We start from the raw sequence: 57102 nt of genomic DNA on the forward strand, positions 1-57102 counted from the left end.
TCGGGCGGGCTTTCCCACAGGCAGTTGCGGGCCTCCCGCAGGGTCTCCGCGCAGCACACCTCATAGCCCTGCTCCTCCAGAAACGCGCGGTTGACCTGGAGCACATCGGTTTCATCCTCCACCAGCAGAATCCGCGTCTTCTTCATCCTACCCCGCCTCCCGGACCGTCCCTCTGCAAGCAGGGGCGGCTTTTCTTTTTGTTCATTATACCATACCTTCCCCTAGGATCAGCCCGCAAACCGGCGGAAAACGAAAGGGGGTCTGAGGCTTGTCCCAAATTCGTCACCGGTGACGAATTTGGGACAAGCCTCAGGCAGAAAGGGGACAGGTCCGGCATGCGCGCGGGCTTGTTTTTTTGGGAATTTGTTATCTTTAATACCGGCAGAAGGCCATGAACGGCCAGGTGAGGGAACTGCGCCTGATCGGCGGCTCCCGGGCCGTCCCCGCCTCGATGGCGGCAGCGCTGAAGGATCTTCTGGGACTGTAAGCGGGAAACCGATCGAAAAGGATAATTTGCATCAAGGAAGAGGCAGCCCGTCCGGGCGGCCTCTTCCTTTAGATTACCTTTAAATTAATATCAACATATTGATAACTCATTTCATATGTAATATAATTGCACTACAAATCCAATGAAATGAGGTTGTGTTTATGGCAAAGACCATTCAGGTCCGAGTGGATGATAAGTTAAAAGATTCTGCCGACGCGCTGTTTACATCGTTGGGGCTCGACACATCAACGGCAATCCGGATGTTTTTGGTGGCCTCTATGGAAGCAGGTGGTATTCCGTTCGCTGTAACTCATGTCACTGATCATGATTCGGCTATTCGCGAGGCGATTGAATATCGCAAAGCAGGAGGACATTTTTATACCAAAGATGAATTTCTGACACATATGAGAGAAGCTATCGCAGAGGGTACAAAAAATGCCGACTCATAAATTTTCGGTGCAGGTTTCCGATGCCGCATACGGCCGAATGTATTCACACGTTGAATTTCTTGCACGAGTCAGTGTTGCGGCGGCAGAGCGACTTTATTTGGAATTGGAAAAAGCCCTTGTATTTCTTGAGGACAGCCCAAAAAGCTGTCCGGTTTATATACCCCAAACACCTATTGATGCCGAACTCAGGTATAAATTGTTTAGCGGACGATATCACTGCGTCTTTGAAATAATCGGTGATGCAGTTTATGTTTATGATATTCAAGACTGCCGCCAGGATACAGACAAAAGTCTCCTTTAGCCGGAACAAAAGTATCATAAAACAATGGCAGAATTAGAAGCAATGGAAAAAGAGTAACTTTGAGTCTATACCGGCATCCATAGGAAGGACTTGGAGACCCGGAGCCGTTAAACGGCGTAAAAATCACGATAAGGACAGGAGCTGTAAAGCTCCTGTTTTATTTGCAATCAAAATTTGCGGATAACAGCTTTGTTATCCCCGCCCATCCTTCCCGGAAAATTTGCTATCTTTAAGACCGGCGGAAAGGCCAAACGGAAAATGCCCGCCTTGACGGCGGGCAAGCCAAATTCTATGGGACAGGAGGTTATGGCCATATTGACAATTACCCGCGTGGACACCCTGGATAACCAAACCCTGGACATCGAGCTCAGCAATGGCAGTCTGATCCTGTTCAACCTCAGGCCCCTGCTGGACGAGGACCCGGCCTACGCCTGCCTGCGGGCGGAAGCCTTGCTGCCGCGGCCCCGCACCGACGGGAAAAGTATCTTCTGGCCCGGCGGCCCCCGCCTGGCCCTGGGGGAAATCATGACCCTGCTCAACCGGCAGGGGAGCATTTGAAAAGACGAGGAGGAGAAAGAGAAATGAGAGCAAAAGGAAGAAAAATCCTGGCCCTGCTGCTGGCGGCCTGCCTGCTGCTGGGCCTGCTGCCGGCGGCGGTATGGGCGGACGAGCTGACCCAGGCGGAAACGACCCTGGACGTTTCCCGGCTGACGCGGGATTATCCTAACAGTGACGGGCACAAGTGGTCGTACTATGACAGCGCCAAAACGCTCCAGATTTACGGCGGCGATGGGAGCAGCGACAACACGTTCACCCTTACGGGTACAAACAGCGGGCTGAAAAAGATAGCTGTCGCCAACAGCAGTGTTCATCTGGTGCTCGACGGGGCGGAGATCACCGTTTCCGCCGGCAGCGGCATCGCCACAGCGATTTACGCAGCAGGCGAGCTGACTGTCCGAAACGGCAGCACGGTCACAGCTGTATGCAGCGAATTCGGCTACGGCATTCGTGTTGAAGGAGACATGAACGTCAAGGGGAGCGAGGTCCGGGCCGAAGGAATCGATCAAAGCGAGGGGATTTATGTCAAAGGCGGTCTGACGCTGGAAGACAGTACGGTCACCGCTTCCAGCAAGGGCGCATTATGGGCGAATGGTGACCTGTATGTTGAAGGGGATCTGACGGTTGATCACAGTACCCTCACCGCGCAGGGGGAAAGCAGAAGTAACGGGATTGAGGTAGGGAAAGCCTATTCGGCCATTCCGGCCGATCTCATCATTAAAAACGGCAGTGCGGTTATGGTCTCCGGATCACCAAAAGTCGCAGGCACTGCCATTCAGGTCCCGAATGGGGCGGTCAGCATAGACGGCAGCACGGTGACCGCGCCCGGGTCGATAGGCGGAATTTATGCGGAACAGGACATGACCATCGAAAACGACAGCACGGTTTCCGCCTCCGCCGACAGTATAAGTGCATGCGGCATCTGCGCCAAGTTGGGCCGCTTGACCATTAAGGACAGCGCGATCACGGCCGAAAGCCTGGGTACGGGCGGCAAAGGCCTCCAACCAAGCGGAAAGCTTACGGTTGCCGGCACAAGCACGATCACGGCTTCCGGAGGCGGCTCCGGAATTTACGCTATTGGGTCAAGCCTCAGTGAGCAGGAACCCCACCTCGCGGTCAGCGGCGGCACGCTGGATATTACCGGGGGGACAGGGGCGGTTCAGTGGAACATCGGGAATATCGTGATCAGCGGCGGCAGTGTTAAAGCAAACGGCGCGCTGGCTCCCGCCCCGCAAAATGCCGCCGGCACCCCTGTCTACCTGACCACCCTGACCCTGAGCGGAGCGGGCGCGGCTCAGGCGGTGACCGGCACGGTCACTCCCGCTTCGGGCAGCTACAGCCTGGACGGCGTAAAGACCGCTGCGGACGGCAAGCTCTACTTCTGGCTGCCGGAGGGCGCGGCGGACGTCGACCTGACGGTGGAGGGCGTACGCTACACCGGCAATCTGAATGTAGAGGCAAACAACAGCAATGCGCTTGTGCCGAATCCACACTATTTCCAAGGGGCGGGGACGTCGGCTGAGGACCCCTACCTGATCGGAAGTGCCGCCCAGCTGGCCCGCTTGGCGCAACTGATCAACGCGGGCAATACCGCTTATCAGGCGGCCTATTACCGGCTGACCGGCCCTTTGGACCTCTCCGCTTATGCCGAAGGCGCGGGCTGGACCCCCATTGGAACGGACGTGGACAACTCCTTCCGGGGAAGCTTTGACGGCAATCACCAGACCATCAGCGGGCTGACCATAAGCAGACCGGCGACGGCGACCTACAGCGGGCTGTTCGGCTATGTCAGGAACGGAACCGTCGAAAACCTCGGGCTGACGGGCGTCAATATCAGCGGCGGTGAAAGCACCGGCGGGATAGCGGGGGTACTGCTCAAGGTTCCCGATACAGCCACAGCGGCTGCCATTACCAATTGTTCTGTCACGGGAACGGTGAGCGGCAGCGTAAAGGTCGGCGGCATCGCCGGTTCCATGAGCCAGGCCGTCGATACGGCTTCCATTGAACAATGCTATGTGACCGCCACGGTGCAGGCCACGGGAGATAAGGCCGGAGGCATCGTGGGAGACATTCTTAACGGCACGGTCAGGAACTGCTACGCCACCGGTACCGTAAGCGGCGCAAGCTATGCCGGCGGCATCGCGGGCAATGTGGTCCCCGGATATCTGGAGGCCTGCTATGCCATGGGGGCCGTGAACGGCGATATCTCCTACGGCGAATACGTGGGCGGGATCGCCGGCTACTGGTACGGCATCGGCAGCTTCAAAAACTGCGCGGCCCTCAACCCCTCGGTTGCCGGGAAAACGAATGTCGGGCGCGTGGCGGGGAATTCCGGAGGAATAAACAACCACGCCTTTGCGGAAATGAGTGTGACCACAGGCAGCACCACGCAAAACAACGTCATCGGAGCGGCCAATGGAGCAGACCTGAACGGAGCAAACGCCGACCCGGCAGCGCTCAGAACCGCGGCTTTCTGGACCACGACCCTGGGCTGGGATGGCGCGATCTGGACGCTGGCCAACGACCGGGCGCCTGTGCTGGCGGGGCTTAACGGCCAGGACGGAGCGCTCGGGGATCATCTGAAGAGCACCCCGGCGGCAGGGGATCTGCAATTTACCCTGCCCACTGACCATATCTACACAGGCAGCCCCCGGGGCATCGGCACTGTGACCGCCAAAAGCGGTGTAAGCGGCCTGGGAGAGATCACGGTCAACTACAACGGCAGCGCAACCGTTCCCGCCAATGCCGGTACCTACGCGGTGACGGCGGATATCGCCGCGGGCACGGCTTATCGGGCCGCAACGGGCGTGAGCCTTGGCGATTATACCATCGGCAAGGCCACTGTGAGCGGGATCAACCGGACCCTGAAAGTGGAAACCGGCCTCGCGGCCAGCTACCCATTTGACTTGACGGACCTGCTGCCGGAGGTATCCGGCCTGAACAACGTGGTCTATAGGATCGAGACGGTGAGCAACAGCGGGGACGGACTGCTGAGCAGCGAGCCGTCCTCCGGCCCGGTCACCTCCCCCCTGACCCTGGAAGTGGAGGACGTGGCGGAAGCGGACAAAACCGCGACCGTCTCCGTAATCGTCTCCAGTGACAACTACGAAGATTTCACAGCGGTGATCACCGTAAGAAGCGCGATCAAAAGTCAGGTCACGGTGACCGGCGGCAGCGGCGGCGGAGAATACGCCTCCGGGGATACGGTCACCCTCACGGCCGGCCAGCCCCCCTCCGGCAAGCGCTTTAAAGGGTGGAGCATCAGCCCGGACGTCACTTTCGTGGAAAGTACGGACAGGACCAGCCAGACGGTCAAATTCACCATGCCGGAACAGGCCGTGACGGCAACAGCGGAGTTTGAGGCGATCCCGCAAAGTTCGGGAGGCGGCGGAGGAGGAGGGAGCACCAGTTCGGGAACCGAGGCCGGAGCAAGCATCAATCAGGCCATTAATAACGGACAGAGCCAGGCCAACGTCACCCTGGCCAGGGGAGCCAACGCTGTGTTCAGCGGTTCCGACCTCAGCCGGCAAAACAGCGGCGGTCTCACCGTCAGCCTGCAATACCCCGGAATGCAAATCGCCCTGCCTCCCAACACCGTGCCGCCCATGAGCACGGGAAACAGCCTGCGGATCGGGGCCGAGCCCATTAGCGGAGCGTCCGCTCTCGGCGCGCTCCACGAGGAGGCTCCGGATCTCAGGGGGATCGGAGTGGCTTATCAGGTCACCTTCAATCAGGTGAGCAACGGGGGGAGCGCGTCCATTACCCAGCTCAGCGGGCCGCTCACCCTGACCTTCGATATCCCCGGGGCGGCGCTGAGCGGAATCGACCCGGCTTCCTTACGTGTTTACAAGACAGATGATCGTGGGCACAGCGTGGAATTGGGCGGACAATACCAGAACGGCAGGATCACGGTCAGCACCAGCCACCTGTGCAGCTTCTTCATCATGGGGAAGGTCGCCAAAGAACGGATCTCCGGTCAGGACCGCTATGAAACGGCCGCCGCTGTCAGCCAAAAGGGCTGGGAACAGGCGGAGAGCGTTGTCCTGGTCAGCGGGGAAGCCTATGCCGACGCCTTAAGCGGCTCGGTCCTGGCGGGCGTCCTGGAGGCGCCGGTACTCCTGACGGGCCAGGAAACTCTGAATCAGGCCGCCCTCAAAGAAATCGAGCGCCTGCAGGCGAAGACGGTCTACATCATCGGGGGAACGGGCAGCGTTTCAGCGGGCATTGAAACAAAGCTGAAAGAGAAATACCAGGTCGAACGCCTCCAGGGAAGCGACCGTTACCGGACAGCGGTGGCGGTGGGCGCCAAGATCAGAACCCTGCAAACCTTTGACAGCGTTATTCTGGCGACAGGAGAAAACTACCCCGATGCGCTGGCTGTGGCTCCATTCGCGGCCGGGCAAGGAACGCCCATTCTGTTTACGGACGGTAACAGCTTAAATGAAGCAAGCAAACAGGCCTTGAAAGACTGGGGAATCCAAAGCATCGTCATTGTGGGCGGCGAGGGAGCCGTGACAGCATCGGCGGCGGGAGAGATCACCGGGCTGGGAATCAAGGCCGAACGTTTAAGCGGAGCGGACCGTTACTTGACGGCGCTGGCCGTCGCCCGGCACTACGGAGCGGACACGGAGGCGAAGCAAGTCGTCGTCACCACAGGGGAAGGCTTTGCCGACGCCCTGGCGGGAGCTCCGCTGGCGGCGAAGAACGGCTATCCGGTGCTCTTAACGGAAAAAACCCGGCTCAGAGAGGAAACCGCGGCCTATATCAGAAGCCTGACCCTGGACAGTGTTCTCATCCTGGGCGGGGAAGGAGCGGTATCCGCTGAAGCGGCGGACGCCATCAAGTAAGGCAAAGAATAAGACCGAGCAAGAATAGACCGAGCAAGAATAAGACCGATCACAGAAGAGGCAGCCCGCTCAGCGGGCTGCCTTTTTCGACCGGCAAGCAGCCAGGCCTGGACCTATTTTTCCTTTATTCCGGGCCGCCTGTCCTTTATGCCGGAATACCCCAGCGTGGTGGTGCTGACGGTCTTTTTGTCCCTTTATCTGGGGCAGTATATCCGCGGCCGCTTCCTGCTCTTTACCGGCCCCGTTTTTTATACCTCCGTGCTCAAATATTACCAGGCATTGCTGGTCGGGTGCATCGCAGGAACATTCCGTTGACTTCACACATACAAATGTGTAAAATGTTACACATAGAAAGGGTGATGTTTCATGGCGACAAATTTGTCTATTGATTCGGAACTATTGGATGCCGCCCTAAAGGCAGGCGGCCTGAAAACAAAAAAAGATACGGTCAACCTGGCCTTGGAGGAGTTTATCAAGAGACGTAAAGCAGCGGATATTATCGCCCTCTTCGGCAAAATTGAATATGACAAAGATTATGACTACAAAAAAGAGAGGCAGCGCTGAAGATGAAAGTACTGGTGGACACATCCGTGTGGTCTCTTGCTTTGCGGCGCCATGAACAAGGCGAGTTTGCCCAAAAATTGTCCGGGTTGATCAGGGAAGCGCTTGTGGTGATCATTGGACCTGTTCGGCAGGAGCTTTTATCCGGGATTTCCAATGAAGCGGTCTTTTCCGATCTGAAAGAAAAGCTGGGGCAGTTTGACGATCTGCCGATTACGACCTATGATTATGAAACTGCCGCTCAGTATGACAATATTTGCCGGAAACATGGCGTGCAGGGTTCCCATATTGATTTTCTGATTTGCGCGGCAGCCGGCAATCATGACCTCCTGATTTATACGACCGATCAGGACTTTAAGCATTTTGCCGCATACCTGCCGATACGCCTCTTATAAAGAAGGAAAATAAAAAAGGATAACTGATAAAAAATCCTCCCCGGCTGTTCGGAATTCTGAACAGTTGGGGAGGATTTTTTTGCTGCCCTTAACCAGGCGTTTTATTTCCTGGTTAAGGGCAGCAGCATATCCGGGGCGCTGAGAATCACCCGTGTGGACACCCTGGATAATCAGCTCCGCGAGATTATCCTTTCACTCCGTCTATTTTTGCCTCGCGATTCCTGAGCCGTTTTTCAAGGAGGGCAACCAGCCGTTCCAACAGCAAACAAATTACCCAGTAAATGATCGCGGCATCAAAATACATTTCTAAAAACCGGTATCCTTCAGAGGCAATGATTTTGGCGACCGCCATGATCTCCACCACTTTAATGGCAAAGACAACGGCCGATCCTTTAATTAATCCGATAAAGACGTTGACAAAGTTGGGCAGGGCGATGATCAAGGCCTGCGGCAATATCACACGGCAGATCCCCTGGGCAGTGGTCAGCCCAACGGAATAAGCAGCTTCGATCTGACCGGAATCGATCGAATTCAAGGCCGAGCGGATATATTCGGAATGATAGGCGGAAGCATTGATGGTATAGGCCAATAAGGCACAAGCCAAAGGGGGGATCTCATCGGGAAATATTCCGGCAAACTCCCGGTTAAGAAAGCCAAGGGCGATCGGAGTCCCGTAAAAAAAGACATAAAGCTGGACTAAAATCGGGGTTCCTCTGATAAATGAAACATATACGGCAGCTATTTTAGACAGCACCGGTACCTTATAGATTCGGCACAGGGCAATCAGCAGCCCCAAGATCATGCCCAAAAACATGGAAACAACCGCAATGAGGAGTGTCACCGGCACCGCGCTCAATACCGCGGGAAATTGCTTCAGGGCAAAATCCAGACTGAAAATATTCAACGATTCATCACTCTCCTACCTGGAAAGACCGATATGAATTTTGGCATATCTCTTTTCCATATAAGCGACACCACGCTCAATAGCAAGACAAAGGAGCCAATAAAACAACGAGATCAGCAGATAAACCCCAAACATGTTCATCCCATAGTGAATTTGCAAATAAACCTGAGCCTGTCCCATGATGTCCACTAACCCTATCGTAAAAGCAACAGAGGTTTCTTTCAGTAAGATCAGGGCATTATTGCCCAAAGTAGGCAAGGAAAGATTGAGGACCTGCGGCAGCATAACTAGGCGCAGAGCCTGAAAATCGTTCAGGCCGATGCTGTAAGCCGCCTCCAGCTGCCCGTTGCCGACCGCCAGATAGGAGGATCTGATGGCTTCCGATAAAAAGGCCGCAATATGTAAGGAAAAGGTGATGATGGCAAAGATCGCCACATTCCAGTCATTGATATCAATATTCAGCAGAAGCAGCAATTGCGGCAAGCCGTAAAAAATTAAGAAAAGCTGAACCAAAGCAGGTGTCCCGCGCATAAAAGACACGTAAAGAGTAGCGATTGCATAAGGTACAGGCCTTTTTTTGATTCTGACGAGAGCAATAACCACGCCCAATGCAAGGCCGAACATAAAGGATAATGCCGCCACGAATATGGTCACCGGCAGTTTTTCAGCGATTTGCAGTACGAGCTTGCCCAGGCCGTCTATCCCGATATTTTCCATCACGTTTCCACTCTTTCCGTCTAGAAAAATGGAGCGCTGCGTCTCTTGCACCCGCAAACGCAGCGCTCATGAAATTACTGGTGATTTTGATAGGCTTTGGTTACCGTATCAAGATCCTGGAACAAATCCAAATTAAACCATTTTTCAGAAAGCTTCGTCAATGTGCCGTCTTTCGTCATTTCTGCCGTGGCCGCGTCTATTTTTTTGGCCAGCTCAGTCTGGCTTTGATTAAACACAACATAAACCGGCTCTTTGGATACGATTCCGCTGATCTTCAAGTCCAGCTTCAGGTTTTTATTCACCTCTTGAAAAGTGATTGCGTTCAAAAAGCTGGCGTCGGCTTTCCCGTTGGCAACCGTTTTCAGATTTTCGGCATGAGAGGGATTGTCAATACTTTCGATAGCCACCTGTTTATCCGGATGAGTACTGTTGTAATGATTGATGATGCCGCGCAGCCCCCCGCTTGCCGCCATGGGTGTCAATTTCTTGCCGACCAAATCTCCAAAGCTCTGGATGTCATTCCGGTCGGTTTTGGTGACCAGCGCCGTTGCGGAGTATCCGTAGGGATTCTCCGGATAAAGGAATTTTTGGGCCCGTTCGGCATTTTTAAAATAAAAATTGATGGCAAAGGCATACTTCCCTGTACTCGTGCCAATCAGCTGGGTTTCATCTCCGCCCAGCTCATATTGGAACTGATATTCCGGCAGCTTCTTTTGGAGCTCATTGAGGTAATCCATATCATACCCGATCGGCTGCTTCTGATCATCCAGCAACAGGAACGGCGGCGAAAACTCATTGCCTATTCCGACTTTTACAACGGTCTTGCCATCTTGGGCAGTTTCCGCGGGCGCGGCCTGTTTGGCGCATCCGGCAAAACTGATGGAAATGGCCAGTACCAAAAGAAAGGATAACCACTTTTTCATTGCATTCTCTCCTCTAAGATAGATGTATTGGTTTATATGAAAAGACGAAGTAAACATTCCTTTGTTTTTTGCGGTGAATGACTGTCGTCTTGAGTATTCGGGAGGCTCTTCCGGGCGCGGAGGATCAGCTCTTATTCTTCATTTGTTGAACAATGGTATGACAATGGGGATCACCCTGGAGAAGATTGGTGAATTGCCGCAGATCAAAACAGGGATTATAGCTTTGACGCATGCAAAGATCCTGTTCGCAATAAATCAGCCCGAGTTGTTCACCGCCCAGCGCCTTCCACTCTTCGGCAAACGGACAATAGGTCACTTTTTTTTCCAGACAATTTTCTTCCTGGCGAATCTTTTCGGAAATCCAGGCCAGCGGTAAAGGCAAATCATAATATTTAGAAAGATTCTCCACAGTCAAAGGCAAGCCCAAGGCGGCGACTTCTTCCCGGATCTTTTCCCCGCGCAGCTTGCCATATTGATGAATGGCCCGGCGCACCGCCTCTTCTCCTTTGCTGCCGAAATCGGCAACCACCTCGCTGCTCAGGAAATGATACAAAAGCGCTAAGGTTCTGGCCATTTTATCGACAATATCCCGCACTTCACTTTGGGAAAACTGCTTTTCTTCCATGACAGGACTCCTTTCCATTCAGATTCAGATCATTTTTTCCACCAGATCAGCGATGAGGGTACCGGTGATCGGAGCCAAAGCGATGCCGTCTCCTTCGTGCCCGGTGGCCATGATCAGGCCCGGCAGGCTTTCCACCGGACCGATGACCGGCATGCCGTCCGCGGTCTTGGGCCGCAGGCCGGAAAAGGTACGAATGATATTGACCTTTCCCAAGCGGGGGAACAGCTTGACCGCATGCTCCGCCACACTTTTTATCCCCTCCAGGGTGGTCTCGTCATTGAAACCGGCGAATTCCCGCGTGCTGCCGATCAGCAGCTGGCCGGCAGCCGTTTGCTCAATCACTGTTCCTACCCCCAGCCGGTGATGGCGATTATTCCTGTCCAACAGCTCCGGATGGTGCTTTGCCGCAAGATAACAGGCGCAAAGCACGATGTGATTGATCAATGGCGGCAGCGGTTCGCTGACCAGAATTTGACCGCGCCGGGGAACGAGGGAGGGCTCATAACCGTGGGGGGCGGTAAGCGCGGACGCCCACACTCCGGCAGCGTTTACCACACAATCGGCATAGACAGGCCCTTCACTTGTCATGACCCCCCGAACCTGACCGCTTTCCACAAGCAGGCTTGTCACGTTGACACCAACCCGGATGCCGGCGCCAAGTCTGGCCGCCGCCCGGCTGTAGGCCCGGGCCACCAAAATCGGATTGACCTGTCCGTCCGCCTCGCTGTAAGCGGCTCCCCACAGATTTTCGCTCAGCAGCGGCTCCAATTCGCGGGTTTCTTTAATGTTAAGCAGATCAACCTTCAAGCCGAAAGACCGTTGCTTTTCGATGGTATTTAGCATAATAGCGGCCTGCTGTTCATTTTCAATAACGACCAGCCCGCCTCTTTCTTCATATTCAACGTCGTAGCCGAGGGTTTCCGATAAGGAGGCATATAAAGCTCTGCTTTGCAGGGCCATTTCCAATTTCGGCCCCGGGGCTTTGGATTGCATGATCACCGTTCCCTCACAAGCGCTTGAGGTTCCGCCGGCGATATTCTTCCGTTCCAGCAAAACAGGCCGGTATCCCCTGGCGGCAAGATAATAGGCAATCGCGGTGCCGATAATCCCGCCGCCGACCACAACGACTTTTGGGATGTCACTCATTCTCTTCACCTCCGGCCAAGCTGCCCAGCGGTACCGGCCGGACCGGGGGCCGTACTGTTGCGGGGAAAAGCTCATCCAGGGGCCGGCCTGTTTCTTCAGCAATGATCTGACTGATTTTCTTGCGGCAGGTCAGTCCCTGACATAAACCCATTCCGGCTCTGGTGGCCAACTTAACGTCGGTTACAGTTTTGGCCCCTTCCCGGACCGCCTGGCGAATTTCCGCCGCCGTAATTTCTTCACAGCGGCAGACGAATTCCCGGCGCTCTTGCTCCTTTGCCGGGGCAAAGCTGCGGACCTCATGCATAAACTGTTTCAGCACAGCCAGGGTAATCACTGCCGTGGCAGTATTTTTTTCCAAAGTGTCAACGTGAATAATCCGGGCCTCCGTAACGGGATGTCCTGCCCGGTCCAGGCCCTTGACCAGATCACCGGCCGCCGGCAGCGGCCAGTATTCATAAGGCAGGGAAATCGCGGCCTCTGTCTCGCTGTAAGCCGCGTCAACAAGAAAAATTGCCAAGCCGGGACAGCCGCTGACGCACAAACCGCAGCCCCGGCATTTGCTCTGGTCGAGCACAGGCAAGGCGGTAAGCTCTTCCCCGATGGTGATCGCGCCGAAAGGGCAGGCGCTTTCGCACGGATTGCACGGAATGTTTTGGGTACATTCAATGACGGCGACAGGGCCTTTCGCCATCCGCTCAGGGGACGGCAGCAGCGCTCTGACTTCATCGTCGCTCAAAAAGCCGGTATAAGTTAAGCCCTTCATCCTGCTGATCCCTCCCGCTGCTTGAAGATTTCCGTTTTGGCCAGACGGCGTGCCGCGCCAAAGGGCCCTGACCGTAACGTTTCCATCCGGGCCCGGACAGCTTCCTTTTGGGCGGCCGCTGTTTTCTGATCAGAGAAACCCAGCGCTTCGGCCGCCGCAATCCCGGCCAGCCGGCCTTCCTCCATCGCCGTGCTGGCTTCCTCCACCCCGGCAATATCCCCCGCGACATATAAACCGTCCACCGAGGTTTCCATATTGCTGTCGTGAAGAGGAAGATGTCCGCCCAATACTGGTGAAAAAACAAACGCGCACCCGCAGGTCCAGGCTAATTCCGCCAAAGGAGTAAGGCCTGCCGCCATCCCCACTGTGTCCGCGTTTAAAATCCATTCGCTCCCGGCAAGCGGTCTCTGATCCTGATCCAGCCGCACCAATTCAACGCTGTGGACATGGTCCTGACCAAGAGCTTGCTGAATGGTTGCCCCGACAATAATCGGAACGCCGGCCCGTCTGAGCTTCGCCGCATGCACTCCGTAGCCGCCGATCTGCGGTCTGGCTTCCACGATGGCCGCCACTTCAAGGCCGGCCTGGAGCAGCTGATAAGAAACAATCAGCCCGACGTTGCCGGAGCCCAGCATGACCACGCGCTTGCCCGGAGAAACCCGGTGAATGTTGATCAGGGTTTGAAGCGCCCCGGCGCCCATGACACCGGGCAAGGTGGAGCCCGGGAAGGTAAGGGAATTTTCCGTCGCCCCGGTAGCCAGAATGATTTTGGCCGCTTTGACGCTGAGCTGGCTGCTGTTATTGCGGAGGATGGCGGCGGTTTTGTCGAAGATCCCCCAAACCACACTATTCAGCCAAACCTCCACCCCGAGCCTTGTCGCCTCGGACAGGAGCTCTTCACCGATGGCAAAGCCCCGAATCCCGGCTTTGTGGGAATGGGAACCGAAAAATTGATGAATTTGCTTGAACAGCTGCCCGCCGGGACGGGAATGTTCATCGACGACCAAAACCCTGGCCCCCAGCCCGGCCATTTCGATGGCGGCACTCAGTCCGGCCGGTCCGGCGCCGACCACAAGAGCGTCATAGGAATCACTCATCGGCGGTGTCCCCCCTTTGCCCGGCAAAGTTTGAAGTGATCACCATGCCTTCCTGGACCTCGGTCACACAGGTCCGGACATTGGGACTGCCGTTTACCGTCATCACACAGTCTGTGCATCGTCCGATTGCGCAAAAGATCCCCCGCGGCTGCCCATAACGCGCCGTGTGACGCAGGATATGCCGCCCGTTGGCGAGCAGAGCGCTGGCGATGGTTTCCCCCTGCAGCGCGGTTAGCTTCTCCCCATCGGCCCAAATTGTCACCGTCTGTTTTAGGGATAACTGGCCCAAAATGGGATGATTGATAATTCTCATCAGTAAATCCTTTCTGCTTGCTGCAACTGAGCAGGATGCACCATTTTCGACAAAAAAGAGATTAAAGTAGAAACAGATTCAGGACTGTTTTTTACCAGACGGCCACAGTCCCGTCTGTCCGGGGCTCGGTGGCCCCCGTCAGAACGCCCCGGTCATCCCGCCAAATCAGCTGACCCCGCCCGAAGGTGGTGGCTCCGGCAGGGCCGCGGACAATCTGGTGGCCGCTTTGCAGCAATTCTTCAGCCAAAGAGTCAGGAAAGGATGCTTCCACTTCCACTTTATTTCCCTCCAGCCATTGCCAGCGGGGAGCGTCTAAAGCCGCCTGCGGATTGAGGCCAAAATCCAGGATATTCATCAGCACCTGCACCTGAGCCTGGGGCTGGATATATCCGCCCATGACCCCGAAGGGCCCGACCGGCCGGCCGTCCTTGGTGATGAAGCCCGGAATGATGGTATGATAGGTTCTCTTGCCCGGAGCCAAACAATTGACGTGCCCGGGATCGGCGGAAAAATTATAACCGCGGTTTTGCAAGCTGATTCCCGTTCCTGGAATGACCACCCCTGAACCAAAACCGTGAAAATTACTTTGAATAAAGGAGACCATATTGCCCTCGCCATCGGCAGAGGCCAAGTAAACCGTACCGCCATTGTGCGGACGGCCTGAGCCCGGAATTTGAGCCGTTTTCGTTATCTGCTTACGGCGCTCGACGGTATAAGCTTCCGATAAAAGGGTTTCAATATTGATGTGCATCATTTTCGGATCGGTAATATGCGCCAAAGCATCGGCAAAAGCCAGCTTAACGGCTTCAATTTGGCGATGACAGGCCGTCAGGCTTTCCCTCCCGGTAAAATCAAAGCCCTGGAGAAGATTCAAGGCCAGGAGAACAACCAGCCCCTGACCATTGGGCGGAAGCTCCCAAACGTCATACCCGCGGTAATTGACGCTTAAGGGCTGAACCCATTCCGGCTGAAAAGCAGCCAGATCCTCCACCGTAAGAAATCCCCCGTGTTCTCGGGCAAAGGCCGAGATTTTCTCGGCCAGCACTCCTCCGTAAAGGGCCTGGCCCTCAGTCTCGGCAATCAGGGCCAGCGAAGCCGCCTGCTCGGGCGACCGCCAGATTTCCCCCGCTTGGGGCGGCCGGCCTTGCGGGGCGAAAAGATCAAACCAGGGCCTGATGGCCGGATCGGTTTGGGCTTGATACAAATCAAAGGAGTTTTGCCACAACCGGCTGATGACCGGAGAAACGGCAAAGCCCTGTTCAGCGTACTCAATCGCCGGTTTCAGCAATTGGGGGAAGGGCAGCCGGCCAAACCGCCTGGAGAGAGCAGCCCAAGCGGCGGGAGCGCCCGGAACAGTCACCGGAATGAGGCCGAACTTGGGAATCCGGTCATAACCGGCTTTTTTCAGGGCCTCAATGGTCAGGGACCGCGGCGCCGGTCCGCTGGAATTCAGGCCGTACATTTTTTTATCCATATGGACAATCGCAAACGCATCGCTGCCAATTCCGTTTCCAGACGGTTCAACAACAGCCAGACAGGCGGCCGCGGCCACCGCCGCATCAACGGCATTGCCGCCTTGTTTCAGCATATCCAGCCCGGCCTGAGCGGCCAGCGGCTGTGAAGTGGCGACCATACCCTTGGCCCCGTAAACCAGGCTGCGTCTTGAGGCATACGGATAGGCCAGCGGATCATAATTCATTTACCTGATTCCTCCATAACATTTTTTTCCTCCGCAATGAGTTCCAGCTCAAATGCAATAGGTGATTTCGGGCAAGACCCTTCTGAGGAACTGTTTCGTTCTTTCCTCTTGAGGATTGCGAAAGATATCCTGCGGGCTTCCTTCTTCCACGATCACTCCTCCGTCCATAAAGATCACGTGATTGGCTACATCTTGGGCAAAAGACATTTCATGGGTCACGACCAGCATGGTGGTCCCTTCCTGAGCCAATTTTTTCATGACGTCCAAAACCTCGCCGATCAATTCAGGATCCAGGGCCGAGGTGGGCTCGTCAAATAAAATAATTTCCGGATTCAAGGCGACGGCCCTGGCGATTCCCACTCTCTGCTGCTGGCCGCCGGAAAGCTGAGCCGGATAAACCTGATACTTTTCGGTTAAGCCTACTTTATCCAGGGCTTTTCTGCCGATTTCCTCCGCTTTCTCCTTCGGGATCTTCCGGCCGACAATAAGCCCCAGGGTAACATTCTCCAGTGCTGTTTTATGATGAAACAGGTTGTAATTTTGAAAAACAAAGGCCACTTTCTGCCGGATATCATGAACCTGTTTTTTGGACGCCGTTTTTAAATCCACATCAATATCACCGAACCGGGCGTGCCCTTCATCGGCTTTTTCCAAGAAGTTCAGGCATCTTAACAAGGTTGTTTTTCCCGAACCGCTTGCGCCCAGGATGACCACAACATCTCCTTTTTCGATTCTTAAATTGATCCCCTTTAATACTTCGCTTTTGCCAAACCTCTTATGGATATTTGTCATTTCCAGCATAATCTTAAGCACCTTTGCGATAAAATATTTTCAAGCCTCATCTATTATTCATGATGGACAGCAAAAAAGGTCAGACTAGATCCTTGGGAAAAAAATCTAATCTAACCTTCAGTTTTCTGATCAGTTAGAGGAAAATCAAGCGATTCAATTGTTTGACGGAAATACTCCTGAAAAAAACTATACTTACTATACTTTAGAACGTTTATTTCGTCAATAACCTGTTTGTTATTTCTTGAACCTGTTTGTTCTTTCTTGAGATCAGGCTGCCCCTTTGCCGGGCCGTCTTTTCGTCCAGGCCTGGGTATGGTATAATTTGGACAACTGGGCAAGGGAAAAGCAGGCGATGCAAAGAAAAGGGAAAGAAAAGAAATCCGGCTTGACAGTACAGGAAGCCTTATGGTAAATTGACAACCAGACAGAAGGGATGAAAAACACGATGGACGACAACCCTGGGGACAAACGAGGCCGCAAAACGCCGGCCGACAGGGCATTGAAAATAAACTTTGGGGCGAGAAAACGCTTTGACGAACGAAAAAGGCCTTAGCAATCCGCAAGAAGGGATTGTTATGCCTTTTTGTTTTTTCGGTCAGGGAAAGGGCGCGTATGATTTCGCCCGGCCCCGTATTCTCAAGAATAAAAAACAGGTTTCATCAATAAATATTTATGCGGTAATGAATGAGGGAGGACTGAGCTGTCTTAATGATCATATTGCTGAACATCATCCTTGTCATCTTTTTTGTCCTGATGAACGCCTTCTTTGTGGTCGCCGAATTTGCCCTGGTCAAGGTCAGAAAAACCCAGATTGAAATCCTGGCGGCCGGAGGGAGTGTCGGAGCGAGATACGCCCATCGGGTGGTCAATCATTTAAACGCCTACCTGTCGGCGTGCCAGCTGGGGATAACGCTCGCTTCTCTGGCTCTCGGCTGGATCGGCGAGCCGGCGGTCTCCAAAATGATCGGTCCCTTTTTGCATTTCCTGGGCCTGCCCGAAAGCGCCATTCATACCATTTCCGTTGTCGCCGGTTTTTTCGTGATCACAACCCTGCATATCGTCCTGGGGGAGCTTGTCCCCAAATCACTGGCCATCATCAGCGCGGAGCGGTTTTCCGCAGCCACCGCCATGCCGCTGGTCTTTTTCTACCGGGCTACCTATCCGGTGATGTGGCTCTTTAACCATACCACCAATTTCTTGTTAAAGCTGATGGGGTATTCCATGGTGGAGGATCATGAGGCCGCCCATACGGACGAGGAGATCAAAATCCTGGTCGAGGAAAGCTATAAGCACGGCCTGATCGAAAAATCCGAATATACCTATGTCGACAACATTTTTGAATTCACGGATAAAAATGTCCGGGATATCATGATCCCCCGGATGGACATGGTCTGCGTGTTTAAGGACGATTCCTTTGACCGCATCCTGGAAACGGTCATGAAGGAAAAATACACGCGCTACCCGGTATGCGAGGGAGACAAAGACAATGTGATCGGCTTTATCCATATCCGGGATTTATACGAGCAGAGAATCCAGTCCGACATCAAGAATATCGACGGCATTATGCGCAGCCTGATTTCCGTTCCCGAAAGCATGCCGATCAATGATATGCTGAAAAGATTCCAAAAGGGCAAGGAAAATATCGCGGTCGTGATTGACGAGTACGGCGGCACCGCCGGCATCGTGACCGTAGAGGATATCCTGGAAGAAATCGTCGGCAGCTTAAAGGATGAGTATGACGAAGAGGATAAAGAGATTGAAATCATCGACAGCAATACCTTTCTGGTCCAGGGCATGGTTCACCTGGAAAGAGTGGAGGATTTGACAGGCGTCAAGCTGCCGGTGGAAGAATATGATACACTCAACGGCTTTCTGACGGGCCAGATGGGCAGGATACCCGCCGCTGCCGAGAAGCCTCAGATCGAGTATGACGGGCTCCTGTTCAAGGTGGAAAAGATCAAAGACAGGCGGATTACCCTCGTGAAAATATGCCGGGCATAAAAGCCCGGCTGACCGCGTTGACTTCTGCCCTGTAAGCAAAAAATTTATTTATTCGTATTCAACCCTCCCGGCTGAAATAGGATCCGCCATTTGCGGCAAACTAGAAACGGGAGGGATGCACAATGAATATGCGTTTTGATGCCGTGTATTACGAGCCGGACGCCCTGAATTATGAGCTGGGACAGGAGCTGCGGGGCAAGTACGCCGGCCTGCCCTGGGTGCGGATCGACAATCATAACCGGATACCGGAGCTGACGGCCGCGGACAACCGGGACTTTCCAAAGCTGAAAAGCCATCTGATCGTCGGAGTGAGAAAAACCCACCGGTATGTGCCGAACCATAAGGTTTCGGACTGGCTGGTGCCCTACACCTCCTCAGGCTGCAGGGCGATGTGCCTGTACTGCTATCTGGTCTGCAATTACAACAAATGCGCCTACCTGCGCCTGTTTGTCAACCGTGAGCAAATGCTGGACAGACTGCTGAAAAAGGCCGCGGCGGCTCCTGTGCCCCAAACCTTTGAGATCGGCAGCAACAGTGATCTGCTCCTGGAAAATACCGTAACGGATAATTTGCCCTATACCATCGAGCGGTTTGCCCGCGAAGGCCGGGGGAAGCTGACCTTCCCGGCGAAATTCGATATGGTGAATCCCCTGCTTAAGCTTGACCACAGGGGGAAGACCATCTTTCGGATGAGTGTCAATCCCCAGGACATCATCAGCCGCGTAGAGCTGGGCACCTCTCCGCTGCCCGCAAGAATCCGCGCTCTCAACGACATGGCGGAAGCGGGATATCCGGTGGGACTGCTGATTGCCCCCGTGATCCTGCAGGGGGACTGGAAGCGCCTCTACGGGGAATTGATCGGGCTTCTGGCCGGTGAGCTGAGCGAAAAGGTCACCCAAAACGGCTTTATCGAAATCATCCTGATGACCTACAGCTTCATCCAGAATGCCATTAACACGGAGGCCTTTCCCAATGCCATACAGCTTTTGGACCGGGAAACGATGACCGGGCGCGGGCGCGGCAAATACTGCTACCGAAAGGATATCCGCGCAGAGGCGGAAGCCTTTTTCCGGGAAAAGCTCTCCCGGCAGCTTAAGACGATGCCCATCTGGTATATTTCATAGGGGGCCGGGGAAGAAAATACAATGTGGTCCTTTCCGTTGACAAAAGACGCAAGCCTTTTTACAATAGAAACAAGGAAACAAAGAAAAAGGTATCTCTTTGTAGAACACCGATCATATAAAAAAGGCAATAATATGGAACGGGCGACCGTCAGGAGTGAAACGATATGGAAAGAAAGATCATCAGTGTCTCAGTCAAGCGGCAAGTGACAATTCCCCAAAAGTATTTTGAAACCCTTGGCTTTCATAACGAAGCAGAGTGCATTCTTCGGGAAGACGGCATCCTGATCAAACCAGTTCGGGATATCAACAGCGGGGAATTCTCTGAACAAATACTGGCCGAGTTGATTTCTCAGGGACTTTCAGGGCCTGAGCTGCTGGAACGGTTTAAGGAGCAGAGGAAAAAAGTGCGTCCGGCGATCAAGAAGCTCATTGCGCAAGCGGATGATCTGGTAAAAAGCGGTGAAGGGAAAATATCACTGGATGAGATGTTCGGAGCAGAGGATCAGTAGATGGATGAACTTCGCTTGATGAAAGCAGCAGAAAAGGATTTCAAAAAGATCAGGGAAAAGGATTGAAAAGCGGCCTTGCCGGAACACGAGAAAATTTCTATAACGAACTAAAACGCTATATAAAGGAATAAGGGAAATATCAACAAAAATTGGATATCCATTTAAGTGAATTTTAGGAATCTCACTTCTTAAATCGGACAGGAAAAAGATGCTTTCCAGTGAGGAAGGGATTGCGGAATTGAGGAAGATGCCGGGTGAAAGGCTGCCCGAACGGTTAAAGGCGGAGGCCTTTATTTTTTTTGTTTTCAGAAGAGGTTGTCCTGAGAATAAAAGTGAAAATATTTCCGTAAAGATTAACTAATGAGGACTAATCTTAATAGATTAAACTGAGCTTATTTTTATCGGACAAATACAGGAGAGACGAGGTGGAAAGCACAGGTGGAATTTAAAGATTTCATTGATCAGGATAGAGAGACAAGAAAAAAGTACGCCTTTGAAGGCAGCTTCCTGGACTATCTGGAGATACTGGAGGCTGATCCGGCGGTCGCCAAGCTGGCCCACCAGAGGATGTACGATCAGATCAGCCAAAGGGGCGTGCAGGTCCTGAAGCCGGAGGAAAATGAGAGAATCCGCCGGCTGTACGGCAACCAGCAGATCATGAAAAAGTATGACTTTTTCGCGGACTTTTATGGGATCGATAAAACCGTCATGAAAATCGTGGAATATTTTCATTCCTCGGCCATGAAGGGCGAAGAGGCCAAACAGGTGCTATACCTGGTCGGTCCGGTCGGTTCAGGCAAATCCTCCATTATGGAGGTCCTGAAAAAAGCCCTGGAAGAGTGCGAACCGGTGTATGCCCTTAAGGGCTGCCCGATGCGGGAAGAGCCGCTGCACCTGGTGCCCAAGCACATGCGCCGGCATTTTGAGGAAATCCTGGGCGTGAAGATCGAGGGTGACCTCTGCCCGGTCTGCCGCTACCGCTTAAAAGAGGAGTATCAGGCCAAATTTGAAAATTTCCCGGTCGTGACCGCCGATTTTTCCATCCGCTCCAAAAAAGGGGTGGGGGTGGTGCCCCCGGTCGATCCCAATAACCAGGATACCTCTGTCCTGATCGGCTCAGTGGATATTTCCAAAATGGACCTTTATCCGGAGGACGATCCCAGGGTGTTTTCCCTGAACGGGGCCTTTCATGTCGGAAACCGGGGCATTGTGGAATTCATCGAGGTTTTCAAGAATGAAGTGGAGTACCTGCATACCATTATCACGGCAACCCAGGAAAAATCGATTCCTTCACCGGGCAAGGGCTCGATGATTTATTTTGACGGGGTAATCCTGGCCCATTCCAATGAAGCGGAGTGGAACCGCTTTAAATCCGATCATACCAATGAAGCGATCCTCGACCGCATCGTCAAAGTGGATGTCCCTTATTGCCTGGAACTGAATGAGGAAATCAAGATTTATGAAAAGATTCTCCGGAGGAGCAATTTCAAATCCCATATCGCCCCCCACAGTATTGAAATCGGAGCGATGTTCGCCATTCTGACCAGGCTGGCCCCCTCCAACAAGGTTGACCCCCTGACCAAAATGAAAATTTACAACGGGGAGGAAATCGTGGAAAAGGGGATGACCAAGAAGGTGGATATCATGGAGCTGCGGGAAGAAGCGGGCATCAGGGAAGGGATGTCCGGGATTTCCACCCGTTTTGTGATCAAGGCGATCGATACGGCCCTCACCAATTCCGAGCATCACTGCGTCAATCCCCTCAGTGTTCTGGAAAGCCTGATCCGGGCGGTCAAGGATCTGGATATCCCGGACGACCAGAAAAAAAGGCACCTGGCCTTTCTGCAGGATACCATCCGCAAGGAATACAACAAGATCCTGGAAAAGGAAGTCACCGCGGCCTTTATCCACAGCTACCAGGAGCAGGCTGAAACCCTGTTCAATAATTACCTGGATCATGCAGAGGCCTTTGTCAATCAGACCAAGCTCAAGGACCGGTCCACCGGGGAACAGCTGGACCCGGACCTCCCGTTCCTGCGTTCCATTGAAGAGCATATCGGGATTTCGGAAAATTCAGCGGGCGGCTTCCGGACGGATGTGACCTCCTATATGTTTTATCTGATCCGCAAGGGGAGCCGGATTGATTACAGCTCCTATGAACCGCTCAAGGAAGCGATCGAAGGCAAATTAACCGTTTCGGTCAAAGAATTGTCCCGGGTCATTACCCAGTCCCAGGTCAGGGATAAAGAGCAGAATGAGAAATATAACGCCATGGTCCTGCGGATGAAAGAAAACGGCTATTGTGATCATTGCTGCAATGTGATCCTGAAATACGCCGCCAATAATGTCTGGAAGGAATGAGGTCATGGCCATTTTCAGAGATTTGAGCCCCATAGACCACGACCGCTCGGTGGAGGACCGGAGAAGGCACCGCCGGCTGGTGGAGAACTCGATCAAAAAAAACCTGGCCGACATTATTTCCGAAGAAAGCATCATCGGCGAGAGTAAAAATAAAAAGATCAAGATCCCGGTCAGGGGGGTCAAGGAATATGAATTTATCTACGGCAAAAACAGCGGCGGAGTGGGCAGCGGCGACGGCAGCGAAAAAAGAGGGGATAAAATCGGCAGTGCCCGGGAAAGGCGGCAGGGCGGGGACGGGGGAGCAGGCAATCAGGAAGGGGAGGACATTTACGAGACTGAAGTGACGATCGAGGATGTCATCAACTATTTGTTTGAGGATCTGGACCTGCCCGACCTGAATAAAGCCAAGGCCTCCGAAGAAATCCGCGCAAGCGCCAGGAAAAAATCGGGCTATCAGCGCAAGGGCATCCCGCCCAGACTGGCCAAAAAGCGCTCCATGGCCGAAAAGATCAAACGCCGGCAGGGCCTGAAAAAAGCGCTGCGGGAGGAAAACCCGGCCGAGGACGACCGGGAAGGCCGGGAAAACGCCGAAGCCGAAAGGTTCCCCTTTATCGAAGAGGACCTGCGCTATCAGCGGATGAAAGAAACCGTCAGAAAGAAATCCAATGCGGTGGTGTTCTGCCTGATGGATGTTTCCGGGTCCATGGACCAGACCCGCAAATACCTGGCCCGCTCATTTTTCTTCCTGCTCTGCCAGTTTATCCAAATGAAATATGACGGGGTGGACGTAGTGTTTATCGCCCATACCACGACAGCGGCCGAGGTCAGTGAGAGAGAATTTTTTCACAAAGCGGAATCAGGGGGAACGAATATTTCCAGCGCCTACGCAAAAGCCCTGGAAATCATTGAGAAAAGATATCCTGTTGAGCAATGGAATATCTATGCCTTTCATGTCAGTGACGGCGAAAACTGGGAGCAGGATAATGAGAAGGCCGTGAGGTACGCGCAGGAGCTGTGCCTGCTCTGCAATTTATTTGCCTTCGCCGAGGTCCTGCCGAGCGCGTATTACACGGATACCATCATCAAGGTCTTCAGGGCGCGGATCAAAGCGGACCATTATCTGACGGCCTCCATTCAGGAGAAGGAAGACCTGTGGCCGGCCCTGAAAAAAATCCTCAAAAAAGAACTGGAGGCGGGATGAGCCTTGCAATATACCCTAGCGGAGATCGAAAGCTGGAATGAAAGGATCGAAGAAATCGCCCGGAGCCTGGGTCTGGATTATTACCCCCAGGAATTTGAGCTGGTCAATTACGAGGATATGCTTTCCTATGAGGCTTATATCGGCATGCCCTCCAGGTACCCGCACTGGAGCTTCGGCAAGTCCTATGAAAAGCTGAAAACCTTATACCAGTATAATTTAAGCGGCCTGCCCTACGAGATGGTCATCAACTCCGATCCCTGCATCGCCTATTTGATGAAGGACAATACCCTGCTTTTGCAGATCCTGACCATGGCCCATGTCTATGGGCATAATGATTTTTTCAAAAACAACAGGCTGTTTCAGGCCGAAACCAGGCCGGAGCTGACCCTGGAAATGTTCAAAAGCCATGCCAGGATGATCAAATCCCTGATCAATGATCCCAGCATCGGCTATGAAAAGGCGGAAAAAATATTGGATGCCGCCCATGCCTTGAAGCTCCAGACATCCAGGGCCGTCGGAGTCAAACGCCTCAGCCCGGAAGAACAGAAAACAGCCCTGCTGGAGGAGTATCACCGGAAAATGTCCGGGCAGAGCATCCTGGAGCCTTACCGGGAGGAAGAGCCGCCCGATCTGAGCAAAATACCCCTGCAGCCGGAGGAGGACCTCCTGCTTTTCATCAGACAGTACGGGGAGCTGGAGGAATGGGAAACCAATATTCTGGAAATCGTCCGCAGCGAAACGCGCTACTTTATTCCCCAGATCGAAACCAAAATCATCAATGAAGGCTGGGCCAGCTACTGGCATTATGAAATCCTCAAAGCCCTGGACCTGCCCTCCGAGCTGCACCTGGAATTTATCAAGCGGCATAATGATGTGATCGCCCCGGCCTCCGGCAGGCTCAATCCCTACTATCTGGGTTTTACGCTTTTTCAGGAGCTCTGCAAGGCCCACGGCAGGGAAAAAATCTTTGAGGTCAGAGCCTATGAACGGGATGAGTCCTTCCTCAGAAGGTACCTGACCCGGGAGCTTTGCGCCAAGCTCCATCTTTTTGAATATACCGCTGAAGGCAATGACTACTTCGTGGAGAATGTCCCGGATGAGGAGGGCTGGCAGAGCGTCCGGGATACACTCTGCCAGTCCGCCGGCATGGGCGGGGTTCCCCTGATCCGGGTTGCCGATCTGTCCGGGAAGGACGGGACCCTGACCCTGGAGCATGTCTTTGACGGCAGGGAGCTGGAAAGGACCTATGCCGAACGGACCTTGAACTATGTGGCCGGTCTCTGGAAGAGGAAGGTCGTGCTGATCACCAGGTTCAATCAGACCGAACAGTACCTTGTGGTCTGAAGCACTTAAAACATCAACACTGCAAGATCTGAAATTATTGGAATTTTGTGGGATTAAGAACGCGAAAGTAAACAAATTGATATCCGTCGCAGAGAAGAGGTGGCGGATTTTTTTTGATATTTACTGTTGTCGGCAATGAGGTGAACAAAAAACGTACAAAGATACCCTCGTAAAGGCATCTTTGTACGTTAACTCGTTAGCTGAAACTCGTTAGCTGAATGATTGACATTGAATTGATTTTTGTTATATATTTATATCATAAAGAGATAAATATATAACATGGAGGCTTCGTTATGAAAAATAAGCTGGCCTATTTAGGGTTTCTTGGATTTATCGGCTTTGGAGGACTGATTGGCGGAAAGGCTAATTTGTTTTCGTTTCTGCCCTTTCTTATATTTTTTTCATACATAAACGTAATTCCTGATGAATTATTTTGGGAAAATGTAAAAAATTCTGCATTTTACGCCTTTGTGGTACAAACTATTATTTCAGTAATTGCTTTAACGATTAGCACAATCATAACAGATACAAACCTGATTGTTGGTGTTTTGATTGGAGGGCTGTCTTTAAATTATGGAATAGGTATTTTTATCTTCGCATTGAGCTTATCGTACTATGAACATAGAGAGAAAAAGGGGAAAGCAGAATAGGCATGATCATAAAAACAAGAATCAAAGAGTACCGTGCAAAGCACAATATGAAACAAGAGGATTTAGCAAGGCTTGTAGGTGTTAGAAGGGAAACGATATATCATCTTGAAAACGGAAAATACAACCCCTCTCTCGCTCTGGCCTATTTGATTGCAAAAGTATTTAAAGTATCAATAGAGGAAATTTTTGAGATCACTGAGGAATAGAACTGTTTTCTGCCAATTCGGTTAATAAAAAACTTAGTTGAGGCAGTTAGCTTCAGAAAAAACGAACCAAATACTGTATAATATGGAATAGCTGTCCGGATGTAAGAGATGAAAGACCAGCGAGGAAAAGTCAAGATAAATCTTGAGGAAAAAGGGGAGAAATGAAATGATTTTCCGGAAAATAAAAGTTTTGTTTGTGGCGGGGGCAATACTGCTCGGCCATTTATTCATCTATGCCGGTGTCTCTTATGGGGATACGGCACAGTCAGCACAGCCGCCAATCAATTCAGCGATTCAGGAGAATGAAGAGTTAAAATCCAGACTGGCTGTTTTGCAGGGCGACTTCAGTTCCCTGGAAAATGAAATGAAAAATAATGATGGTCAGTTTCGGGCAAGCAATGGATGTCTGATGTTTCTTTTTGGAGCCTTTTGTGCCTTATGGGCACAGAATCATAGAAGGAATGCCCTGGTATGGTTCATCGCGGGAGCGGCCTTCACCGTCATTGCAGCTTTAGCTGTTCTCTTGCTCAATCACAGAGAGATTACCCAGAGACCCCGCTGAGTCAGCGGCGCAGGGGTCGAAGGTTTTTTCCTTAATCAAGAGTCCAGGGACAAGCCCGCAGATCGTATAAGCAATACCGAGCAGGCCAATGCCGTACCCGATGGAAAATTCGGTGGCCATATAGCCGATAAACAGGGGGGAAAGGACAGAGCCGATTTTTCCGACCGAGGCCAGGGAAGCCATTGCCGTTCCCCGAATCCTCACGGGAAAGGTTTCGCTCATGTAGGCCGGAAGCAAAGCCAGAGGCGTCGCATAGAGAAAACCGAATCCGACCATCAGAAAAATGGCGTTGGTTAAGGAAATAGAAGTGACGAGGAGAGGCATGGAGACGGCTGTGCTTAAGCCCACGATCAGCCACATCACCCTTCGGCCGAGCTTGTCGGCCAGAAACCCCGCCAGCAGCTTGCCGAAGACCATGGCGGTATAGGTCCCCGCTACATACAGGCTCATCTCTTTAAAGTTCAGCCCCAACTCGGTATTCAAATAGCTGGGAAGCCAGGTGTTGGCCCCGTAATAGCCGAATTGGAGGGCGGTATAGGTGATCCCCCAAAGCAAAAATACCTTTCGCACCGCTTTGTCCTTCCAGATGACGACATATTCGTTTTGTTTGGTCCGGCTGTCTTTTTGGGCGGCGGCGGCGAGAAAGCCGGCCGGTTCCTGGGTTTTCCGCAGAATGAAGAAGGAAATCAAAGCCGGAAAAACGGACAGGACAAATAACGGCCGCCAGCCGTAGACAGGCAGGACGGCGGCGGAAATGAGGGCCGCCAGAATATAGCCCACCGACCAGCCCGCGATCAGGAAGCCCATCACAGTGCCCCGCTTTTTTGTCGGGACATACTCGGCGACCAGCAGGGTGCCGATGGAATAGAGGGCGGAGATCCCGAAGCCGGAAAAGAATCTGACCAGGGCAAACTGCCAGTAGGTCTGGACAAAGCCCAGTAGAAATGTGAATACGGTAAAGGTAAGCAGGGAGGCAATGGTCGTTTTGACCCGGCCGATCCGGTCGGAAAGCAAACCGGCGATTAAACCGCCGATTCCCATCCCGATCAAGGTGTAGCTGGTCAGAGCCCCCGCCTTGATCGGGCTGACGGCAAAATCGGCTCTGATGGCGGGGAGACATAGGCTCAGCAATTGCAGGTCCATGCCGTCTACGACTAAAGCGATAAAAATGGCGATGAACAGCAGATGCCAGGTTTGCTTGCTTGCGGCCGGGGGTCTGTTTTGGTTTGAATTTTTCTTTTTCATGGAAAACCCTCCTTCGACCTGATGGCAAAATATTAAATATAGAATATCATTCTATGAATACTCAAAATCGTGATTTGCAAAACAATCCCCGAAAAAGGGAGCGGGCTTTGGAAACGCCGGGCGTTTAATCAGGGATAACATGCGGTTTCCTGATAAATTCTATCTGCGGACAATTGACAAGATCAAAACCAGGATGTAATGTAATATATAAATATATTCTATGAACATGATTATAGGTATTCCAAAACCTCGGAGAAAGGGAGCGAAAGCATGGCCAAAAAAAATGTGGAAATCGGGAAAGCGACGGTTGCGGTTTCGTATGAAGTGGAACGGGGGAAAATCAAGGAGTTTGCCACAGCCCTGGGGGACAGCAACCCGGTTTACTTCAGCCGTGAAGAAGCGCGGAAGCAAGGCTATCGGGACATCATCGCGGCGCCGACCTTCGGCCTGCCTGTCAAACGCTGGGGAAGCGGTGTTTCGGACTACGGAGAGTATTGCAAAATGCTGGACATTGACCCCCAAATGGTTGTGCACGGCGAGCAGGAGTTTTTGTATTTCGGGGAAATCAATCCCGGCGATGTCTTGACCGGTCAGGAATACCTGACAGACCTCATTGAAAAGGACACCATGTACCTGCTTGTCTGCGAAACGAAATTTTACAATCAGGACGGGGCGCATGTCCTGACCAGCCGGTTTACGCAAATCGAACGCAAAAGAAAGGGAGTGTCATAATGGCGAACAGCAGTTTTCTTCAATCCGTCCAAGAGGGGGACACCTGGCCGGAGCTGGTGAAGCCGCCGGTAACCGCGGAGCAATGCGCCCGCTATTGCGGGGCTTCAGGAGATTTCAACCATCTTCATTATTCCGAGAAAGCGGCCAAGGCCGCCGGGTTCAGCGATGTGATCGTCCAGGGCGCTCTGGTGATGGGGATAATGGGCCAGGCGATCACCGATGTCGTGCCCAACAGGCTCCTGCGCCAGTTCAAGGTGCGCTTCGCCAAGGTTACCCGCCTCGGGGATCAAATCACCGTGCGCGGCCGGGTGACGAAAATAGAGCTGGTGGACGGGGAGCGGGTTTTGTTCGCGACCCTGGAGGCCACGGACCAGAACGGCGAAAAGAAAGCTTCGGGTGAATTTCAGCTCAGCCTGGCCGGTTAAGGCCGGTACCGGGGACCGCGCGGGGGCGGGAAAGACCGCCCCTTGCGAGCGGCCTCCCTGTCCGGCCCGTTTTTTTTGCGTGGCCGCGGCATTTCCGGGTATTCGGCACAATCTCCCGCGCAGAGCGCCTTCTCCTTTACTGGCTTTTGACCGCTCCCGCCTGGAGCATTTCCGCGATAGCCTGTTCGGAATAGCCCAGCTCCCGCAGAATTTCCACGGTATGCTCACCGAGCTTGGGGGCGGGATTGTAAGCCGTCTGGCCAAGGTTCCTGGACTGCAGGGGCGGGCGGATCAGACCGACGGTTTTGCCGCTGGGAAATTCCCTTTTTTCCAGCCAGCCATTGGCCCAAATCTGCTCGTCTGTGGCAATATCCTTAATATGGGCCAGGCGGGTGAAGGGGATGTCCCGCTCTTTGAGGACACCTGCCCAATGGGCGAAATCCTCTAAGATGAATTTTTCTTCAAAAGCGCGAATGATGGTCTCGCAGTTCCGCATGACCAGCACATCGCTGCCGAAGCGCTCGTCCCCGGTGAATTCCTCCAGGCCGAGGACCGCAAACAGATTTCCGATATGCTTCATGATCGGCGAGGCCGAGAGGGCAATCCATTCCCCGTCCCTGCACTGATAGGGCAGGATGGTGGGATTGGCGTCGGTGTACCTTTTCTTGGGAAGCTGATAGCCGTATTGGGTGGCGACAATCGCCTGCCCCTGCACCCAGCAGGCCGTACTGTAGAGCGAATTCATCACCCGGTCCCCTTTGCCGGTGCGCAGCTTGTTGATCAGGGCGGCGCAGATCCCGCCGAAGAGCGCGGTGCCGGTGATGGTGTCGCCCACCGCTCCCGGCGGATAAATGGGATACGAGCCGGGCACGTCAATACGCCAGCTGTTTAAGAAGCCGGAAGCGCTCCAGAAAGAGGTCTGGTCAAAGCCGGGATCATCGGCCCGGGGCCCGGTATCCCCATAGCCTGTGATGCAGGCGTAAATCAGGCCGGGAAAACGCTCCTTCAGACTGTCGTAGTCCAGGCCCATCTTCTTCATGGACCTTTCCCGCATATTGCTGATCAGGACATCGGTGTCCGCCAGCAGCCTGAAGAAAATCTCTCTTCCGGTTTCTGTCTTGATGTCGAGGGCAATATCCCGTTTGTTGGCGTTGAAAATTTCGAAAAGGGGCATTTCATCAGGCTGGACCGGGACATTGACCTGCTTGCCGAAAGAACGCATAAATTCGCCGTCCACGGTCTCGACCTTGATCACGCTGGCCCCCCAGTCGGCCAGGATACGGGCGCAGCCGGGACCGGCCACCACCTGCGAGAAGTCGATTACCTTGATCCCGTTTAAAGGCTTGTTGTTTTCCATCGTTTGAAACCTCCTCCTTAGGATTGGTTTGATGAGCCGTTCAGATACTTCTTCAATTCATGCTTCACGACTTTCCCGCTCGGATAATACGGAAGCTTTTCCATGAAAACGATTTTCTTGGGAACCTTATACGCGGCAATGTTGGCGCGGCAGTAGCGGAGGATCTCCTCTGCGGTAATGTCGGAGCCTTTTGCCCGCACCACAAAGGCGACCGGGACCTCGTTCCATACCGGGTCGCACATGCCGAGCACAGCCACCTGGGAAATCCGGCCCGTCAGGCCGCCGATGCAGCTCTCCACCTCCTTGGGGCAAATATTTTCTCCGCCGGAGATGATGAGATCGTATTTCCGGTCCACCACATAGAGAAAACCGAAGTGATCGAGATAGCCAATGTCTCCGGTATAATACCAGCCGTCGCGCAGGGCGCTCCGCGTGGCGCTTTCGTTGTTGCTGTAGCCTTTCATGACGGCCGGGGTCCTGACGATGATTTCGCCGAGCTTGCCCGGAGCGCAGCGGGTGCCGTCGCTTCGGATGATCCTGACCTCCATGCCGGCATTGGGCAGTCCGACGGAGTAGCGTCTCTGCCCTTGAGGGTCCTGGGGGCTGGGAAAGTGCCATTTCCAGGGAAGGATCGTCAGGGAACAGATCTCCGAGGTGCCGTAGATTTGCTCAAATTCACAGGAAAAGCACTTCAGGGCTTCATCGATGACGGCAGGCGGCATCGGCGCCCCGCCGTAGACGATTTTCCGGACCGCGGACAGGTCGTAATCGTTTAAGGCCCCGCTCTCCAGGACGCGGCTGATCAGCACGGGCTGGAGACTGAGGCGGGTGGCCCGGTACAGGGAGGCCGTGCGTAAAAAATCATGCAGATCAAAGTGGTCTTTTAAGATCAGGGTGCCGCCGGTGAGCAGGCAGATCACGGCGGAAAATCCGGAAATGTGGAAAAGGGGAGAGGCGGTCTGGTAGATTTCCGAAGCAGTCCAGGCGGCATTGTAGGCCAGGGACAGGGTATAATAAAGCAGCCCGCCGTGCGTGTGCAGAACCCCTTTGGGCAGTCCGGTGGTGCCTGTGGTAAAAAGCTCCAGGGCGATATCCCCGGGAGCGGCCTCCGCCAGGGGGAAATCCGCCGCCTGTTCCGCCATCAGGCTGCGCAGGGACGGTCCGTCCTGGGCGTCGTCCAGGGAAACAGATAAACTGCCGGGCGCGGCCGGCGGATTGGCGTTGGCATCGAAGAGAATGAGATGCATATCCTCACCCCGCACCACCCGGCCCAGCTCCTTCTGGGAAAGCCGGCAGTTCAAGACGCAGGGGATGGCCCCAAGCTTGAGACAGCCCAGCAGGGCCTGCAAATACAAATCGGAATTGCGGGCGGTGATGGCGACCCGTTTTTGCCGGGTGACACCGAGCGCCCGCAGGGCTGAGGCACAGCGGTTGATCCCGGCGTTTAACCGGGCATAGGTGTAGTGCTCTTCCCCGAAGATCAAAGCGGTCTTGTCCGGCCGCTCCAGGACCTGACGTTCAAACATCGACATCAAATTCATAGCAAATTCCCCATCTCTGTTTGGAAAAAATATAAGATTATTCATAGAATTGTATTCTATCAGTTCTAACCTTATTTTTGGCGATTATGTGTGAATTGTCAAGGGACTTTTGTTCATTTTCCGACAAATTTATGTCACCGCGGCCGCCGGCCGGGGAAAATTCCCGCCGGAGCGGGAGTTCGCGGCCGGGGAAAAAGTCGCAAAATGTTGAGAAGGAGAGCTTGACACGGGAGGAAATATCATTATGATTGAAGTGTCATCTCATCTGTTTTAAAGAGTAAAATACCGGGAACGGCCGGAGAATTTGGAGATTATTAGGACATGGCGACGAGAAAGGAACAGGCCTACGCCACCAAAACGCGCATTGTGAGGGCCACCCTGCAATTGCTGACGCGTATCCGGTATCAGGATCTGAAGGTAGCCGATATTTGCCGGGCTTCGGGTGTTTCCGTAGGGACGTTTTATCATTATTTCCCCACCAAGGACGCGGTATTGCTGGAAGGGGGGCTGCCGTTTGACCGGTGGCTGGAAAAACAGCTGAACTCCAAGAAAATTTTCAAAAATGTCAGTGATAAGCTGGAGTACTTTTCGGAAATGTACTTTTTCAATATGTTCAGCGTCGGCCTGAACGGTGTGGCGGCGACCTTCGTCTACCAGCTCAATGACGAGCGGGGAGATTTTCACAGTCAAAACCGCTATTTGTACACCAAATTATCCGAGATTTTGGAAGAGGGCTTTTCTTCCGGGGAATTCCAGAGCGATTATACGCCCAAGGAAATCAAACAGGCCATCATCAGCATGTACCGCGGCGTGACCTTCGACTGGTGCATAGAAAACGGCAGCTTCGACATCATCAGTGTCGGCAAACTGACAACCAAAATGCTGCTGGACGGTATGCTGAAAAACCGCGCGTCTTCCCTTTGACGGCTGACGCTTCTGTTCGCTTTCGAAAAACGGGAAGCGGATATGGTTCAGTATTCCGGGGTATCGTCGTTGCTATACAACGATCACGGCAGGTTCAATTTGAACCCTACTCCTTGAGTGGGAAAAACAGCGGCAATCAGCCGCTGTTTTTTCTTTGTCTTTATCTGATAAATCTATTGACATCAGCAGACAATAAGGGTAATCTAAAATCAATCATCGAATATGATTCTATGAATTATATTTTATTATTTGTCTGAAACAAAGTGCGGCAAAAAAGGGAGGTGAATCGTCGGTACGGCTTGCACTTTGCGGTTTCCTGTCAGCATCAAAACCTTGTAAAGCGAGAAAGGAGAGGGATAAAGAGATGAGTATGAACAAGAAAAAAGGAATGATCCTGATCATCGCCATTGCGATTGCGGCAATCTTTTTCATGATTTCTCCGTTTAAAGGTCTGGAAGCTCCGGCGATGCGCTACATGGGAATCTTTATTGGAATGATTATTATTCTTATTGCCAACGCTCTGCCCGACGCGGTGACCATTATTCTGGCCCTGACCGCGCTTACGGTCTTCCGGGTCGATACCCAGGCCGCGATTTGGAGTTCTTTCGGCGGAACGGTGGTCTGGCTGATGATTCCCGCTTTCGCGATCGGGACGGCGGTAGCCAAAACAGGACTGCTTTCCCGGATGGCCCTTTGGATTTTAAAGGCGTTTCCTTCCAAATACGGCGGACAGATTCTGGCCCAGATGATCTCGGGCATCATCATGTCCCCCCTGATTCCCAGCCAGAACGCCAAGGCCACCATTGTCACGCCTTATGCATTGTCGATGTGCCGGGAATTGGGGTACAAGAAAAGCTCCAAACCGGCGGTGGGCATTTTCCTGGCCATGTATACCACGGCGGTCACCCTGGGTGTCTGCTTCCTCAGCGGCTCGATCAATTCTTTTGTCATCCAGGGCTTTTTAACGGATGCCCAGAAGGCGCAGTTCGGCTGGGGCAACTGGTTCCTGGGCGCGCTGCCGAGCCTTGTCGTGATCCTCGTTTTGTTGTACCTCTATCTGTCCAGGGCCTATCAGCCCGGTAAGGACGAAATCAGCTTCAGTGATTCTCAGGAGTATGCCAGAAAACGTTTGGCGGAGATCGGCCCTTTAAGTAAAGACGAAAAAGTTGCCATCGTTGTCCTGGCCTTCACCCTGATCGGTTGGATGACCACGAAAATACACGGCCTGGACGCCTCCATGGTGGCGATGCTGGCCATGATCGCCTTTTTTGTACTCGGCCAGTTTACGATGACCGATTTCCAGAGCAAAATTCCCTGGAGCGCGGTGGTCTTTGTCGGCGGCATCAACGCGGTGGCCGGCATCCTGAGCGCCGTGGGCCTGAATAAGTGGATTGCCCTCAACCTCCAGCCGCTGACCAACCTGTTTACGACGAATGTGATTCTGGTGATCATCGCGGTCTGTGTGCTGGCCTTCCTGATGCGCATGGCGATCCTTTCCTTTGTGGTCGTCACAGCGGTGGTGGCTACGATCTTTACGCCGATTTGCGTGGCGATGGGCATCAGCCCCTGGATTCCGCTCTATGCCCAGATCATCATTGCCATGAACTGGAGTCTGAGCTTCACCAACTCCCAGATGATCACGGCCCTGGCCGCGGGCGGCGGCTCCGACCTGTTGGAATACCGCGATACCCAGAAGGCCTCTTATGTCTATTCGGCGATCGCCTTCGCCGGGATTCTGGTCAGCATTCCGTTCTGGAAGATGATGGGATTATGGTAAGGTGAACAATCCAGAAAATGATGGGGTTAGGGTCAGGTGACCAATCAATATAGAAAAAGGAATGGTGTTCTATGCTTGAACTAAAACGATATCTGCTCAATGAAGACCAGCAGGGAATCAAAGATCTGATCAATGATTTTGCCGTTAAAGAAATTATGCCCGCCGCCGAAAAGGCGGATATTACCGGGGAATTTCCCCTGGAAACCGTCAAAAAAGCAGCCAATCTCGGCTTTACTCTCCTCACCCTTCCCGAGGAATACGGCGGACTGGCCTGCAATTATTCCACCATTGCCGTAGCCAAGGAAGAGCTGGGACACGCCGACGTGGGCTTTGCCGCAACCTTAAGCGGGGCCATGCTGGGCACAATGCCCGTCAAGCTGGCCGGCGGCGAATATCACTGGAAAAAGGTGGCCGATGTCCTCACCGGCGGCGGCCTTACGGCCTTCGCCCTGACTGAACCGTCCGCGGGTTCCGATGCCGGAGCCTGCCGGACGACAGCGGTGAGATCAGGCGACGACTATATCCTGAACGGGCGCAAATGCTTTTGCACCAATGCCGCTTACGCCGATATTTTCACGGTGATCGCCTCAACCGACCGCAGCCAGGGGGCCAAGGGCCTGACCGCGTTTCTGGTCGATGCGGGCACACCGGGACTAACCATCGGCAAGGAAGAAAACAAAATGGGGGCGCGTTCCAGCAACACCTGTGATGTGGTGTTTGAGGATGTCAAAGTGCCGGCTAAAAATCGAATCGGCGAAGAAGGCAAGGGCTTTATCATCGCCATGAAAGCGCTCGGGATCGGACGGGCCTCAGCGGGGGCCACAGCAATCGGCAACGCCCGCTTCGCCCTGGAATACGCTCTGGATTACGCCACCAAACGCGTAACCTTCGGGAAACCGATCGCAGAGCAGCAAGGAATTCAGCACTTGCTGGCAGACATGTATATGCGCCTGGAAGCGGCCAGATCGCTCACCGCTTACGCCTGCCAGCTTGTGGACAACGGGATCGTGGACGCCGCCGTCAATTCCAGCGCCAAGGCCTTTGGCAGTGATACCGGAATGTCCGTCACGACGGACGCGGTGCAAATTCTCGGCGGTTATGGCTACAGCAAAGAGTACCCGCTGGAAAAACGGATGCGGGACGCCAAGATCATGCAAATTTGGGAAGGGACCAATCAGATTCAGCGCAACCTGATTGCCGGAAATCTGATTGCGCGGGCCAAATAGCCCGGTTCCAGCTCAAGGACGATAGGAGTGAATGACATTGGCAGAAGAAAAATTTCAGGTCATTATTATCGGAGCCGGAATGGCAGGAGCAGCGGCAGCTTACCGCCTGGCCAAAGCGGGGCGGGAGGTTCTGGTCGTCGACCGGGGAAGTGAACCGGGAGCCAAAAATATGACCGGCGGGCGGCTCTATACGTACGCTTTGGAGGAGTTAATGCCCGGAGAGTGGCTGAGCGCTCCTTTGGAACGGGAAGTGACACGGGAGATCCTGATGCTGATGACGCCCCAGGACAGTGTGGCGGTGGATACGATGCTGGGCGGCGCGAGCCGCCAGTCCTACTCCGTTTTAAGAGCCCGTTTCGACCCCTGGCTGGCGGCCAAAGCGGAAGAGGCCGGGGCGATGCTGATTCCCGGCAGCACGGTGGACGGGCTGATCCTGCGGGACGGAAAGGTCGCCGGCATTAAAACCGGGGGGGAAGAACTGGAGGCGGATCTGGTGATCAGCGCCGAAGGGGTCAATGCCCTGGTCGCCGAACGGGCCGGGCTGATCCGGCCGGTGCGCGCTCAGGATGTAGCCGTGGCTGCCAAGCATGTGATCAAACTTTCAGAGGAAATCATCAACGAACGTTTTAATACAGCCCCGGGCCAGGGCGCGGCAATCATGTGCGCCGGAGAATGTACCCGGGGGATCAGCGGCGGGGCCTTCCTTTACACCAATAAAGACAGCATCTCCCTGGGGCTGGTGGTCGATTCCAAGGGCTGGAAAGAGGCCAAAATGCCCCTGGCGGAAGTCGCGGAAAATCTGAAGCAGCACCCCGCGCTGGCCAGATATATCGAAGGGGGCGAGCTGGTGGAATACTCGGCTCACCTGGTGCCGGAGGGCGGTTATCCGTCCCTGCCCCAGCTCTATGGGGACGGGTTCCTCCTGGCCGGGGACGCCGCGGGCCTGGTGGTGAACAGAGGGTTTACGGTGCGCGGGATGGATTATGCCATTTTGTCCGGGATCGCGGCGGCCGAAACCGCCAATGAAGCGATCGAAGCGGGAGATTACAGCCGCCGCACCCTGCAAAGCTATGAAGCAAGGCTGCAAAAACTCGTGCTCAAGGATTTGGAAACCTTAAAGAACAGTCATGATTACCTCGCCCATACCCGGCATTTATTTACCACCTATCCGGCCCTGGCCGCCGGGCTGATGAAGAATCTTTATCAAGTGGACGGCCAGCCGGCGAAAAAGGTCACCGGCCTGCTCAAGGAAAGCATCCGGGGCAAACTGCCTTATTTTGATGTCTTCAAAGATATCCTCAAAGGGGGTCGATCGTTGTGAAAAGCCTAGCGATAGATGACCGTCTGGCCAGGAACCGTTTCGACAGCGACGATCACAATGCCCATATTCTTGTGGACAGAGAAGCCTGCCGGACCTGCGCCCACCGGGCCTGCACCTACAGCTGTCCGGCTGAGCGGTATAAGTGGGACACGGTCAGCGATAAGATGAGCTTTGACCATGTCGGCTGTTTGGAATGCGGAAACTGCCGGCTGGTCTGTGAGCGGCTGAACGGGAGCATACCCGGCTATTCCTGGAATTATCCGGTTCAGGGAATGGGCATTATTTTTCGGGAAGGCTGAGCAAGATCACGTGAAAACTGGAGGGATGAAAATATGGAAATCCTTGTTTGTGTAAAACAGGTGCCGGATACGGCCGAGCTGAAGGCCGATCCAAGCGGCACCAGTCTGAATAAAGACGGTGTGCCAAACATTGTGAACCCTTTCGATAAAAACGCGCTGGAAGCGGCTGTCCAGCTGAAGGAAGCGCACGGCGGACGGGTCACGGTCCTCAGTCTGGGACCGGACCAGGCCAAAGCGGCCTTGAAGGAGTGTGTTTCGGTCGGGGCTGATGAAGCGGTGCTGGTCAATGATCCGGCCTTTGCGGGATCGGATGCCTATGCGACCGCTCATATCCTGGCCGCGGCGGCCGGAGCACTGGGCGCCTTTGACCTGGTGATTTGCGGGAAACAGACCCTGGACGGCAGCGGGGGCCAAGTCGGTCCTGAATTGGCCGAACAGCTGGGGATTCCCCACGTCACATCCGTATCCAAAATCGAGGCGGCCGGGGAGACGCTCCGTGTTCACCGGGAAACCGATGAAGGGGACGAAGTTCTTGAAACCGGATTTCCCGCGCTGGTCACGGTTGGAAAATCCATCAATGAGCCTCGTTTTCCGTCCATTAAGAGTAAAATGGCGGCCAATAAAGCGGTTATCCGGGTTTTGACCGGGGCCGATCTGCCCGGGCTGGATCAGACCAAGGTCGGGGCGGCAGGCTCTCCGGTCAAGATCCTCAAAGAATACCTGCCGGCCAAGAGACAGGCCGGTCTGAAAATTAAAGAGGCGACCAATCAAGACTCGGCACTGAAGCTGGTTGACCATTTAGTGCAGGCAAAGCTTATTTAGGAGGGCCAGAGAATGAGCAATACAGAATATAAAAATATCTGGGTTCTGATCGAAGCGGCCCAGGGAAAAGTCAGAAATGTCAGCCTGGAGCTGATCGGCCGGGGGAAAACGCTGGCTGCGGCCGGCAATGAAAAGCTCGTGGCGGTGGTGATCGGTGAAGAGACAGACAGCACAGGCCAAACGGCCGCCGCTTATGGCGCCGATGAAGTGATATTCGTCACCGGTGACGAATATCGGGCCTACACCCCGGACGCCTATACCCATGCTCTCGTGAAGCTGGCGGAAAAATATCAGCCCGCGGTGATCCTGATCGGGGCGACCCTGAACGGCAAAGACCTGGCGGCAAGAACCGCCGCCAGACTGCAAACAGGCTCAGTCGCCGACTGTCTGGCGGTGGAAGCCGGGGAAAGCGGCGAGATCATCTGGACAAGGGAAATCCTGGGCGGCAAAGCCCTGCAGCAGGCCGTTATCTCCACAAGGCCGCAAATCGGGACGGTCAGGCCCGGCGTCTATCCGAAAGGCCAGCCGGACGACACCCGCTCCGCCGCGGTCATCAGGGAAGATATCCGGATAGCGGCGGCGGAAATCCGCACCAGGCTGGTTGATTTCATCAAAACAGCGGGGAGCGCCGGCCCTAAACTGGAAGAAGCCGGGATCGTCGTTTCAGGAGGAGCCGGACTGCAAAAGCCGGAGAATTTCTCCCTGATCAAAGAATTGGCAGAGGCCTTGGGTGCTGCCGTAGGCGCGTCCAGAGCGGCTGTGGATGCCGGCTGGGCTCCCCCGACCCAACAGGTCGGTCAATCCGGCAAAATCATCGGCCCTGATCTCTATATCGCCTGCGGGATTTCCGGAGCGGCCCAGCACTTGGCGGGGATACACTCGGCCAAGGTGATTGTGGCGATCAATAAAGACCCCGAGGCCCCGATATTCGAGGTTGCCGATTATGGCGTGGTCGGAGATTTATTTGAAGTGCTTCCGGCGCTGACGGAAGAAATCCGGAAAATCAAAACAACCTAAAGCGGGCCGCTGAGCTGAAAAGCTGGTTTTACACCGGCCGGCGCCCGAAGCGTGATGCGGAAAGAGTTTTTGGAACCCCTGTTCTGAAAACTCTTTTCTAATGGGCTGCGGCCCCGGAAAAGGAGAATGATTTAGCGGCTGGTTGAAGCATAATTTAGCGGATATCTTTGTTGCGATTTAGCGGACGGAGTGGTAAACTTAAGCCATGGCCTGGCATAATCGGGGAAAACACGATCGCCGGGCTTCGTTTTGTATCCGATTATGTATCCCTGATCGCCGAGGTAGATTTGAGCAGGGTTTCCGATAAGCGCCGGGACCCGTACAAAGTAACGAGGCTGTTACAGTCGCTGGCCCGGAATATCTCGACCGAGGCGACCTTAACGGCGATAGGATCATTACCGTGATTCGCGCGGACTGGAGATCGACGCAATCGTGGAGTATCCGGACGGAAGATGGGGAGCGTTCGAAATCAAACTCGGCATGGGCGCGGTCGACGAGGCCGCGAATAATCTTATGAAATTTGCGGCAAAAATAGATACGGAAAAGACGACAGAGCCTGTTGCGCTTACGGTCATAACAGGAAACGGGTTCGCGTACCGCAGACCGGATGGTGTCAATGTTGTGCCGGTATCGGTACTGACTGCTTAGCTGTGCGGTACTGGCATAGATTGATCTTCGCCGTTAGGCGTCAGAATGAAAGGGAGTGGGCCGGACGTGACCGAAGAAGAGATCAGGACAATCTTCAACAGGCAAAGAGCGTTTTTTTCCAGCGGAAAAACGCTGGACCTTGATTTCCGGCGGGAAGCGTTAAGGAAACTCAAGACGGCTCTGACAGCGGCGGAAGAGGAGATAATCAGCGCTTTGGGCAAGGATCTCAGAAAGCCGCTGCTGGAGTCCTATAGCATGGAGCTGGGGATCGCCGTCCAGGAAATTGATTTTGCCCTGAAAAATCTCCGGAAATGGGCCAGGCCGCAAAAGGTCAAATCCCCGCTCCTGCTTTTTCCGGCCAAGAGCGCTGTCCTGGCCGAGCCTTACGGGCTGTCCCTGATCATCAGCCCCTGGAACTATCCGTTCCAGTTGACCTTTTGCCCGCTGGTCAGCGCCATCGCGGCCGGGAACTGCTGTATCGTCAAACCGTCCGAATATGCCGGGGCTTCGGAGCAGGTGATCAAAACTGTCATCGCCCGGGCCTTTGACAGCAGTTATATCGCGGTGGTTGAGGGGGATGCCGGGACCGGGGCTTTTTTGCTGGAGCAGGACTTTGACAAGATTTTCTTTACCGGAAGCCCCGCGGTAGGCCGGATCGTCATGGAAAAGGCCGCCCGGAATCTGGCTTCGGTAACCCTGGAGCTGGGCGGGAAAAGTCCCTGTATCGTTGACCGGGAGGTAAACCCTGAGCTCACGGCCAGACGGATTTTGTTCGGCAAGCTGGTCAATACGGGGCAGACCTGCATCGCTCCGGACTATCTGATTGTGCACCGGGAAATCAAGGAAAGTTTGTATGCCGCGCTGGGCAAGGGGCTGCGAGACTTTTTCGGGGAGAACCCGCAGAACAGCCCCGATCTGGGAAGAATCATCAACAAAAGGCATTTTGACAGGCTCAAAGGTTATCTGAGCCAGGGCAGGATCATCCTCGGCGGCGGTTCAGACGAGAAGGAGCTTTATCTGGAGCCCACGGTCATCGAGGTCGCCGATCTGGAGGCACCCCTGATGCGGGAAGAAATCTTCGGGCCGGTCCTGCCGGTCGTCCCATATACCGGTCTGGAAGAGATTGAAGGGATCATTGCCCGCAATCCCAATCCCCTGGCCTTATACTTGTTCACCCGAAATAAGGAGACAGCCCGGACTCTGACGGCCAGAATTCCATTTGGCGGCGGCTGTGTCAATGATACCCTGTTCCAGGCCGCCAACCAGCACCTGCCGTTCGGTGGCAGGGGAGGGAGCGGCAGCGGCAGTTATCACGGCAGGTACGGCTTTGAGGCTTTTTCCCATAAAAAAGCGCTGGTGCGCAACCGCTTTGGCTTTGACCTGTCCCTGAAATATCCGCCTTATCAGGACCGCCACAAATACCTCAGAAAATATTTGATCAGATAGCGGGGGAATGAAGGGGCCAAGGTAAAATTTTCCCTCTCGGTCCGCCCTGATTTGCTTTATTGATTAAGGTGTGTTATACTCTAATGCGTAATTTTGTTTTGCGACTGCTTGACTCCGATATGTATGGGATTTTGGGATTATTGAGCGGGAACTCAATGTTATGAGTTGACTGCTTTTTTTATTTCTGAGCAAAGAAAAGAAGAGCTGGCGTCTGTCAAGGGACCGGGCAGGCGGCTGAAGGATGAATAGGCAGATCAGTTCTCCGGAAGCAGACAGCGAAATGAATACAATATTGTAAATAGTGGTTGTCCACTAAAGAATGGAGAAAACAATTGAAATTTGAAGAACTGAACATCATCACCCCGATCATGAAAGCCTTAAAGGCTGAAGGATATGAAGCGCCTACCCCGATCCAGGAACGGGCCATACCTGCCGTACTGAAGGGGAGGGACCTTCTGGGGTGCGCGCAAACCGGAACGGGAAAGACAGCGGCATTTTCAATCCCCTTGCTGCAGATACTCAGCAGGGAGAGAATCAACGAGAGGGCGCCCCGTACAATCAGGGCCCTGATTTTAGCCCCGACCCGGGAACTGGCGCTCCAGACCGGAGAGAATCTCCGGGCATATGGGAAATATCTGGGAATCAAGCATACGGTGATTTTCGGGGGGGTATCGCAGGATGCCCAGACAAGGGCGATGAAAGCGGGAGTGGATATTCTCGTTGCTACCCCGGGCAGATTGCTTGACCTGATGGGCCAGGGATACGTCAGACTGGATCACATCAAGCTTCTGGTGCTGGATGAGGCGGACCGCATGCTGGACATGGGATTTGCCCATGATATGAAAAGAATCCTGGCAAAGCTGCCCGCGGCAAAGCAGACCCTGCTGTTCTCCGCTACCATGCCTCCGGAAATGAAAGCCATGGCAGGGGCGATTTTGTCCAACCCTGTCAAGATCGAGGTGGCTCCGGTGTCATCCACCGCGGACACGATCGACCAGTCGGTTTATTTTGTGGAAAAAAGCGGCAAGAAAGCGCTGCTCATCGAACTGCTGAGAAATCAATCCGTTGATTCGGCTTTGGTGTTTACCCGGACAAAGCATGGAGCGGATAATGTCGTCAGGGCTCTGGAGAAAGCCAGGATAAAGGCTCAGGCCATCCATGGCAACAAATCACAGGCAGCCAGGCAGACTGCCTTGAACAATTTCAAGGCGAAGCGCACCAGGGTGCTTGTGGCGACCGATATTGCGGCCAGAGGGATCGATGTGCAGGAGCTGTCCCACGTCATCAATTTTGACCTGCCCAATATACCCGAAACCTATGTGCACCGCATCGGAAGGACCGGAAGAGCGGGGATGGGCGGAACGGCATTATCCTTTTGCGATGATGAGGAGAAGACCTATCTGAGGGATATCCAGAAGCTCATCGCAAGGGAAATCGCGGTGATCAGGGAGCAGCCTTGCTTACCGGGCGCTGGCAGGTAAGCGGTCAGGATGATCTGATTAATAGACCGATCTATGGTGGGATATTCCCGTGGACAAGTGTTTCACGGGATTTTTTTTATCAATTTACGGGAAGGGGAACCATTTGGCCCTTCAATCACTCTAATAGGTGTAACAGGTTACAATATCAAGCACCGGAGGTTGTTTATGGAGATCGTAAACAGGTCGGCTGATCTTTGCCGGGAGGAGAACATCAAGGTCAAGCTGGCCAAGGCAGGCGACAAAGCGGCATTCTGCACGTTGATCGACGGCCACAGGCTGGCGCTTTACCGGGTCGCCAGGGGCATTTTAGATTCGGATTTTGACGCGGCCGATGCCATTCAGGAAACCGTCATTTCGGCGTATACCCATATCGGCGCCTTGAATAAGGACGAGTATTTCAAGACCTGGCTGATCCGGATACTGATCAATGAATGCAAAAAGATTTTGCGCAAGTCCCGTCAAACGATTTTTATGGAAACCGTAACTGATCAGGCTGTGCTGGATCATTATCCTTCCGACAATGCCGCGTCAGATTTTGTCAACAGGCTGGATTGGGAGCTCAGACAAGTCATTGTTCTCTACTATTACGAAGATTTTCGGGTCAGCGAGATTGCCCGGATCCTGAGAATCCCCCAGGGCACCGTGAAATCCCGTTTGGCCAGGGCCAGAGGCAAGCTTTTAAACTTAATGTCTGTCAAGGGAGAGGAAAAAGATGAAAAGAGATGAGAAACAGCAGGATCTGGCCTCCAGGCTGGAGATTCCTTCGGTTGTGCCGGACCTGGTCAATGCCAGGATTGATCATACTCTGCAAAATCTTGAACAAAGGAAGAGAAGCCGCAGGCTCACCAAAAAGAGTATCCTGGTTCTGGCGGCCTGTCTGACCATCATCAGTCTGGGAACATTGGCTGCTTTTGGGCAAAACCTGCCCTTGCTCAATTCTCTGGTCAAGATGGTCAATCCGGCGGCAGCGCAAAATTATGAACGTGTCAAGGTCGACATCAGTGGAGGGAAGGCAGGGTCAGCAGGCGGTGCGGGAAAAACCGCAGTCCATAAAACGGCAACCGATCAGGGGATAACCCTGACGGTGAACGATTTGGCCTATGACGGAGCTTCCCTTATCATCGGCTTTGAGCTGAGTAAAGCCGGCGGGTTCGGCAATGATGTGGTGGAAATCGATACGGACCTGCTGCCTTCTTTTCAAAACCCTGAAGACGGCAGGCCTGCAAACTCGGAGAGCCTGGTTGCCGATTCCTATTTAACCCCCAAGGACAACGGCGATTATCAGGGGTATGCGGCATTTCATTTTGGTGATCCTGCTCCCAATATCGAAGATAACGGCACGCTGACCTTAACGGCCTCCAATATTGGGGTAGTGGACAGCACGGGTTTTAAGGAGGTGAACGGGCTGTGGAAGATCGAAACGGGCCTTACGGGAAAAGACATTTACACCGCTGCCCAGATCACGGAATCCGGCCTTGAGCATCCGCTGAAGAACGGCAAGGTGGAGTCCGTCAAACTCATCAGAAGCGCCCTCAACAATATGATCAGCCTGAAAGGCTATGCGACCCCATCTACCGGTTTTCCGGCGGTGCTGCAGGGTTTCTTCATTCTGGACGACCGGGGCAATTGCCTCAACTACAGGTATATTTTGCGGGAATTCCCGAGGCAAACTGGCCTTGCGGAAGAGGGGAGCTTCAATACCGTCATCAGTCTGATGAGAATACCGGCAGATACGCAAAGGCTGACGGTAATCCCTTATACATCCGTGAAAGGAAAGGAATCTAAGGTTTATGCGGCAGAGCTTCAACAATTGCCGGTTTCCATTCCCATGCAGGATCAGGAAATGACCATTTCCGCTGTGGAGCGCGGTCAGGAGAAACTGACCATCCATTACACGGTGAGCGGGTTTGAGGACAATAAGGCCTATCCCAGCTTCGAGTTTGTCGAACAAAACGGGGGCAAAATACCGGCGGCCGCCCAGACCGGAAGAAGAATGAACCCCATGGACTATGAAACCGGCCTCGGGATCTATGAATGGAAAACGGACCGCGCTCAGGACATCGCCAAAGTGCTGATTCACAGCCAGGAGTATGACCTTCAGAAGGATTTGGCGTTTGACCTTGATCTGACGGAGGATAAAAAGTAACCCTGGATGAAACCTTTAGCCCGTGACCGGGAGCGTGAACCCTTTCCACGTCCCCGGTCACGGGCTTTTCTATGTGAGGAACTGCCATTAAGAAATTTCTGAAAAGAAAACGCCGCAGCTCCGCGGCTTACAGCGTCTTTCAATTTTGTTTTATTCAGGTGTACCGGCATAAATGAGTGCTGCTATGAACATTCAAGGTGCGCTTGTTTACAGGGAAGATGGACGGTAAAGGCAGTCCCCTCACTCGCTTTGCTGTCAACAGATAGCTCACCGTGATGAGCGTCAACAATGGGGATGTTTGCAAGGATTGTGATGCTGTCCGCATGGAGCCATCTCGTGCCCTGGCTGGCGGGTATGGTTTTCATCCCTACACTGGCGCGCTGGTGCTTGGCGATCTCAGCGGCAGCCGCAGGCCGTTTGAAGCTGTCTTGATCGCCCTGATGTATTTTGGCCCGATCAATGATATGTGGAAGTTTGATTTTATGGGCCTGACAAGCAACAATGCCACGGTATATCTGACCGTTGCCGCAATTCTGTTCGGCCTGGGAGCGGGGACACAAAGGGGAAAAGAAAAACGCCTGATTGGCGCAAGGAGGCAGTAGTTTGAAATGAAAAAACCTTGAATATCAACCGTTTTCTGTGTTTTTTCTAAAGTGGATATCAAAAGATGAGAGCCCCTTGTGCCGGTTAGCATTTGCCGGTCAAAAACTCCAGGCTCAGCTGATAAAAGCCATCTTGATTTGTAAGCAGGGCCGGGTGGCCGCCGGTATCAAACAAATGCATTTTACCGTGGCCGATTTTGGCAAGCAGTTCGCCATAAACCTTTTCAAAATAATCAGGGGCCAGGGCACTGGCGAATTCATCTTCTAAACTGCCGGTCAGAAGAATGTCCGGCTGAAAAGAGCCCAGGTCCTTGTGGAAAAATCCGCCGATTTCCTTCTGGTGTCTGATCATGGCCCTTGTATCATTATCGACGACCTGTTCCCAGTCCGAACCGTGCATAGAGGAATAAAACATTCTTGTCTCTGCATCAAGCTTGGAGGCTTCCCTGTCTTCCGTGATATTCTCTGTCAATGCGATAATTGGTTTTTCTCCCTCAAAGCTGTCGGCGATTACTTTATTGACCAGCTCAGGTGCTTCCAACCCGATATTGACAGCAACCAGAGCACCGCCGCTGCTGCCGATAATATTTGCCTTCGGATATTGCTTTTCTCTTAAGAAAGCGATTACCTGTTCAGCTTGATGAAACCATAAATCGGCAGGGAATTCATCAAGCCTGTCTGATTTTCCATGCCCTAAAAAATCAATCAGGACAACTTGGAAATCTTTCCGGTACCTTTGTGCAATTTCGGCAAACAGATTGGAGGAAGCCGTATTCCCATGAAGGAGGAGCAACGGCGCGCCGGCACCAAATTCCGTATAATATATTCTTTGGTTATGAAAATAAAAATGACTCATCAACCCTCCGCAAGGACCGGTTATTGCGCATTGCGAGGACAACAGGAACGCTTTATCACTCAAGGATGCAGTTTTTACTATATTTGGGTATCAATGGTGGGATCAGGCGGTGCCGGAATTTTATCATTCGGCAGCGCAATGAGCTTCCTTGTTGTCGACATTGTTTCTGCGGTTATACAATTTTTAATCATGAAGAGTGTTTCCTCTGGTGACCTGTAACAGTATATTCCAAACCCGCCTGAATAGGTATAGACATTTTTTTCAGGTGATTGTTTGGGAGCATACACTTCAGCCTGTTCAAGACTGCTTAAATCCAGCCTATTGTTTATGGTAGGAACATAGAAATGAGATAGTCCGGCAATTCTCATCCAGGATCTCCCTCCTTTATTTCAATAGAGATTAAACCTGAGCAACTAAAATATTTTATTGATGGTTAAGGTGCAACGACATTACATATTTAGACAAATTTCGTTCTGTATTCATGTTATATTTCAAGTGTATGTCAAAATGGAAGATCCTGCAGATCATGATCCCCGTTAAGGAAGGTTGATCGGAAGGCCACGCCCCTGCACAAAAAGCAGGTGCTTTTATGATACAACTACTGGGGATATTTGTAAAGGGAGGAAAAAATCTTGAAACGATTATTTACAGTTCTATTATTAACCGGCAGTTTGCTCATCTCCGGCTGCAGTAACCCTTTGTTAAATACAGCTTCTGATACCCAGGAGCCACTGGCAGAACCTTCAGAAAACGAAAGTACTGTGGTTGACACGGATCAATCACCGGCATTTTTAGGCAATAAACCTTTTACCAAAAAAACAACTCCCAAAACTTCCCCCCAAGGCTATTCTTTGGAAAACATCGCTTATCCCCAATTATCAGATGAGTCTTCCAGCTATGTGACCAAAAGGTTTCCTGATCTGGACGGCTTGTTTAAGGATAACCAGTGGTCTCCCCTTTGTTTTATCGACAATGACACTTTTGTTTTTTCGGCCGTACAGCTGCAAGGGGCTGAAGAGAAAGTTTATAAGTATAACATGAAATCGAAGACCCTAAAGGAACTTTTTCAAGTTTCTTGTACAGGGAGGCCCAGTTTCTTCATTCAAAGCAGTACCAGTTTTTATCTCTGTTACGATAACATGGCTGTTTTGATCGATAACGATAAAGTCTCCAAAAAAATTCTGCTCAGCAGCTTTCAGCAAGAATATAAGGATTTAGACATCCCCCAATTTGCTGTAAACCCTGAAGCAGGAAAAGTGCTGCTCTTAGATTATGATAAGAAAAGAGGTTATTTAGCCGATCTCAACATGCAGCAAATTACAGAATTACCCGTCCAAGGCGTTGTCACGGGCGGTTGGCTTGATGCCAAAAACGTTCTCCTGGGAACTGTCGATAAAATTGACGAGCGTCGTCGTTTCGAAGGAAGTGCAGTTGTCAAATATAACATCGAAAGTAAGTCTTCTACGAAAACCTATCTGGGAACCAAGTCGGGAATACCAGCGGTATTTGGAGGTCTTTACCGTAACAGTAATGAATATTGCGGTTTCAATTATCTTGCTGAAAACATACCACCCTCAGGCCTGGTTGGTATAATTGATCAGATCCATAGCAAAATGATATTCCTTGAGCTTGAGAATGCAGTGGGCAATTTGACCTTATATCATAACAAGGTAATTACGGTAATTGCCAACAAGCCTGTTGATTGGGAAGTCTGGGGGCGGGCTGAAGATGATCAGGTTTATTTGGTCGTTTATGACGTAGACACAGAGAACTATAGCATCAGAGCTAAGAATTTGCCAAAGCCTCCAATGTATCTACCGGATTTAATCATATCACCGGACGCAAGAACAATGATCTATCATGCCGAGGCCATGTCTTATATCAACCGGCCCAAGTAGGAGGAAAACCGTATACCGGGAGTTGCAAAGTTTAGCGGTATGTGGTTAATACCAAAAGACGCTGAAAAACCTGCTGATGGAAGAAGAAAAGAAAAAAGACGGGGAACCGTTTGAAAGGAGTGTAGCCTTATGGAACATAGAATTATGCTGATTGAAGACGATACGTCAATCGCAAAGCTGCTTGCCGCCCATATTGAGAAATACGGATATGAATGCGTTATAATAAATAATTTTGATAAGGTATTGGATATTTTCATTAAAGCAGACCCGCATGTGGTTTTGCTTGATATTAACCTGCCAAAGTATGACGGGTATTATTGGTGCGGAAAAATCAGGCAGATATCCAATCATCCCATCATTTTAATTTCGGCCCGTGACAGTGAGATGGATCAGGTGATGGGGATAGAAAGCGGCGCTGACGATTATATTACAAAGCCTTTTTATTATGATGTTGTCATAGCGAAAATAAAGAGCCAAATCCGGCGTTGTTTTGGGGCGCTTGCTCCAGATGGTTCAGAAGAACGGAAAGTAGGATGTGAAGGACTTTTTCTATACCTCGAAAGGCCGGAACTGCGTTTCCGGGATGCTTCCGTCACCCTGACAAAAAAAGAAGCGGTATTGGCTGAAATTCTAATGAGTAAATCACCTAAAGCGGTGAGCCGTGATGTGCTGTTGGAAAGACTATGGGATGATGTACACTTCGTAGACGAAAATACCCTGAATGTAAACGTGGCACGTCTTAGAAAAAAGCTGCAAGAGCTTGGTATTGAAGAAGCGATTGAAACCGTGAGAGGTCAGGGATACCGCTTGAACGCTCTCTGGAGGGAACTGTGATGAGATTATTCTGGCGTGACCATGTTCCGTTTATATTGTTATACGTTTTCAATATGTTGATTTTATTCGTCATTTATGGAAAGCTCGGCGGATTTGAGAATTTAGGGAACATCTATTATTTTTTGTTTTTGAGTGGCTTCCTCTTGGGAGTCTTTTTGATATACCGCTTCTTTTCCTATCGAAAGCTATACCACAAATTGAGTGAAATGCCCTCAAATATAGAGGATACTCTGATTTCGGCAGGAACGGCACCACTTTCAACAGGCATCGATCAATTGATTTTGACCCAATACCATTTATACCAAAGCCAAATTGAACGGTACAAGCGCAAGCAAAAGGAGCATTTGGAATTTATCTACCAATGGGCGCATCAAATGAAAACGCCGATTTCCGTCATTCACCTGATTCTTCAAGAAAATGAGGGTGAGGCTTTTGAAAACATCCGGTTGGAAATGGAGCGGCTCAACAGCGGGCTGAACATGGCGCTCAACTTCGCAAGAATGGAGGAATTTGAAAAGGATTTTTCCGTTGAAACAATTTTATTGTCCTCTTTTGTGCCGGAGGTAATCAGTGAGGAAAAAAGGTATTTCATCAAAAAACGTATTTATCCCGAAGTGCGGATAGATTCTGATTTTACGGTAATATCCGATAGGAAGTGGCTCAAACTCATATTAAAGCAATTACTGATCAATGCTGTAAAATACACGGTCGAAGAGGATAAAACGGTTACCGTGGCGGCTTATCGCCGTGGAAACAGCAAGGTGTTAGAAGTAAGCGATCAGGGCATCGGCATTTCTCCCCAGGATATTCGCCGTGTCTTTGAGCCTTTTTATACAGGTGTAAATGGGAGGGAGTTCGGAGAATCCACGGGCATGGGGCTATATCTTGTCAATGAAGCCTGCAAGAACTTACAGCATGAGATTGAGATAGATTCAAAAATATCAGAGGGTACTTCTATCCGGATTGTTTTTTCCGCTTGATGATTTATTACACGGATGTAAGGTTGATGTAATTTGAATCGATAGCAAGCTATACGAAAAGCCGATATGATTGACTTGTAAATTATATCAAGCCAGAAAGATGTGTGTAATATTGGAGCTATTAAACGTAAGTCATGTTTCCAAAGTATACGGGAATAAGGTGCTGTATAAAGCACTTGACAATGTCAGCCTAAGCATCGAACAGGGAGATTTTGTCGGAATCATGGGGGCTTCGGGGAGCGGTAAAACAACGCTCTTAAACGCAATTTCCACCATTGACCCTCCCACTTCCGGCGAGGTTCTCATAAACGGAGAAAATCCCTATCAAATCGATAGCGCAAATCTTGCGCTTTTCAGAAGAAGAAAAATCGGCTTTGTGTTTCAGGACTTCAATTTGATTGACACTTTGACCGTTGGGGAAAACATCATACTCCCGTTGACATTGGACGGTGAAAAAGTATCCGTAATGAATAAGAAGCTGAAAGCCGTTGCAAAGAGTCTGGATATTGAAGAAATTCTCGGTAAAAGGAGTTTTGAAATATCAGGAGGACAAGCACAAAGGTCGGCGGTTGCCCGTGCAATTATCCACTCTCCCTTGCTTCTTTTAGCAGATGAACCTACGGGAAATCTTGACTCTAAGTCGGCAAAAGATGTCATGGAATTATTTGAAAGCGTAAACCGTGAAACAGATGTCACAACGGTAATGGTAACGCATGACGCTCAATCTGCAAGTTTTTGTAACCGCATTGTTTTGATCAAAGACGGACGGATATTCAATGAAATACACCGTGGGAACAGCCGGAAGGAATTTTATCAGCAGATTATTGATGTCCTCTCCCTATTGGGGGGTGACGCAAAATGACATTCCGCCAATTTGCATTTAATAATGTAAAGCGCAATATCCGTGTCTATTTGGCCTACTTTTTGAGCAGCGTTTTTACGATTATCGTTTTTTTCTCCTTTGCGACCAACCTGTTTCATCCTGTCATAGCAAGTCAAAAAGGCGGGGCAATCGAGGAAATAATGGGGCTTGCCGAGGGAGCTATCTTTGTATTTGCCTTTTTCTTCATTCTGATTTCAGTAAATGCTTTCTTGAAAATCAGGCAGAAAGAATTTGGCGTTCTCACGATTTTGGGCATGTCAAAAAAGCAGTTTAACCGCATGATTTTTCTGGAAAATATGCTGATTGGCTGCGTCGCCATTCTAACGGGGATTACAATCGGATTGGTGTTCTCTAAACTTTTGCTGATGGTCACGGCTCATATATTATCATTTGAAGCCCTTTCGTTTTACTTTCCGATTCAGGCCGCACTTCTGACCATTGCTTTTTTCTTAATCATATTCATCGGTATATCAACGATTGCGCCTAAGATTATACGAACAAATGACGTTGTTCAGTTGTTGAAAGGAGCCCAAAAAGACAATAAGGAAATTACATTTTCCAAAACGCTGTCCTTTGTTTCTGTTTTATGTTTATTTCTTGGGTACTTCATGTCCGTATCCTCAAAAATATACGGCTTGCATCCGTTCTTAAATAAAATCATTTTATTTGTGGAAAACCTGCCGTTCCGCGAGGTTATCCTAATCGCTTTAATTGCGGTCGGCACGTATTTGTTTTTCACACAGTTAAGCATCTTTGTATTGCATAGATTAAGGAAAAACAAGAGTTATTATATGCGTAAGACGAATATGCTGTGGATTTCCGAGCTGTTTTCACGCATCAGAGATAATGCGCGAATGCTGTTTTTGGTTACTATGATTTCAACGGCTGCATATGTCGCTATAACGAGTGTCTATGCCTTAAATTCGGTAGTTAAGGACGAGGCGTTAAAGGATAATCCCTTTGCGCTTACCTATACTTCTATCGGTGACAATGCAAATGAAGTGCAAAATATCAAAGCGATTGATGATATGCTTACAAGCTCCGGCGTCGCTTATAAGACCTATAAAACAGAAGTAATCAAGCAGGTTTCGAGTTCGGGATATAGCGTTCATATTATTAGGGTATCGGAGTATAATACCCGTGCGGCCGCATTGGGCTTGGCGCAGGTAAGCATTGATGAAAGCCAGGCACTTTTAGTCCCTGCCGATGTACGATACGACCCCGTGAGGGACAAGACCTTAAATCAGAAAAATATTCCGCTTGACGACGGAAAGATCAATCTGACGGTAAAAGAAGTGGCGCCTCAAGTTATCGTCTATTCAGGGCTGTTTCGGAATCTAATCGCGGTTAATGACAGCACCTATGACAAAATATCGGATATGAATGAGAGATATGTTTCTTATTCCTATGAAATACCCGACTGGCTAAACACGCGTAATGCGATGAAGAGCCTAAGGAGTACCCTTGGCGATGGCGAATACGGCTCATCCTTTTGGTCGAATAGAATAGAAATATATGACCTTGAAAATCAGACAAAGAAGCTGTTTCTATATGCGGGATTCTTTCTTGGCGCAATATTCTTCATGGGAGCAAGCAGCTTTCTGTATTTCAGGCTGTATACCGACTTAAATCGGGACAAGAGCAAATATTTAGCTATATCAAAATTGGGGCTGACCTTTAAGGAATTGAAAAAAGTGGCAAGCAGACAAATTTCCGTTCTGTTTTTCGTACCCTACCTACTTGCCGCCATTCATACCTCTTTTGCCACGGCGCTTTTGCAGAGCATGTTATACACCTCGGTATGGCAATACTTTTTAGTGGTCATGGCGGTATTTTTGATACTGGAAGTCATTTATTACAGCGTCGTCCGTTCGCGCTATATCAAATATTTAGCGCAGTATACCGTATAGCATAAACATTCTTATACTTAGTTAAATTTGAATAGATATATCAAAGCGCTATGCATTTTTCTTACTTAGGAAGCTAGAGCGTGGTGCGAATCACTTTTGCCAATCAAAGATCAAGCTTGTTATTTCAAAGCGTTCGCAAGTAAATCAAAACCGAACTCCAAAAACTCTCCCTCATCAATCGACAGTGTGTTCCAGACGCTTTTGTCCATGAAGCCGGCGGTATAAAGGAGGCTGAAGGCAGAAAAAAAGCCGAAAAATACCGCTTTTTTCATATCCAGGTTGGGATTTATACTGCTGTCCGAAGCGCCGGCAATCGCCAGAGAACCGAGGTATTCCATCCGGGCGGCATCCAAGTGCCGGATTTCTTGATAATGGGGACTGGCTTCGATGTTTTGCCTGTTTGCCGGGAGGTAATTCAAGATCCGAAACAAATCTGGATAATCGCGAAAAAATGTCAGATGGGCAAGATTCGCCAGGCGAATCTTCTCACGTGTGTTTTCACCAAGCCTAAGGGCATTTATAGAGGCTTCATAAAGCTGACGGGCACCTTTCAGCGCAACGGCGTAGAAAAGATCCTCCTTGCTCTGAAAATATTGATATAGTGTCCGTTTGGTGAGACCGGCATGTTTGACCACCTCATCAATGGAAGTGTTCTCAAAGCCCTTTTCCGCGAACAGCTTTTCAGCCGCCCCCAGAAAGGCTTCTTTTTTTTGAATTTTATTTGCTTCCCGTTTGGATTGTACTTCTTTCATTTTTTAGTCTTCTCCTATTGACAAATAAAGTAGACTGAAGGTATACTTGAATAAAAAAAGTAGACCGCTGGTATACTGTTTAAAAAAAGAATACCATGGGATTAGGAAAATGTAAAGGAGGACTGTAGCATGAGAGGATTTCAATTAATTTTGGCAGTTGTCACGATGCTGATGATGTTCGGCATGTTTGGTTTTAATCTGTGGATCGACGCTAATTTTTCCAAAGGATTACAACTGCCCCAATGCTATATCCCGTTGAATTATATCACCGCCGGGCTTGTCCTGCTCACGGTTATATTGATATTTGTACGTAAATAGCGGTAAACAGGAAAATGAAGAGAATGGTTAAGTTCCTGTGCAGGTAAGATCATGAATGGCCAGTACGGTAATTGGACAAAAAACGCCGGACCAACGAGTTCCACTATGTTGAGCCGGCATTTTTTTCAGGAACCATGGAATCCGGGATACTGGAGCAACGATCAGGAGAGGTCGGGAAATGGGGGAATGAGAATGAAAATCCGCGAAAACTATACTTGTCCGCTGGAAATTGTACATGATTTTATTAAAGGCAAATGGAAAACAATTTTGATCTTTCAACTGAGACTTGGGACACAGACATTTTCAGAATTAAAGCATGGAATTGAAGGCATTTCAGAAAAAATGCTGCTTCAGCAATTAAAAGAGTTACAGGAATTTGGAGTGATTAATAAAACAAGTTATGAGGGGTATCCTCTTCACGTAGAATATTTTCTGACGGATAGGGGGACTCAATTATTAGAAGCTGTTCTGATTATGCAGAATATTGGTGTGGCTTATATGATGGAACATGGACAGAAAGAGCTGCTTGAGAAAAAAGGCATTATCTGTTTGAATTCAATACCTACCGAAAAGTAAGTAATTTACTTTTTCCTTTATCCGACTTAAACTTTCCTTGAAACGGCAAATAATTAGGGGAAAGAGGTAATGGCCAATGAAACAGGGTTTGATTTTAGTGGATATTCAAAACGATTATTTTAAAGGCGGAAAATATGAATTGGTTAACCCGGAGCAGGCGGCCATGCAGGCCAATAAAATCCTGACTTTTTTTCGGAGAGAAGGATGGCCGATATATCATGTGCGCCACATAAGTACAAATCCAGGCGCCGGTTTTTTTATACCGGATACTGAGGGTGCTGATTTTTATAGAGCGTGTTGTCCTTTGGAAGGGGAAGAAATCATCATCAAGCATAGACCCGACAGTTTCCTGAGGACAACCCTGAAAGAGAAATTGGAAGAAACGGGTGTCGCCGCATTGGTGGTATGCGGGATGATGACGCATATGTGCATAGATTCAACCGTCAGAACCGCCGGCAATTATGGATACGCTGTCACCCTAATCGAAGACGCATGCGCAACAAGAGATTTGGTATGGGGAGGAATCCCGGTTTTAGCGGACCAGGTCCGGAACGCATATATGGCCGCTCTTGACGGGACTTTTGCCAGGGTAGTGCAGGCCGATGTATGGATTAAGGAGAATTGAATTTGCCAAAGGCCCGAAAGATGTATCCCGCAGATTCAATCATATCACCGGACGCAAGAACAATGATCTATCAGGCCGAGGCCATGTGTTATATCAACCGGCCCAAATGAAGGTCAATCAATTTTCTCCACAAAAAACACAACAAATCGGTCACACGAAATCGGTCACACGATGTGGCGGCCTCTCGCGCGATTTGATATAACGGACGGGTGTTACCGGTGCGCCCTAACCGCATTAATGGGGTTATCTAATCAGTATATCCCTATCCCACCATTAAAAATTACCATGCGATCCATATATCCGAAAATATTTTTAGATAAATTAAAAGCCAATCCCTCAAAATGAACTGGCTTTTGTTTTTTTATCCACACTATTCTCTTTTGGAATATCAGGGAGAGTTAAAGTGAAAATCGTTCCTTGTTTTCGGGTAACCTTTTGATTCCATTGTTTTTGATATGCTAATAGAATAAAATTTTTTTGAAAATGTCTTCTAAAAACCACTTTCCGATATCGCGGTTTCAATACCCACGTGGAACTTATAATCACAATTCTTACATCGAACTCCAAACACGGTACCCATAATGCTATACTCCAAACCCGGCGGACGTGGCGTTTTTGGCGTCCCTATTTAGTCGCAGGTTAAGATTATTATACGAGACGTTAAAAAATCTTAAGTCTTCGAAACCATTTATGTAACAGGCGGTAAGTTCTGTGACGCAACCGTTAGCCCAATTGTTCGTTTGCTTTTTACCGAGGAAAGTAAGTTCAGAAGTATCAAACCATGATTCATAAATGCCGCATAAATAATACTGACAGTTACGATATCTATCTTGTTGTATTAAATGTTTGAGTTTCTCTACATCGTAGAAGCCTGCGTCAATACCGGCTTGTCGCGCGGCTTTATACTTAAATTCAATAATAGCGAGAATATCTTCTTCTTTTATTGCTTCTCCCATATATCCCGTGAAATGTTTTGGGACTTTGACAATAGCCATATCCACACAGAAACGACTTTTTTTAATATCGGCGTCATTAAATTCAGTAAAAATCCTTAGGTCGTTCTCATCCAGAATTTCAGCAAGTGAGGATGACCTTAGATGATGATAAAATGCACTTTTAAGTGAATCTTCTTTCATCAGATATTTCCCTGCATAGTCTTTAGGAATTTCATTAAGCCATATGGATTTTATAGCTACATCTATCTGCTTCATTATCTCTTTACCCATTATGATTACCTCCTATAAATAAAAAGTGCATATTTTCATTATATCAGACAGGTTATATCTAGATAAAGATAATAGAGAACCTTCTTATTTACTTAAGACCCAGGAGTGTGAAAATAAGGTTTATAAAGAATTTAGAGGAAAATATCCTAACTCAAATCCCCCAAGGCTTTTTAAAAGGATAAGGAGAGTTTCTTGTTGTCTTTCTCCACATTGTATGTTAGTATAGCTGTAAACTTACTTACTAGTAGGTAAGTTTGTCCGGGAGGTTTGAATAATGTCGACGAAAAGAGAAGAGATTATCGGGCATGCGTTGCGCCTGATAAAGCACAGAAGTTTTTCATCTTTTAGTTATGAAGATATTTCCAAAGAGTTGAAAATGACAAAAGCCGCTGTTCATTATCACTTTGGAAAAAAAGACGGTTTGGGTTTGGCGGTCTGTGATGTGCTGCAAACAGGACTAATCAGAAGCTATGAGAAATGCCAGAATGAAATCAAACAGCACAAGGGACATCCATGGTTTTTTATTGAAAGCAGAATCAGTACAATTGCGCCGGATGAAATCTGTCCTATATTGAGTATGCAGGCTGATTATGAAAATTTGTCGGTCAGACTGAGAGAAAAAATTGAAAAATTAAGCATGAGTGAGCTAGAGCTGCTGGAACGATTGGTAAAAGAATATGCTCCTTGCAGCAGAGCGGAT

At 51.2% G+C, this 57102-nt stretch carries 60 protein-coding genes and 1 pseudogene (2 of these 61 running past the window's edge); 42 read left to right on the plus strand and 19 right to left on the minus strand.

Going from position 1 to position 57102, the window contains the following annotated elements:
* Both SGLY_RS05530 and SGLY_RS18090 read right to left on the minus strand, forming a co-directional pair.
* A protein-coding gene (locus tag SGLY_RS05530) for a response regulator transcription factor (RefSeq protein WP_013624293.1) crosses the window boundary here: on the minus strand, nucleotides 1-146 show its start. Its footprint begins 541 nt before the window's first position; the window shows 146 of its 687 coding nt (coding positions 1-146); it begins with the start codon at nucleotides 144-146; the stop codon falls past the left edge of the window.
* A 226-nt stretch (nucleotides 147-372) separates the two neighbouring features.
* A complete protein-coding gene (locus tag SGLY_RS18090) occupies nucleotides 373-522 on the minus strand; it encodes a hypothetical protein (RefSeq protein WP_169312012.1) in 150 nt (49 codons plus the stop codon).
* A gap of 126 nt (nucleotides 523-648) precedes the next feature.
* On the opposite strand from SGLY_RS18090, the gene SGLY_RS17030 reads away from it, so the two are divergent.
* The 7 genes from SGLY_RS17030 (at nucleotide 649) to vapC (ending at nucleotide 7598) form a co-directional block, all read left to right on the plus strand.
* Complete coding sequence (locus tag SGLY_RS17030) at nucleotides 649-936, plus strand: type II toxin-antitoxin system RelB/DinJ family antitoxin (RefSeq protein WP_013624294.1); 288 nt, start codon at nucleotides 649-651, stop codon at nucleotides 934-936.
* Nucleotides 923-1237, plus strand: a complete 315-nt coding sequence (locus SGLY_RS05545; protein ID WP_013624295.1) for a type II toxin-antitoxin system RelE/ParE family toxin — start codon at nucleotides 923-925, stop codon at nucleotides 1235-1237. Before SGLY_RS17030 ends, SGLY_RS05545 begins: the two co-directional genes overlap by 14 nt.
* 258 nt (nucleotides 1238-1495) lie before the next feature.
* Nucleotides 1496-1795 (plus strand): hypothetical protein, encoded by a 300-nt coding sequence (locus SGLY_RS05550; protein WP_013624296.1) that lies wholly within the window; start codon nucleotides 1496-1498, stop codon nucleotides 1793-1795.
* A gap of 23 nt (nucleotides 1796-1818) precedes the next feature.
* Complete coding sequence (locus SGLY_RS17035) at nucleotides 1819-6642, plus strand: cell wall-binding repeat-containing protein (protein WP_013624297.1); 4824 nt, start codon at nucleotides 1819-1821, stop codon at nucleotides 6640-6642.
* A 147-nt stretch (nucleotides 6643-6789) separates the two neighbouring features.
* On the plus strand, nucleotides 6790-6957 hold the full coding sequence (locus tag SGLY_RS17845) for a hypothetical protein (RefSeq protein WP_174260703.1): 168 nt from the start codon (nucleotides 6790-6792) through the stop codon (nucleotides 6955-6957).
* A gap of 51 nt (nucleotides 6958-7008) precedes the next feature.
* Nucleotides 7009-7206 carry a type II toxin-antitoxin system VapB family antitoxin gene (locus SGLY_RS05565; protein ID WP_013624298.1) on the plus strand — a complete coding sequence of 66 codons (198 nt, stop codon included), beginning with the start codon at nucleotides 7009-7011 and terminating at the stop codon, nucleotides 7204-7206.
* A gap of 2 nt (nucleotides 7207-7208) precedes the next feature.
* Nucleotides 7209-7598 carry a type II toxin-antitoxin system VapC family toxin gene (gene vapC / locus SGLY_RS05570; protein ID WP_013624299.1) on the plus strand — a complete coding sequence of 130 codons (390 nt, stop codon included), beginning with the start codon at nucleotides 7209-7211 and terminating at the stop codon, nucleotides 7596-7598.
* A gap of 184 nt (nucleotides 7599-7782) precedes the next feature.
* On the opposite strand, the gene SGLY_RS05575 is transcribed toward vapC, so the two are convergent.
* From SGLY_RS05575 to SGLY_RS05620, 10 genes are all read right to left on the minus strand, one after another.
* Nucleotides 7783-8502: an amino acid ABC transporter permease gene (locus SGLY_RS05575; RefSeq protein WP_013624300.1), complete on the minus strand. Its 720-nt coding sequence runs from the start codon at nucleotides 8500-8502 to the stop codon at nucleotides 7783-7785.
* Nucleotides 8503-8517: 15 nt separating this feature from the next.
* Nucleotides 8518-9219 carry an amino acid ABC transporter permease gene (locus SGLY_RS05580; RefSeq protein WP_013624301.1) on the minus strand — a complete coding sequence of 234 codons (702 nt, stop codon included), beginning with the start codon at nucleotides 9217-9219 and terminating at the stop codon, nucleotides 8518-8520.
* Between the two features lie 74 nt (nucleotides 9220-9293).
* A complete protein-coding gene (locus SGLY_RS05585; protein ID WP_013624302.1) occupies nucleotides 9294-10142 on the minus strand; it encodes a transporter substrate-binding domain-containing protein in 849 nt (282 codons plus the stop codon).
* Between the two features lie 124 nt (nucleotides 10143-10266).
* Entirely contained in the window at nucleotides 10267-10767 is a 501-nt protein-coding gene (locus tag SGLY_RS05590; protein ID WP_013624303.1) for an L-2-amino-thiazoline-4-carboxylic acid hydrolase, read from the minus strand.
* A 24-nt stretch (nucleotides 10768-10791) separates the two neighbouring features.
* Nucleotides 10792-11913 carry an NAD(P)/FAD-dependent oxidoreductase gene (locus SGLY_RS05595; RefSeq protein ID WP_013624304.1) on the minus strand — a complete coding sequence of 374 codons (1122 nt, stop codon included), beginning with the start codon at nucleotides 11911-11913 and terminating at the stop codon, nucleotides 10792-10794.
* Complete coding sequence (locus SGLY_RS05600) at nucleotides 11906-12676, minus strand: (2Fe-2S)-binding protein (protein WP_013624305.1); 771 nt, start codon at nucleotides 12674-12676, stop codon at nucleotides 11906-11908. Before SGLY_RS05600 ends, SGLY_RS05595 begins: the two co-directional genes overlap by 8 nt.
* Nucleotides 12673-13773, minus strand: coding sequence for an NAD(P)/FAD-dependent oxidoreductase (locus tag SGLY_RS05605; RefSeq protein WP_013624306.1), 1101 nt, complete (start codon nucleotides 13771-13773; stop codon nucleotides 12673-12675). Before SGLY_RS05605 ends, SGLY_RS05600 begins: the two co-directional genes overlap by 4 nt.
* The gene (locus tag SGLY_RS05610) at nucleotides 13766-14086 is read right to left on the minus strand and encodes a (2Fe-2S)-binding protein (protein ID WP_013624307.1); all 321 of its coding nucleotides are present in this window, start codon (nucleotides 14084-14086) and stop codon (nucleotides 13766-13768) included. The genes SGLY_RS05605 and SGLY_RS05610 overlap by 8 nt, the downstream gene beginning before the upstream one ends.
* A gap of 91 nt (nucleotides 14087-14177) precedes the next feature.
* Entirely contained in the window at nucleotides 14178-15785 is a 1608-nt protein-coding gene (locus tag SGLY_RS05615; RefSeq protein ID WP_013624308.1) for a gamma-glutamyltransferase family protein, read from the minus strand.
* Between the two features lie 48 nt (nucleotides 15786-15833).
* A complete protein-coding gene (locus SGLY_RS05620) occupies nucleotides 15834-16586 on the minus strand; it encodes an amino acid ABC transporter ATP-binding protein (RefSeq protein WP_013624309.1) in 753 nt (250 codons plus the stop codon).
* 699 nt (nucleotides 16587-17285) lie between these two features.
* Here SGLY_RS05620 and SGLY_RS05625 point away from each other — a divergent pair.
* From SGLY_RS05625 to SGLY_RS05665, 9 genes are all read left to right on the plus strand, one after another.
* Nucleotides 17286-18578 (plus strand): hemolysin family protein, encoded by a 1293-nt coding sequence (locus SGLY_RS05625; RefSeq protein ID WP_013624310.1) that lies wholly within the window; start codon nucleotides 17286-17288, stop codon nucleotides 18576-18578.
* 128 nt (nucleotides 18579-18706) lie between these two features.
* Entirely contained in the window at nucleotides 18707-19702 is a 996-nt protein-coding gene (locus SGLY_RS05630) for an SPL family radical SAM protein (RefSeq protein ID WP_041445086.1), read from the plus strand.
* A 164-nt stretch (nucleotides 19703-19866) separates the two neighbouring features.
* Entirely contained in the window at nucleotides 19867-20211 is a 345-nt protein-coding gene (locus SGLY_RS05635) for an AbrB family transcriptional regulator (protein ID WP_013624312.1), read from the plus strand.
* A 438-nt stretch (nucleotides 20212-20649) separates the two neighbouring features.
* A complete protein-coding gene (locus SGLY_RS05640; RefSeq protein ID WP_013624314.1) occupies nucleotides 20650-22572 on the plus strand; it encodes a PrkA family serine protein kinase in 1923 nt (640 codons plus the stop codon).
* Between the two features lie 4 nt (nucleotides 22573-22576).
* Complete coding sequence (gene yhbH, locus SGLY_RS05645) at nucleotides 22577-23773, plus strand: sporulation protein YhbH (protein WP_013624315.1); 1197 nt, start codon at nucleotides 22577-22579, stop codon at nucleotides 23771-23773.
* 3 nt (nucleotides 23774-23776) lie between these two features.
* The gene (locus SGLY_RS05650) at nucleotides 23777-25117 is read left to right on the plus strand and encodes a SpoVR family protein (RefSeq protein WP_013624316.1); all 1341 of its coding nucleotides are present in this window, start codon (nucleotides 23777-23779) and stop codon (nucleotides 25115-25117) included.
* Nucleotides 25118-25410: 293 nt separating this feature from the next.
* A complete protein-coding gene (locus tag SGLY_RS05655; RefSeq protein ID WP_013624317.1) occupies nucleotides 25411-25767 on the plus strand; it encodes a DUF3796 domain-containing protein in 357 nt (118 codons plus the stop codon).
* Between the two features lie 2 nt (nucleotides 25768-25769).
* Nucleotides 25770-25973, plus strand: a complete 204-nt coding sequence (locus SGLY_RS05660) for a helix-turn-helix transcriptional regulator (RefSeq protein WP_013624318.1) — start codon at nucleotides 25770-25772, stop codon at nucleotides 25971-25973.
* A 166-nt stretch (nucleotides 25974-26139) separates the two neighbouring features.
* Nucleotides 26140-26535 (plus strand): hypothetical protein, encoded by a 396-nt coding sequence (locus SGLY_RS05665; protein WP_013624319.1) that lies wholly within the window; start codon nucleotides 26140-26142, stop codon nucleotides 26533-26535.
* Here SGLY_RS05665 and SGLY_RS05670 read toward each other — a convergent pair.
* Nucleotides 26485-27780 (minus strand): MFS transporter, encoded by a 1296-nt coding sequence (locus tag SGLY_RS05670; RefSeq protein ID WP_013624320.1) that lies wholly within the window; start codon nucleotides 27778-27780, stop codon nucleotides 26485-26487. The genes SGLY_RS05665 and SGLY_RS05670 overlap by 51 nt on opposite strands.
* Nucleotides 27781-28050: 270 nt before the next feature.
* Between SGLY_RS05670 and SGLY_RS05675 the strand changes: the two genes are divergently transcribed.
* Together SGLY_RS05675 and SGLY_RS05680 are read left to right on the plus strand one after the other, a co-directional pair.
* The gene (locus tag SGLY_RS05675; protein WP_013624321.1) at nucleotides 28051-28512 is read left to right on the plus strand and encodes an FAS1-like dehydratase domain-containing protein; all 462 of its coding nucleotides are present in this window, start codon (nucleotides 28051-28053) and stop codon (nucleotides 28510-28512) included.
* Complete coding sequence (locus tag SGLY_RS05680; RefSeq protein ID WP_013624322.1) at nucleotides 28512-28937, plus strand: MaoC/PaaZ C-terminal domain-containing protein; 426 nt, start codon at nucleotides 28512-28514, stop codon at nucleotides 28935-28937. Before SGLY_RS05675 ends, SGLY_RS05680 begins: the two co-directional genes overlap by 1 nt.
* Before the next feature lie 136 nt (nucleotides 28938-29073).
* Here the strand turns inward: SGLY_RS05680 and SGLY_RS05685 are convergent, their stop codons facing one another.
* Both SGLY_RS05685 and SGLY_RS05690 read right to left on the minus strand, forming a co-directional pair.
* Nucleotides 29074-30294 (minus strand): CaiB/BaiF CoA transferase family protein, encoded by a 1221-nt coding sequence (locus tag SGLY_RS05685; RefSeq protein WP_013624323.1) that lies wholly within the window; start codon nucleotides 30292-30294, stop codon nucleotides 29074-29076.
* A 17-nt stretch (nucleotides 30295-30311) separates the two neighbouring features.
* Nucleotides 30312-31835, minus strand: a complete 1524-nt coding sequence (locus SGLY_RS05690) for a class I adenylate-forming enzyme family protein (protein WP_013624324.1) — start codon at nucleotides 31833-31835, stop codon at nucleotides 30312-30314.
* Between the two features lie 321 nt (nucleotides 31836-32156).
* On the opposite strand from SGLY_RS05690, the gene SGLY_RS05695 reads away from it, so the two are divergent.
* The 14 genes from SGLY_RS05695 (at nucleotide 32157) to SGLY_RS05755 (ending at nucleotide 45544) form a co-directional block, all read left to right on the plus strand.
* On the plus strand, nucleotides 32157-32759 hold the full coding sequence (locus SGLY_RS05695; protein WP_013624325.1) for a TetR/AcrR family transcriptional regulator: 603 nt from the start codon (nucleotides 32157-32159) through the stop codon (nucleotides 32757-32759).
* A 364-nt stretch (nucleotides 32760-33123) separates the two neighbouring features.
* On the plus strand, nucleotides 33124-34536 hold the full coding sequence (locus tag SGLY_RS05700; RefSeq protein WP_013624326.1) for an SLC13 family permease: 1413 nt from the start codon (nucleotides 33124-33126) through the stop codon (nucleotides 34534-34536).
* A 71-nt stretch (nucleotides 34537-34607) separates the two neighbouring features.
* Nucleotides 34608-35762 (plus strand): acyl-CoA dehydrogenase family protein, encoded by a 1155-nt coding sequence (locus SGLY_RS05705; RefSeq protein ID WP_013624327.1) that lies wholly within the window; start codon nucleotides 34608-34610, stop codon nucleotides 35760-35762.
* Between the two features lie 31 nt (nucleotides 35763-35793).
* Entirely contained in the window at nucleotides 35794-37083 is a 1290-nt protein-coding gene (locus tag SGLY_RS05710) for an FAD-dependent oxidoreductase (RefSeq protein ID WP_427916604.1), read from the plus strand.
* A complete protein-coding gene (locus tag SGLY_RS05715) occupies nucleotides 37080-37382 on the plus strand; it encodes a ferredoxin family protein (RefSeq protein ID WP_013624329.1) in 303 nt (100 codons plus the stop codon). Before SGLY_RS05710 ends, SGLY_RS05715 begins: the two co-directional genes overlap by 4 nt.
* A gap of 33 nt (nucleotides 37383-37415) precedes the next feature.
* Nucleotides 37416-38204 (plus strand): electron transfer flavoprotein subunit beta/FixA family protein, encoded by a 789-nt coding sequence (locus SGLY_RS05720; protein ID WP_013624330.1) that lies wholly within the window; start codon nucleotides 37416-37418, stop codon nucleotides 38202-38204.
* Nucleotides 38205-38216: 12 nt separating this feature from the next.
* Entirely contained in the window at nucleotides 38217-39221 is a 1005-nt protein-coding gene (locus tag SGLY_RS05725; protein ID WP_013624331.1) for an electron transfer flavoprotein subunit alpha/FixB family protein, read from the plus strand.
* A 170-nt stretch (nucleotides 39222-39391) separates the two neighbouring features.
* Entirely contained in the window at nucleotides 39392-39625 is a 234-nt protein-coding gene (locus tag SGLY_RS17850; protein WP_148228077.1) for a hypothetical protein, read from the plus strand.
* Between the two features lie 28 nt (nucleotides 39626-39653).
* The gene (locus SGLY_RS05730) at nucleotides 39654-39869 is read left to right on the plus strand and encodes a hypothetical protein (protein ID WP_041444683.1); all 216 of its coding nucleotides are present in this window, start codon (nucleotides 39654-39656) and stop codon (nucleotides 39867-39869) included.
* A 45-nt stretch (nucleotides 39870-39914) separates the two neighbouring features.
* Complete coding sequence (locus SGLY_RS05735; RefSeq protein WP_148228078.1) at nucleotides 39915-41315, plus strand: aldehyde dehydrogenase family protein; 1401 nt, start codon at nucleotides 39915-39917, stop codon at nucleotides 41313-41315.
* Nucleotides 41316-41647: 332 nt separating this feature from the next.
* A complete protein-coding gene (locus tag SGLY_RS05740; protein ID WP_013624333.1) occupies nucleotides 41648-42796 on the plus strand; it encodes a DEAD/DEAH box helicase in 1149 nt (382 codons plus the stop codon).
* A gap of 165 nt (nucleotides 42797-42961) precedes the next feature.
* Nucleotides 42962-43522: a sigma-70 family RNA polymerase sigma factor gene (locus tag SGLY_RS05745; protein WP_013624334.1), complete on the plus strand. Its 561-nt coding sequence runs from the start codon at nucleotides 42962-42964 to the stop codon at nucleotides 43520-43522.
* A complete protein-coding gene (locus tag SGLY_RS05750; protein WP_013624335.1) occupies nucleotides 43509-44942 on the plus strand; it encodes a DUF4179 domain-containing protein in 1434 nt (477 codons plus the stop codon). Before SGLY_RS05745 ends, SGLY_RS05750 begins: the two co-directional genes overlap by 14 nt.
* A 272-nt stretch (nucleotides 44943-45214) precedes the next feature.
* Nucleotides 45215-45544 carry a hypothetical protein gene (locus SGLY_RS05755; RefSeq protein WP_169312013.1) on the plus strand — a complete coding sequence of 110 codons (330 nt, stop codon included), beginning with the start codon at nucleotides 45215-45217 and terminating at the stop codon, nucleotides 45542-45544.
* An 85-nt stretch (nucleotides 45545-45629) separates the two neighbouring features.
* Here SGLY_RS05755 and SGLY_RS05760 read toward each other — a convergent pair whose 3' ends face one another.
* Together SGLY_RS05760 and SGLY_RS05765 are read right to left on the minus strand one after the other, a co-directional pair.
* Complete coding sequence (locus tag SGLY_RS05760) at nucleotides 45630-46400, minus strand: alpha/beta fold hydrolase (RefSeq protein ID WP_013624336.1); 771 nt, start codon at nucleotides 46398-46400, stop codon at nucleotides 45630-45632.
* Between the two features lie 77 nt (nucleotides 46401-46477).
* Nucleotides 46478-46768, minus strand: a complete 291-nt coding sequence (locus SGLY_RS05765) for a hypothetical protein (RefSeq protein WP_013624337.1) — start codon at nucleotides 46766-46768, stop codon at nucleotides 46478-46480.
* Nucleotides 46769-47032: 264 nt separating this feature from the next.
* Between SGLY_RS05765 and SGLY_RS18385 the strand changes: the two genes are divergently transcribed.
* The 6 genes and pseudogenes from SGLY_RS18385 to SGLY_RS05790 all read left to right on the plus strand — a co-directional run bounded on the left by SGLY_RS18385 (nucleotide 47033) and on the right by SGLY_RS05790 (nucleotide 52905).
* On the plus strand, nucleotides 47033-48298 hold the full coding sequence (locus SGLY_RS18385) for a hypothetical protein (RefSeq protein ID WP_013624338.1): 1266 nt from the start codon (nucleotides 47033-47035) through the stop codon (nucleotides 48296-48298).
* Nucleotides 48299-48412, plus strand: a pseudogene (locus SGLY_RS18390) (DNA-binding protein); the annotation flags it as partial. It abuts the gene before it with no gap.
* Between the two features lie 15 nt (nucleotides 48413-48427).
* Nucleotides 48428-49132, plus strand: a complete 705-nt coding sequence (locus SGLY_RS05775) for a response regulator transcription factor (RefSeq protein ID WP_013624339.1) — start codon at nucleotides 48428-48430, stop codon at nucleotides 49130-49132.
* Nucleotides 49132-50112, plus strand: a complete 981-nt coding sequence (locus SGLY_RS05780; RefSeq protein WP_013624340.1) for a sensor histidine kinase — start codon at nucleotides 49132-49134, stop codon at nucleotides 50110-50112. Before SGLY_RS05775 ends, SGLY_RS05780 begins: the two co-directional genes overlap by 1 nt.
* Before the next feature lie 112 nt (nucleotides 50113-50224).
* Nucleotides 50225-50974, plus strand: a complete 750-nt coding sequence (locus tag SGLY_RS05785; RefSeq protein ID WP_041444685.1) for an ABC transporter ATP-binding protein — start codon at nucleotides 50225-50227, stop codon at nucleotides 50972-50974.
* On the plus strand, nucleotides 50971-52905 hold the full coding sequence (locus SGLY_RS05790) for an FtsX-like permease family protein (protein ID WP_013624342.1): 1935 nt from the start codon (nucleotides 50971-50973) through the stop codon (nucleotides 52903-52905). Before SGLY_RS05785 ends, SGLY_RS05790 begins: the two co-directional genes overlap by 4 nt.
* A 119-nt stretch (nucleotides 52906-53024) precedes the next feature.
* Here SGLY_RS05790 and SGLY_RS05795 read toward each other — a convergent pair whose 3' ends face one another.
* On the minus strand, nucleotides 53025-53657 hold the full coding sequence (locus SGLY_RS05795) for a TetR/AcrR family transcriptional regulator (protein ID WP_013624343.1): 633 nt from the start codon (nucleotides 53655-53657) through the stop codon (nucleotides 53025-53027).
* 129 nt (nucleotides 53658-53786) lie between these two features.
* Here SGLY_RS05795 and SGLY_RS05800 point away from each other — a divergent pair, with 129 nt between their 5' ends.
* From SGLY_RS05800 to SGLY_RS05810, 3 genes are all read left to right on the plus strand, one after another.
* Complete coding sequence (locus tag SGLY_RS05800) at nucleotides 53787-53975, plus strand: hypothetical protein (RefSeq protein ID WP_013624344.1); 189 nt, start codon at nucleotides 53787-53789, stop codon at nucleotides 53973-53975.
* A gap of 192 nt (nucleotides 53976-54167) precedes the next feature.
* Nucleotides 54168-54551 carry a winged helix-turn-helix transcriptional regulator gene (locus SGLY_RS05805; protein ID WP_013624345.1) on the plus strand — a complete coding sequence of 128 codons (384 nt, stop codon included), beginning with the start codon at nucleotides 54168-54170 and terminating at the stop codon, nucleotides 54549-54551.
* A 76-nt stretch (nucleotides 54552-54627) separates the two neighbouring features.
* Nucleotides 54628-55176, plus strand: a complete 549-nt coding sequence (locus SGLY_RS05810) for a cysteine hydrolase family protein (RefSeq protein ID WP_013624346.1) — start codon at nucleotides 54628-54630, stop codon at nucleotides 55174-55176.
* A 584-nt stretch (nucleotides 55177-55760) separates the two neighbouring features.
* Here the strand turns inward: SGLY_RS05810 and SGLY_RS05815 are convergent.
* Nucleotides 55761-56402 carry a hypothetical protein gene (locus SGLY_RS05815; protein ID WP_013624347.1) on the minus strand — a complete coding sequence of 214 codons (642 nt, stop codon included), beginning with the start codon at nucleotides 56400-56402 and terminating at the stop codon, nucleotides 55761-55763.
* Nucleotides 56403-56676: 274 nt separating this feature from the next.
* Here SGLY_RS05815 and SGLY_RS05820 point away from each other — a divergent pair, with 274 nt between their 5' ends.
* Nucleotides 56677-57102 carry the 5' portion of a TetR/AcrR family transcriptional regulator gene (locus tag SGLY_RS05820; protein WP_013624348.1) on the plus strand. Its footprint extends 141 nt past the window's final position, so only the first 426 of its 567 coding nucleotides appear in the window; it begins with the start codon at nucleotides 56677-56679; the stop codon falls past the right edge of the window.

The organism is Syntrophobotulus glycolicus DSM 8271, from assembly GCF_000190635.1.
In the GTDB taxonomy this organism is placed as follows: domain Bacteria; phylum Bacillota; class Desulfitobacteriia; order Desulfitobacteriales; family Syntrophobotulaceae; genus Syntrophobotulus; species Syntrophobotulus glycolicus.

Coding starts and splice junctions, on each gene's coding strand:
- SGLY_RS05585 (WP_013624302.1), bottom strand. CDS start 10,142: ATGAAAAAGTGGTTATCCTTTCTTTTGGTACTGGCCATTTCCATCAGT.
- SGLY_RS05760 (WP_013624336.1), bottom strand. CDS start 46,400: ATGAGTCATTTTTATTTTCATAACCAAAGAATATATTATACGGAATTT.
- SGLY_RS05605 (WP_013624306.1), bottom strand. CDS start 13,773: ATGAGTGATTCCTATGACGCTCTTGTGGTCGGCGCCGGACCGGCCGGA.
- SGLY_RS17035 (WP_013624297.1), top strand. CDS start 1,819: ATGAGAGCAAAAGGAAGAAAAATCCTGGCCCTGCTGCTGGCGGCCTGC.
- SGLY_RS05660 (WP_013624318.1), top strand. CDS start 25,770: ATGATCATAAAAACAAGAATCAAAGAGTACCGTGCAAAGCACAATATG.
- SGLY_RS05600 (WP_013624305.1), bottom strand. CDS start 12,676: ATGAAGGGCTTAACTTATACCGGCTTTTTGAGCGACGATGAAGTCAGA.
- SGLY_RS05655 (WP_013624317.1), top strand. CDS start 25,411: ATGAAAAATAAGCTGGCCTATTTAGGGTTTCTTGGATTTATCGGCTTT.
- SGLY_RS17030 (WP_013624294.1), top strand. CDS start 649: ATGGCAAAGACCATTCAGGTCCGAGTGGATGATAAGTTAAAAGATTCT.
- vapC (WP_013624299.1), top strand. CDS start 7,209: ATGAAAGTACTGGTGGACACATCCGTGTGGTCTCTTGCTTTGCGGCGC.
- SGLY_RS05725 (WP_013624331.1), top strand. CDS start 38,217: ATGAGCAATACAGAATATAAAAATATCTGGGTTCTGATCGAAGCGGCC.
- SGLY_RS05700 (WP_013624326.1), top strand. CDS start 33,124: ATGAGTATGAACAAGAAAAAAGGAATGATCCTGATCATCGCCATTGCG.
- SGLY_RS05695 (WP_013624325.1), top strand. CDS start 32,157: ATGGCGACGAGAAAGGAACAGGCCTACGCCACCAAAACGCGCATTGTG.
- SGLY_RS17845 (WP_174260703.1), top strand. CDS start 6,790: ATGCCGGAATACCCCAGCGTGGTGGTGCTGACGGTCTTTTTGTCCCTT.
- SGLY_RS05625 (WP_013624310.1), top strand. CDS start 17,286: ATGATCATATTGCTGAACATCATCCTTGTCATCTTTTTTGTCCTGATG.
- SGLY_RS05710 (WP_427916604.1), top strand. CDS start 35,794: ATGACATTGGCAGAAGAAAAATTTCAGGTCATTATTATCGGAGCCGGA.
- yhbH (WP_013624315.1), top strand. CDS start 22,577: ATGGCCATTTTCAGAGATTTGAGCCCCATAGACCACGACCGCTCGGTG.
- SGLY_RS05780 (WP_013624340.1), top strand. CDS start 49,132: ATGAGATTATTCTGGCGTGACCATGTTCCGTTTATATTGTTATACGTT.
- SGLY_RS05565 (WP_013624298.1), top strand. CDS start 7,009: ATGGCGACAAATTTGTCTATTGATTCGGAACTATTGGATGCCGCCCTA.
- SGLY_RS05735 (WP_148228078.1), top strand. CDS start 39,915: ATGAAAGGGAGTGGGCCGGACGTGACCGAAGAAGAGATCAGGACAATC.
- SGLY_RS05680 (WP_013624322.1), top strand. CDS start 28,512: ATGGCGAACAGCAGTTTTCTTCAATCCGTCCAAGAGGGGGACACCTGG.
- SGLY_RS05705 (WP_013624327.1), top strand. CDS start 34,608: ATGCTTGAACTAAAACGATATCTGCTCAATGAAGACCAGCAGGGAATC.
- SGLY_RS05635 (WP_013624312.1), top strand. CDS start 19,867: ATGGAAAGAAAGATCATCAGTGTCTCAGTCAAGCGGCAAGTGACAATT.
- SGLY_RS05790 (WP_013624342.1), top strand. CDS start 50,971: ATGACATTCCGCCAATTTGCATTTAATAATGTAAAGCGCAATATCCGT.
- SGLY_RS05545 (WP_013624295.1), top strand. CDS start 923: ATGCCGACTCATAAATTTTCGGTGCAGGTTTCCGATGCCGCATACGGC.
- SGLY_RS05620 (WP_013624309.1), bottom strand. CDS start 16,586: ATGCTGGAAATGACAAATATCCATAAGAGGTTTGGCAAAAGCGAAGTA.
- SGLY_RS05675 (WP_013624321.1), top strand. CDS start 28,051: ATGGCCAAAAAAAATGTGGAAATCGGGAAAGCGACGGTTGCGGTTTCG.
- SGLY_RS05610 (WP_013624307.1), bottom strand. CDS start 14,086: ATGAGAATTATCAATCATCCCATTTTGGGCCAGTTATCCCTAAAACAG.
- SGLY_RS05765 (WP_013624337.1), bottom strand. CDS start 46,768: ATGAGAATTGCCGGACTATCTCATTTCTATGTTCCTACCATAAACAAT.
- SGLY_RS05745 (WP_013624334.1), top strand. CDS start 42,962: ATGGAGATCGTAAACAGGTCGGCTGATCTTTGCCGGGAGGAGAACATC.
- SGLY_RS05670 (WP_013624320.1), bottom strand. CDS start 27,780: ATGAAAAAGAAAAATTCAAACCAAAACAGACCCCCGGCCGCAAGCAAG.
- SGLY_RS05690 (WP_013624324.1), bottom strand. CDS start 31,835: ATGAATTTGATGTCGATGTTTGAACGTCAGGTCCTGGAGCGGCCGGAC.
- SGLY_RS05580 (WP_013624301.1), bottom strand. CDS start 9,219: ATGGAAAATATCGGGATAGACGGCCTGGGCAAGCTCGTACTGCAAATC.
- SGLY_RS05550 (WP_013624296.1), top strand. CDS start 1,496: ATGCCCGCCTTGACGGCGGGCAAGCCAAATTCTATGGGACAGGAGGTT.
- SGLY_RS05795 (WP_013624343.1), bottom strand. CDS start 53,657: ATGAAAGAAGTACAATCCAAACGGGAAGCAAATAAAATTCAAAAAAAA.
- SGLY_RS05665 (WP_013624319.1), top strand. CDS start 26,140: ATGATTTTCCGGAAAATAAAAGTTTTGTTTGTGGCGGGGGCAATACTG.
- SGLY_RS05800 (WP_013624344.1), top strand. CDS start 53,787: ATGAGAGGATTTCAATTAATTTTGGCAGTTGTCACGATGCTGATGATG.
- SGLY_RS05685 (WP_013624323.1), bottom strand. CDS start 30,294: ATGGAAAACAACAAGCCTTTAAACGGGATCAAGGTAATCGACTTCTCG.
- SGLY_RS05615 (WP_013624308.1), bottom strand. CDS start 15,785: ATGAATTATGATCCGCTGGCCTATCCGTATGCCTCAAGACGCAGCCTG.
- SGLY_RS05815 (WP_013624347.1), bottom strand. CDS start 56,402: ATGGGTAAAGAGATAATGAAGCAGATAGATGTAGCTATAAAATCCATA.
- SGLY_RS05720 (WP_013624330.1), top strand. CDS start 37,416: ATGGAAATCCTTGTTTGTGTAAAACAGGTGCCGGATACGGCCGAGCTG.
- SGLY_RS05595 (WP_013624304.1), bottom strand. CDS start 11,913: ATGAGTGACATCCCAAAAGTCGTTGTGGTCGGCGGCGGGATTATCGGC.
- SGLY_RS05810 (WP_013624346.1), top strand. CDS start 54,628: ATGAAACAGGGTTTGATTTTAGTGGATATTCAAAACGATTATTTTAAA.
- SGLY_RS05805 (WP_013624345.1), top strand. CDS start 54,168: ATGAAAATCCGCGAAAACTATACTTGTCCGCTGGAAATTGTACATGAT.
- SGLY_RS05775 (WP_013624339.1), top strand. CDS start 48,428: ATGGAACATAGAATTATGCTGATTGAAGACGATACGTCAATCGCAAAG.
- SGLY_RS05590 (WP_013624303.1), bottom strand. CDS start 10,767: ATGGAAGAAAAGCAGTTTTCCCAAAGTGAAGTGCGGGATATTGTCGAT.
- SGLY_RS05750 (WP_013624335.1), top strand. CDS start 43,509: ATGAAAAGAGATGAGAAACAGCAGGATCTGGCCTCCAGGCTGGAGATT.
- SGLY_RS05630 (WP_041445086.1), top strand. CDS start 18,707: ATGCGTTTTGATGCCGTGTATTACGAGCCGGACGCCCTGAATTATGAG.